General features: G+C 44.5%; 43 protein-coding genes and 1 pseudogene (1 of these 44 only partly in view). 20 read left to right on the top strand and 24 right to left on the bottom strand.

From position 1 onward, the window contains the following. The 5 genes from QUA01_RS22880 to QUA01_RS22860 all read left to right on the top strand — a co-directional run. On the top strand, window positions 1–1185 hold the 3' portion of the coding sequence (locus tag QUA01_RS22880; RefSeq protein ID WP_333092561.1) for a glycosyltransferase family 4 protein. Its footprint begins 12 nt before the window's first position; 1185 of the gene's 1197 nt are visible here — the last part of the coding sequence; its start codon lies beyond the left edge, outside the window; the stop codon is at window positions 1183–1185. 91 nt (window positions 1186–1276) lie between these two features. After that, window positions 1277–2224 carry a glycosyltransferase family 10 domain-containing protein gene (locus tag QUA01_RS22875; RefSeq protein WP_333092560.1) on the top strand — a complete coding sequence of 316 codons (948 nt, stop codon included), beginning with the start codon at window positions 1277–1279 and terminating at the stop codon, window positions 2222–2224. 79 nt (window positions 2225–2303) lie between these two features. Then, window positions 2304–3281: an Npun_R2821/Npun_R2822 family protein gene (locus QUA01_RS22870; protein WP_333092559.1), complete on the top strand. Its 978-nt coding sequence runs from the start codon at window positions 2304–2306 to the stop codon at window positions 3279–3281. A 75-nt stretch (window positions 3282–3356) separates the two neighbouring features. Then, a complete protein-coding gene (locus QUA01_RS22865; RefSeq protein WP_333092564.1) occupies window positions 3357–4235 on the top strand; it encodes an Npun_R2821/Npun_R2822 family protein in 879 nt (292 codons plus the stop codon). A 157-nt stretch (window positions 4236–4392) separates the two neighbouring features. After that, complete coding sequence (locus QUA01_RS22860; protein WP_333092558.1) at window positions 4393–5421, top strand: Npun_R2821/Npun_R2822 family protein; 1029 nt, start codon at window positions 4393–4395, stop codon at window positions 5419–5421. 101 nt (window positions 5422–5522) lie between these two features. On the opposite strand, the gene QUA01_RS22855 is transcribed toward QUA01_RS22860, so the two are convergent. The 3 genes from QUA01_RS22855 to QUA01_RS22845 form a co-directional block, all read right to left on the bottom strand. Continuing rightward, window positions 5523–5864: a hypothetical protein gene (locus QUA01_RS22855; protein ID WP_228042488.1), complete on the bottom strand. Its 342-nt coding sequence runs from the start codon at window positions 5862–5864 to the stop codon at window positions 5523–5525. Between the two features lie 433 nt (window positions 5865–6297). Beyond that, window positions 6298–7974, bottom strand: coding sequence for an ABC1 kinase family protein (locus tag QUA01_RS22850; RefSeq protein WP_333092555.1), 1677 nt, complete (start codon window positions 7972–7974; stop codon window positions 6298–6300). Between the two features lie 955 nt (window positions 7975–8929). Beyond that, on the bottom strand, window positions 8930–10078 hold the full coding sequence (locus QUA01_RS22845) for a DegT/DnrJ/EryC1/StrS family aminotransferase (RefSeq protein WP_333092553.1): 1149 nt from the start codon (window positions 10076–10078) through the stop codon (window positions 8930–8932). A 127-nt stretch (window positions 10079–10205) separates the two neighbouring features. Here QUA01_RS22845 and QUA01_RS22840 point away from each other — a divergent pair, with 127 nt between their 5' ends. Together QUA01_RS22840 and QUA01_RS22835 are read left to right on the top strand one after the other, a co-directional pair. Beyond that, window positions 10206–10982 carry an ABC transporter permease gene (locus QUA01_RS22840; protein WP_333092551.1) on the top strand — a complete coding sequence of 259 codons (777 nt, stop codon included), beginning with the start codon at window positions 10206–10208 and terminating at the stop codon, window positions 10980–10982. Window positions 10983–11265: 283 nt separating this feature from the next. Further along, the gene (locus QUA01_RS22835) at window positions 11266–11886 is read left to right on the top strand and encodes a Uma2 family endonuclease (RefSeq protein WP_333092550.1); all 621 of its coding nucleotides are present in this window, start codon (window positions 11266–11268) and stop codon (window positions 11884–11886) included. Between the two features lie 104 nt (window positions 11887–11990). On the opposite strand, the gene QUA01_RS22830 is transcribed toward QUA01_RS22835, so the two are convergent. The 6 genes from QUA01_RS22830 to QUA01_RS22805 all read right to left on the bottom strand — a co-directional run bounded on the left by QUA01_RS22830 (window position 11991) and on the right by QUA01_RS22805 (window position 19857). Further along, window positions 11991–13880 carry a hypothetical protein gene (locus QUA01_RS22830; protein ID WP_333092548.1) on the bottom strand — a complete coding sequence of 630 codons (1890 nt, stop codon included), beginning with the start codon at window positions 13878–13880 and terminating at the stop codon, window positions 11991–11993. Between the two features lie 205 nt (window positions 13881–14085). Beyond that, window positions 14086–14760 (bottom strand): nitroreductase family protein, encoded by a 675-nt coding sequence (locus tag QUA01_RS22825; protein WP_333092547.1) that lies wholly within the window; start codon window positions 14758–14760, stop codon window positions 14086–14088. A 274-nt stretch (window positions 14761–15034) separates the two neighbouring features. After that, entirely contained in the window at window positions 15035–16018 is a 984-nt protein-coding gene (locus tag QUA01_RS22820) for a GntR family transcriptional regulator (RefSeq protein ID WP_333092546.1), read from the bottom strand. A 358-nt stretch (window positions 16019–16376) separates the two neighbouring features. Next, window positions 16377–17942 carry an adenylate/guanylate cyclase domain-containing protein gene (locus tag QUA01_RS22815; protein ID WP_442921577.1) on the bottom strand — a complete coding sequence of 522 codons (1566 nt, stop codon included), beginning with the start codon at window positions 17940–17942 and terminating at the stop codon, window positions 16377–16379. 185 nt (window positions 17943–18127) lie between these two features. Next, a complete protein-coding gene (locus QUA01_RS22810; protein WP_333092544.1) occupies window positions 18128–19516 on the bottom strand; it encodes an aminopeptidase P family protein in 1389 nt (462 codons plus the stop codon). Between the two features lie 128 nt (window positions 19517–19644). Further along, window positions 19645–19857: a hypothetical protein gene (locus QUA01_RS22805; protein ID WP_333092543.1), complete on the bottom strand. Its 213-nt coding sequence runs from the start codon at window positions 19855–19857 to the stop codon at window positions 19645–19647. A gap of 57 nt (window positions 19858–19914) precedes the next feature. Here QUA01_RS22805 and QUA01_RS22800 point away from each other — a divergent pair, with 57 nt between their 5' ends. Beyond that, on the top strand, window positions 19915–20358 hold the full coding sequence (locus tag QUA01_RS22800; RefSeq protein WP_333092542.1) for a DUF4332 domain-containing protein: 444 nt from the start codon (window positions 19915–19917) through the stop codon (window positions 20356–20358). A gap of 299 nt (window positions 20359–20657) precedes the next feature. Further along, complete coding sequence (locus QUA01_RS22795; protein WP_333092541.1) at window positions 20658–21008, top strand: Spx/MgsR family RNA polymerase-binding regulatory protein; 351 nt, start codon at window positions 20658–20660, stop codon at window positions 21006–21008. Between the two features lie 177 nt (window positions 21009–21185). On the opposite strand, the gene QUA01_RS22790 is transcribed toward QUA01_RS22795, so the two are convergent. Continuing rightward, window positions 21186–21572, bottom strand: a complete 387-nt coding sequence (locus QUA01_RS22790) for a GNAT family N-acetyltransferase (protein ID WP_333092540.1) — start codon at window positions 21570–21572, stop codon at window positions 21186–21188. 590 nt (window positions 21573–22162) lie between these two features. Beyond that, on the bottom strand, window positions 22163–23737 hold the full coding sequence (locus tag QUA01_RS22785) for an NAD(P)H-quinone oxidoreductase subunit N (RefSeq protein WP_333092539.1): 1575 nt from the start codon (window positions 23735–23737) through the stop codon (window positions 22163–22165). A 32-nt stretch (window positions 23738–23769) separates the two neighbouring features. Between QUA01_RS22785 and QUA01_RS22780 the strand changes: the two genes are divergently transcribed. Next, window positions 23770–23964, top strand: coding sequence for a hypothetical protein (locus QUA01_RS22780; RefSeq protein WP_333092538.1), 195 nt, complete (start codon window positions 23770–23772; stop codon window positions 23962–23964). 102 nt (window positions 23965–24066) lie between these two features. Here the strand turns inward: QUA01_RS22780 and QUA01_RS22775 are convergent, their stop codons facing one another. The 3 genes from QUA01_RS22775 to QUA01_RS22765 all read right to left on the bottom strand — a co-directional run bounded on the left by QUA01_RS22775 (window position 24067) and on the right by QUA01_RS22765 (window position 25634). Further along, window positions 24067–24411 carry an anthrone oxygenase family protein gene (locus QUA01_RS22775; RefSeq protein WP_333092536.1) on the bottom strand — a complete coding sequence of 115 codons (345 nt, stop codon included), beginning with the start codon at window positions 24409–24411 and terminating at the stop codon, window positions 24067–24069. A 203-nt stretch (window positions 24412–24614) separates the two neighbouring features. Further along, complete coding sequence (locus QUA01_RS22770) at window positions 24615–25133, bottom strand: GNAT family N-acetyltransferase (protein ID WP_333092534.1); 519 nt, start codon at window positions 25131–25133, stop codon at window positions 24615–24617. A 96-nt stretch (window positions 25134–25229) separates the two neighbouring features. Next, the gene (locus tag QUA01_RS22765) at window positions 25230–25634 is read right to left on the bottom strand and encodes a hypothetical protein (RefSeq protein WP_333092533.1); all 405 of its coding nucleotides are present in this window, start codon (window positions 25632–25634) and stop codon (window positions 25230–25232) included. 644 nt (window positions 25635–26278) lie between these two features. Between QUA01_RS22765 and topA the strand changes: the two genes are divergently transcribed. The 4 genes from topA (at window position 26279) to QUA01_RS22745 (ending at window position 32509) form a co-directional block, all read left to right on the top strand. Beyond that, on the top strand, window positions 26279–29002 hold the full coding sequence (gene topA, locus QUA01_RS22760) for a type I DNA topoisomerase (RefSeq protein WP_333092532.1): 2724 nt from the start codon (window positions 26279–26281) through the stop codon (window positions 29000–29002). A 606-nt stretch (window positions 29003–29608) separates the two neighbouring features. Beyond that, the gene (locus QUA01_RS22755; RefSeq protein ID WP_333092531.1) at window positions 29609–30712 is read left to right on the top strand and encodes a HindVP family restriction endonuclease; all 1104 of its coding nucleotides are present in this window, start codon (window positions 29609–29611) and stop codon (window positions 30710–30712) included. Window positions 30713–30737: 25 nt separating this feature from the next. Continuing rightward, window positions 30738–31742, top strand: coding sequence for a DNA cytosine methyltransferase (locus QUA01_RS22750; protein WP_333092530.1), 1005 nt, complete (start codon window positions 30738–30740; stop codon window positions 31740–31742). Between the two features lie 467 nt (window positions 31743–32209). Then, on the top strand, window positions 32210–32509 hold the full coding sequence (locus QUA01_RS22745) for a hypothetical protein (RefSeq protein ID WP_333092529.1): 300 nt from the start codon (window positions 32210–32212) through the stop codon (window positions 32507–32509). A gap of 31 nt (window positions 32510–32540) precedes the next feature. Here the strand turns inward: QUA01_RS22745 and QUA01_RS22740 are convergent, their stop codons facing one another. Together QUA01_RS22740 and QUA01_RS22735 are read right to left on the bottom strand one after the other, a co-directional pair. Beyond that, window positions 32541–32963, bottom strand: coding sequence for a DUF5615 family PIN-like protein (locus QUA01_RS22740; RefSeq protein WP_333092528.1), 423 nt, complete (start codon window positions 32961–32963; stop codon window positions 32541–32543). 4 nt (window positions 32964–32967) lie between these two features. Further along, window positions 32968–33171, bottom strand: a complete 204-nt coding sequence (locus QUA01_RS22735) for a hypothetical protein (RefSeq protein WP_333092527.1) — start codon at window positions 33169–33171, stop codon at window positions 32968–32970. A gap of 573 nt (window positions 33172–33744) precedes the next feature. Here QUA01_RS22735 and QUA01_RS22730 point away from each other — a divergent pair. From QUA01_RS22730 to QUA01_RS22720, 3 genes are all read left to right on the top strand, one after another. Further along, window positions 33745–36222: a phosphoketolase family protein gene (locus tag QUA01_RS22730; protein ID WP_333092562.1), complete on the top strand. Its 2478-nt coding sequence runs from the start codon at window positions 33745–33747 to the stop codon at window positions 36220–36222. 191 nt (window positions 36223–36413) lie between these two features. Continuing rightward, the gene (locus QUA01_RS22725) at window positions 36414–36635 is read left to right on the top strand and encodes a helix-turn-helix domain-containing protein (RefSeq protein WP_333092525.1); all 222 of its coding nucleotides are present in this window, start codon (window positions 36414–36416) and stop codon (window positions 36633–36635) included. Further along, complete coding sequence (locus tag QUA01_RS22720; RefSeq protein ID WP_333092524.1) at window positions 36636–37247, top strand: ScaI family restriction endonuclease; 612 nt, start codon at window positions 36636–36638, stop codon at window positions 37245–37247. Here the strand turns inward: QUA01_RS22720 and QUA01_RS22715 are convergent. Beyond that, window positions 37239–38102, bottom strand: coding sequence for a DNA-methyltransferase (locus QUA01_RS22715; RefSeq protein ID WP_333092523.1), 864 nt, complete (start codon window positions 38100–38102; stop codon window positions 37239–37241). The two genes, QUA01_RS22720 and QUA01_RS22715, sit on opposite strands and share 9 nt — an antisense overlap. Before the next feature lie 179 nt (window positions 38103–38281). Here QUA01_RS22715 and QUA01_RS22710 point away from each other — a divergent pair, with 179 nt between their 5' ends. Continuing rightward, window positions 38282–38920, top strand: coding sequence for a histidine phosphatase family protein (locus tag QUA01_RS22710; protein WP_333092521.1), 639 nt, complete (start codon window positions 38282–38284; stop codon window positions 38918–38920). Window positions 38921–38961: 41 nt separating this feature from the next. Here QUA01_RS22710 and psaK read toward each other — a convergent pair whose 3' ends face one another. Then, the gene (gene psaK, locus QUA01_RS22705) at window positions 38962–39222 is read right to left on the bottom strand and encodes a photosystem I reaction center subunit PsaK (protein ID WP_333092519.1); all 261 of its coding nucleotides are present in this window, start codon (window positions 39220–39222) and stop codon (window positions 38962–38964) included. 271 nt (window positions 39223–39493) lie between these two features. On the opposite strand from psaK, the gene QUA01_RS22700 reads away from it, so the two are divergent. Further along, entirely contained in the window at window positions 39494–40708 is a 1215-nt protein-coding gene (locus QUA01_RS22700) for an acetate kinase (protein WP_333092517.1), read from the top strand. Window positions 40709–40823: 115 nt separating this feature from the next. On the opposite strand, the gene QUA01_RS22695 is transcribed toward QUA01_RS22700, so the two are convergent. The 5 genes and pseudogenes from QUA01_RS22695 to QUA01_RS22675 form a co-directional block, all read right to left on the bottom strand. Continuing rightward, the gene (locus QUA01_RS22695) at window positions 40824–40985 is read right to left on the bottom strand and encodes a hypothetical protein (protein WP_333092515.1); all 162 of its coding nucleotides are present in this window, start codon (window positions 40983–40985) and stop codon (window positions 40824–40826) included. Between the two features lie 58 nt (window positions 40986–41043). Then, window positions 41044–41196 (bottom strand): hypothetical protein, encoded by a 153-nt coding sequence (locus QUA01_RS22690; protein ID WP_333092513.1) that lies wholly within the window; start codon window positions 41194–41196, stop codon window positions 41044–41046. Continuing rightward, window positions 41177–47311, bottom strand: a complete 6135-nt coding sequence (locus QUA01_RS22685; protein ID WP_333092511.1) for an AAA family ATPase — start codon at window positions 47309–47311, stop codon at window positions 41177–41179. The genes QUA01_RS22690 and QUA01_RS22685 overlap by 20 nt, the downstream gene beginning before the upstream one ends. A gap of 223 nt (window positions 47312–47534) precedes the next feature. Next, window positions 47535–52904 (bottom strand): AAA family ATPase, encoded by a 5370-nt coding sequence (locus QUA01_RS22680; RefSeq protein WP_333092509.1) that lies wholly within the window; start codon window positions 52902–52904, stop codon window positions 47535–47537. Window positions 52905–53535: 631 nt separating this feature from the next. After that, window positions 53536–53925, bottom strand: a pseudogene (locus QUA01_RS22675) (CHAT domain-containing protein); the annotation flags it as partial. 295 nt (window positions 53926–54220) lie between these two features. Here QUA01_RS22675 and QUA01_RS22670 point away from each other — a divergent pair. Then, window positions 54221–55969 (top strand): hypothetical protein, encoded by a 1749-nt coding sequence (locus tag QUA01_RS22670; protein WP_333092506.1) that lies wholly within the window; start codon window positions 54221–54223, stop codon window positions 55967–55969. 141 nt (window positions 55970–56110) lie between these two features. Here QUA01_RS22670 and QUA01_RS22665 read toward each other — a convergent pair. Next, window positions 56111–57671, bottom strand: a 1561-nt coding sequence (locus QUA01_RS22665; protein ID WP_333235379.1) for a CHAT domain-containing protein, incomplete at its 5' end; no start/stop codon positions are given.

The following is a 57671-nucleotide window of genomic DNA, read 5'->3' as shown; positions in this document are numbered from 1 at the left end:
TATGTATTTTTTACCAGAAATGTCTTGCCGCAACCCAATATAGCAAGCTTAGTTCAAGTTGCACACTCTGCCAACGCTGCAGCAAATCTGGGTTATCCAGCAGTTTTGGTATACCTCCGCAAAGGCTTGAGTGCTTCAAACCCGGTTGATTTACTTTTTCCTTTTCAACCGAGAAAACCCGATGACAAACTTGCCAAAATCTACAATCTTGAGGAAAAATTAAAAGTAGCAGATTTGCCAGTGCCTCACCTCGATTTTTGGGACAACAAGTGGACGAATGCGAGTACCATAGTTTGTAAATATTATTTACCAATTCACCTGCTAAAATCAACTAAAATCGTCCACAGCCGCGACTGGAACTTTGTCAAAGCTGCTATTAAAAACGGAATTCCCGCTATCTACGAACAGCACCACCATGAAGACAAGAAATTTGCACCAGAAATTGTGAGCAATCCTCTATTTCAAATTGCTGTAACTGTTGCAGATACTGTTCGAGACAGCATGATTGAGAATGGGATGCCGCCAGAAAAAGTAATTACGCTGCACAACGGTTTTAACCATTTGTTTCTCGCGAGACAAGCAGCAGCAGCCGATAATTGGCGGCAGCAATTATTAGCAGGTGACAGGCAGCATTTAGCAGTTTATGCGGGGGGACTTTACCCATTTAAAGGTGTCGATATGCTGGTGGATGTGGCCGAGGAATTGCCGGATGTTCAATTTGCGATCGCCGGTGGGGATTCATCCCAAGTCACAGCATACCGGAAATTAGCTAAAGAGAAGCAAGTTAACAACATTAATTTTCTCGGATACCTGCCTCAAAATCAACTGGCTAGCTTGTTGCAAGCTGCGGATGTTTTGACTCACCCTCACTGTTTGACAGAAGCCGCGACATTCACATCTCCTTTGAAGTTCTTCGATTATATGGCGTCGGGTACTGCGATCGTAGCGACGGAGATTGCATCTTTGATGGAATTTAAATCTGGAAATATTGCAGCAATTTGGTGCGAACCGGATAACCCGCAGCAGTTTGCACAAAGCATTCGAGATTGTTTGACCAAGTATCCGAGGCAGGTGGAAGGTTATGCAGAAACATTGAAATTTGTCAATCAATTTTCGTGGGAAAATCGGATTGAGAGGATTTTGAGTTATGTGGATGACGAAGTGCGATCGCAACTTATTAATTAGTTTTGTATAATTTTAAATTAGCTATTCCTAGCTCCGGCGGTTGAAACCGCGACTAAACAAACAAAGTCCGCCTACGCGGACTCAGAGAGCAATGAACCCAAAAATCATCGGCACAATCACCACATACCCAGGGATGAGTCAAAGCGACTGGCTGTGGCAACAAACTCCCCACAACTTCGGTAAATGGGGAAATATTCAAATGCTTGCCAACCACCCAGAACCAGACTTTTTGCTCATGTATCAATTCGACTTTCCCCGACAACGAAAACAGCCATCGTGGATGGATAAAATACGAAATTACAGGCACCTAAAACCAGAAAATGACATTCGATATAAATTACGCAACGTTCCCCAAGAACGGATTATTTATCTAATCAGAGAGCCGCCATTACCAGAAGTTATTGAAATTACCAAAACCAACTACGAACAAGCAAAAATTTATTGCGGTTACGTTTCTGGGCCCGATAATTTTGCACCAACACCTGATTATATGCCCGCGATTTGGTATCACTCTAACTCGTTTCGAGAACTGAATGAAATGCCTGCGCCGCCGAAAACTAAATTATGTTCTTGGATAACTTCAGGTGTTAGCCGCAGCGCCAACCACCGACAGCGATTAGATTTTATCAAATTGCTGCAACAACAAAAATTAGATTTTGACCTTTACGGGCGAAACTTGCCAACTTGGGCGCAGGGAAACGGCACTGTTAACAATAAATGGCACGCCGTCGCACCGTACTATTACAACTTAGCTATTGAGAATTATGCTGAAAACGATTTGTATGTCAGCGAAAAACTTTGGGATGCTTTGTTAGGTTGGTGTTTGCCAATTTATTACGGCGGTTCGGCGGATAAGTTGTTGCCTGCGGGGAGTTTTCTGCGGCTGCCGAGTTTGGATGAAAAAGGAGTACAATTTATTAAAGAGGTTGTGGCTAATGCGGATTATTGGCATGAAGCGAGGGAGAAAATTGCGGAAGCGAGGCAAATCATTCTCCACGAATTGAACTTGCTGAATTGGCTGTCTAATTTTGTATCTTAGGAAATAGGGCAATGACAGATAATTCGGCGGTTGAAACCGCAACTACACCAACAAAGTCCGCCTACGCGGACTAATAGATATGAATGGAATTTGCACGCTTGCCAACGACATAGTTTACGACCAACTAATTGCCTTGCTCAACAGTATTGAAGTTATCTTAGGCTCCCATACTCCTGTCTGTATTTATCCTTTCGACGACCAAATAGAGCAAATTAAAACTGAAATTGTTAACCGTCCCAACGTCTTTATTTATGAAGAGAGCGCCTCAATTCAGCGATGGGACAAATTCATGGAAGCAGCCGCACCAGAGCGCTTGAATCGCCAAAAATTCCGGCTTTACGGCGCACACCGTCGTTTTTGCGCTTTCGACGGGCCGTTTGAGAAGTTTATCTATATGGATGCGGATACTTTAGTTATGAATTCCCTTGATGCGGTTTTTCAGAAGTTAGAGGAATCGGATTTTGTGGTTTATGATTTTCAATTTCTATTTCCAACTAAAGTATACAATATTCAGTCACCAAAACTGCTCGAAGTTTTTGAGCAAAATCGGATTGATTCGGAAATATTTTGTTCGGGATTTTACGCCAGCAAGCAAGGATTGTTTGAGCAAAATACTAGGGAATGGCTGTTAGCTCAACTGCAATCGGGCGAGGCGGAAATTCTCTATGCAGGTGCGGGAGAACAGCCGTTGCTCAATTATATGGTGATGAAAACGGGCCTGAAGAGCTATAATTTTGCTTGTAGCCTCCCGGATGGGGAGAAAACCGGGTGCAGCGTGACTTCCCAACATTTTGAAGAACGCGATAATAATATTTTGTACGACAAGGGAAACCGACTTACTTACATTCATTATATTGGCGTGCCACCGGATTTGATTCGGAGAGTTTGTGCGGGGGAAAATATTGAGTTTCCCTATGGCGATTTGTTTCTGCATTACCGCTATCTCCGGGAACCGGAAAAGCGTCCGGTTTTTACCCAAGCGCCTAAGTCTTATACTGAGGTTTCTCGGTCGAATTTGTTAACCAGGGTATTGAGAAGGTTGAGGATAAATGTTTGATTGTTAAACCGCAGAGGACGCAGAGAACGCTGAGAGAGAAGAGAGATGAGTTATTCTGATGTTAATGGATTTGATGTGAGTCGCGGTATTTATATTGTTGCTAATGATAGGGTGATGGAAAGCGCGATCGCCCTTATCGCAAGCATACGTCTGTACAATTGTCAAGTACCAATTTTTCTGATCCCGTTTGACGACAATTATCAGCAAGTCGCGGCCGCACTCAGCAGCCTCTACAAGGTGCGATTGTTCCCAAATCTGGAGTTTGTGGAACAGTTTACCAGAGAAATTGGCCAAACGTTCGATCGCACTTTTCTAGCCCTTCCCAACAAAATGCGGAAACTCTGCGCCTGGTTTGGCCCCCTCGACGAATTTTTGTACATCGATACCGATATCATCGTTTTTGAAGACATCGCAGCCAACTTAAACAAACTCTCAGAAGTAGACTTTTTTTGCTGCGACTATCACCACCTCAGCGAGAAACTGCGAAATGTATTTTCACCTGTCATAAAAGAACAGAATATATTTACCGACTCACAGCTTCAAGATGTCTTTAACAGCGGTTTTTGGGCTTCCAGAAAAGGAACTATTACCGAATCGCAAATGTACAATATTTTGCGAGAATGCGCGCAGCATCGAGAATATTTCGATTTTACTCAAAATGTCACAGACCAACCTATACTAAATTACATGATTCTTAAGTTAATTCCCAAGCGCTGCAATCTGGTAAAAACTTCAGCCGCAGAACCAGGAAGCTGGGCTGGTTCTAAACATTTTCAAGAAATAGATTACCTGCTTTATGACAAAGGCAAAAAGTTAAAATATCTGCACTGGGCTGGGATACCAATTAAATCGGGTAGTCCTTATTGGGAATTGTGGAAACATTATCGTTACCTTCATGAGGAAGAGGAAAAACCAAATTTAGTGCAAAAATTATTTCGTGTTTTAACTAGGTGAGTATAAAATTATATGTTGTATCATTATCAACAAGGTTTGAAGAACAGGCATCTTGCCTGTTCCACAATCTATAAATTTTATTTCTTGTAGTGTGGGCATCTTGCCCGCACCTAAAAAGAAATATATATGCGCTGGGTTACTTATTAACTAAAAAACTATGACTGATGGCATTTATATTCTAGCAAACGATGTTGTTTTCGACCACTTAGTTGCTTTGTTAAACAGTCTCGAAGTCAATGGGGCAAAAGATATTCCCGTTTGTATTATTCCCTATGATGATAGGCTGAAAAAAGTGCGAGTAGAAATTGCAATTCGTTCTAATGTCACCCTCTTTGACAACACCGATTCAATTTATTTCTGGGAAGACTTTGCAACTCAAGCTTGGACATCTCACGCCAAAGCTCAAAAAGTTTGGCAAGCTAAAGGTTTGAAACCAGTTCACTGTTTGACCAGGCATCGGAAATTATGCTGTTTTGACGGGCCTTTTGACAAATTTGTATATTTTGACGCTGACACTCTGTTAATGGGTTCTCTGGATTACATTTATCACAAACTTGATGAATTTGATTGGGTAGCAAACGATTTTCAGTACAAATCCGACCTCAATTATGTGTTTGATTTATCATCAGATAAATTGCCACATATTTTCAATATAGACCAACTGCCATCTCATACTTTTTGTACAGGTTTATTTGCTTCAAAAAAAGAAATATTTAATAGAGAAAATTCTGTCCAACTGTTAGACAACTTAACATCAGGAGAAGCGGAAATTATGTGTTTGAGTGCATCTGACCAATCTTTATTGAACTATTTAGTAGCCCGCAGCAAAATCTCTTTTTATAACTTTGCGTATCATCAACCTGCACGGGTAACGGGCAATCATTGGTCTTCTAAATTTGATGTGATAGATTATGTTTTATACGACAAAGGACGGCGGCTGACTTACTTGCACTACATGAGCATTTCGGCTGCCAAGTTTACTCGATTGTGTGCTGGGGAAGATATTGAGATTCCCTACCGAGAGGTGTTTCTGCACTACCGCTATTTGAATTCGCCGGAAAAACTCCCAAATCTCGCGCCTCCCAATTTGTTGGTTCGTTTGGGTAGAAATTTCAAAAGTTGGGTAGTTAAAAAAATTAATAATATTATGTTTAAGTTGCGAAATTTTGGGATTGATGGTGATTAGTTTGATTGTTTTTTTGAACCGCAGATGTTTGCAGATTAACACTGATAAACGCTGATGGGTTTTTATCTGTGTGATTCGCGTTTGTCTGCGGTTTAAGAAGTTTATTGTTCAAATGAATCTAAATCGAGCGCTTGAGAACCTCCGCGTTCGAGTTCGATTAAAAGTTTGTTTAGCTGAGTCCAAACCAACCACGCGGTGAGTAGTGTGAGAGGTAAAGCTAGAGCATAAGAAAGTAATTTTGGGAAGCCAAAAATCTCCACTCCCGAAGCTAAAAATACGCAAATTCCCCCGGCCATTCCGATGAAAGGTATGGATAATTGCAACCTTGGCAGGTTAGCGAGAGTACGAGTAGAGCGATTTTTTGACCACTGCTGCACTGCTTGTTTGAGTGTTGCTTCAAAAGCTAAGCCTGATGCCATACCTGCTAGCAATCCAGCGCTCATTAAAAAATATGGAGGTTCGGGAAAATAATACACGAATAATTCCTTAGTTTTGGTAATGGAAAATTTGTCAGTAGTCAGTAGTCAGTAGTTAGTAGTTAGTAGTTAGTAGTTAGTAGTTAGTAGTTAGTAGTTAGAAGGAAATTATTTTCGCCTCTATTTTCTGCATTTTGAAATTTGCGTATTCGGGACTTTTTTGTGGTCAAAAAAGTTAACTGGTCATTAGTAGTTGTCTTTTGATTTATAACTAATGACCACCATTCGACTTGCTTCGGCTTCGCTCAGCACAAGTCGCTAATGACTAATGACTACTGACTAATGACTACTGACTAAAATCGAGTTAGGGCGGCTGTTCCTGCTGTGGAAAGCTCTGTTAAAGCGTCTTCGCTCAGCACAAGTCGCTAATGACTAATGACTACTGACTAATGACTACTGACTAAAATCGAGTTAGGGCGGCTGTTCCTGCTGTGGAAAGCTCTGTTAAAGCGTCTAGAGCAACGTTGAACAGGCGACTTGGTTGCAAGTCTTCTTTGACTAGGTTCCAAAGGCTGCTAACTTCTGCTGTGTGGAGGCGATCGTCTTCAATCAAAGCTAATATCAATTGGCGACGCAAAAACGATCCTTCTTCTGACAGCAAGAATTGTATGCCTAGTTGGGCGGTGGGTAGCAGGTCGAAACTGCGATCGGATCTGGCGATCGCGATCATGTCCTCTAATCTGTTCCACTGGAATTTGCCATCTTTGAATAATACCTCAATCAGGCGACGGCGCAATGCTGGAGATTCTCCGTTTAACAATCGGCGCGCTACGTAAGGATAGGCAACCTCGACTATCTTGAAATCGGGATTCAGCGTCAGGGCTAAACCTTCTTCTGTCACGAGAGAGCGAATGATTAAGGCAAATTTCGCGGGCACTCGGAAAGGATAATCGTACATCAATTCCGAAAACTGGTCTGTAATCGTCTTGAAGTTAAAATCTGACACCTTTTCGCCGACTATATCGCCGAGTACAGATTCTAGGGCCGGGACGATCGGCATAATGTCTGTGTCTGGCGTCAAAAAGCCGAGTTTGACAAAATCCTGGGCTAACTGTAAGTAATCTTTGTTGATTAAATGAACGACAGAATCAACTAAGCTTTCTTTGGTTGTTTCTTCCATCTGATCCATCATCCCAAAATCGATGTAAGCCATGCGGCCGTCCGCTAAGGCAAACAAATTTCCCGGATGGGGGTCAGCGTGAAAAAATCCGTGTTCTAGCAACTGCCGCAAACCGCTGCGGACTCCGACTTCAATTAAGCTATCGGTGTCCAAGCCTGCTGCTTTGACGCTTGCGATGTCTGTCAGTTTGATGCCGTCAATCCATTCTAGGGTGAGAACGCACGGTGAAGTATAGCGCCAGTAGATACTCGGAACTTTTACTGTGGGGTCGTCGGCAAAATTTGTGGCAAATTTTTCGGCGTTGCGACCTTCGTTGATATAGTCAATTTCCTCGAATAGTTTAATGCCGAATTCATCGACTATTAAAGAGAGGTCGTGGCCGAGATTGAGCGGCAGCAAGGGGGCTAACCATCCAGCGGCCCAGCGCATTAAGTAAAGGTCGAGGCTCAAGATTGGTAGCAAGTTGGGTCGCTGAACTTTGACGGCGACTGCTTCTCCGGTCATGAGACGGGCTTTGTATACTTGACCGAGACTGGCGGCGGCGACAGGTTCGGGGGAGATTTCGCTGTAGGTTTCGCTAATGGGGCGATCGAGTTCCGCTTCAATAATCTCGAAAGCGCGCACCGAATCAAAGGGTGGCAATTGATCCTGAAGTTTGATCAATTCTTCGAGAAAGTCTTTGCGGATCAAATCCGGTCTGGTAGAAAGGGCTTGGCCGACTTTAATGAAAGTGGGGCCCAAGCGAGTGAGTATTTGTCGTAGATGGGTGGCGCGTTCCGGCTGGTGTGCTGCGGCTTCGTGCTGCCAACTGTCCCACAGCATCCCCAGCACGAAGCCTGCAAAAGACCAAATAACGGTAATTGCTCGCCAAATTGCTTTCCAAGGACGTTTGCGGTAATACTTAGCGATCTCTTGTGGATCGTAGCGTCTAGCCTGAGTGAATTGATACTGAGGCACTCGTTTATTTTCCTCTTATTTTATGAAAATGGCAGGTTAAATTGAAAATTTGAAATCGGGCATCGGGCATCGGGCATCGGGGATGGGAAGTTAAAAGTTATAAAATTAAAATTTTGTTTGCGTTTGACTTCTTCCTTTTTCCCTTTTCCTTGTTTCTTCTTCCTTGTCTATTGTTGACGGGAGCATCTCATTTTTGCATTTGTAGTAGTGCGATCGTCCCCGCTCGCGATCTTTGTCAAGCACGCCAGCGGGGACGATCGCACTGTAAAAAAACATCGTTTGTGCGAAAATGAGATGCTCCCATTGTTGACTCGCCCTAAAAAGTCGATTCCAAAATTTGAGACTTTAGTTGCTGCTTCGGTGATTTACCGAGTTGCAAGTAAATCTAAAATCTAAAATCTAAAATCTACTGACCGATCGCATCGCCAATTTTAGGCGATCGGAAGATGCACCCGTTCTAGGCGGATTGCCAGCCTAAATTTGTTTCTTTATCATTAATTAATGATAGTACGTGACATTACTCCGCCCTAAAAGGGCAAAGCTTCTAAACCTCACGATTTAGATTTTCTGGTTGTTTCCTTGCGGTTTTTCACCCACTATCTGGATCTGTAGTTACCCACATATCCCCGACGCTCTGATTGCCCAGACAGTTTCCTTTCCCGACCATCCATCGGTACAAATACAAACCAGTTTATATCGTTTGGAGGCCCCGGCCCCGGCCTGAATTTTACTCTCAAGATATCCGTTGTTTGCTCTCGGTATATACATTCTAGCACAAAGCCGTCCTACAAGGACGGGGTTTTAAACCCATTAATTTTGATAAAAGTACAAGCGATCGGTCAAAATACTTAATATATTTCTCTGACCGCTGCACCAGTACGGCACTGCAACCCTGCAATTTCTATATTTTGGGGCGTTTCTGTCGATCGGGCGATCGGGCCAAAGCTACCGGATGCTACCGGCTATGTGCCAAACAATCTTTGAGTCCATAAATCGCCCGCTCTTGTTGATCCCTCGAAAGTTCGGGAAACATCGGTAAAGACAAGACTTCGCGACAAACTTGCTCTGCCACAGGTAAATCACCGACGTGATAGCCCAAAGATTTGTAAACAGGTTGCAGGTGCAAGGGTAACGGATAGTAAACCATCGAACCGATGCCGGATTCCTGCAACCGATCCCGCACCGAGTCCCGGAAATTGCCAGAGGAGTTTGGCCGGTCTTCTTGACTTGTCAGCCGAATTGTGTATTGATTCCAAACTCCATTAGCTGCTGGCAATTCCTTGGGGACAGCAACTCCGGGCACGCGGGAGAGAAATTCGTTATAAACGGCTGCTTTTTCGCGCCGCTGGGCGTTCCAACTGTCGAGATACCGCAATTTAATGCTGAGAATCACCGCTTGCAGGGCATCTAAACGGCTGTTGTAGCCGATTTCTTCGTAGAAATACCTAGAAGACTGTCCGTGTTCTTTGAGCATTCTCATGGAAGCTGCGAGGGCTGCATCGTTTGTTGTCACCGCGCCGCCGTCACCGCAAGCGCCTAAGTTTTTGGTCGGATAAAAGCTGAAACAGCCGACATGGCCGATGCTGCCGACTTTTTGAGACTGCCACAGGGCCCCGACAGACTGGGCGCAATCTTCAATTACGGCTAAGTTATGCTTGGTGGCAATTTCCATCAACCGAGTCATGTCTGTGGGTTGACCGAAGATGTGCACGGGCATAATTGCCTTGGTTTTTTCGGTAATTGCCGCTTCGAGGAGTTCGACATCCAAATTAAAAGTCTCGCTGTCAATATCGACAAATACCGGAGTTGCACCGACGGCGCTAATTGTCTCAGCCGAAGCAAAAAAAGTAAAAGGAGTGGTAATCACTTCATCGCTAGGGCCAATTTTGAGAGCTCGCAAGGCCAAAATCAGCGCATCCGTGCCCGAGTTGCAGCCAACGCAGTCGGAAACGCCGGTGTAGTCGGCGAATTCTAGTTCAAAACTTTTCACGGCGGGGCCGCCTATGTAGCCGCCAGAGGCGAGCACTTTTTGCACCGCAGCGGTTATTTCCTCGCCGATCTGGGCGTACTGCTGGCTTAAGTCGAGGGGGGGAACTTTATTCACTCTTCACACCAAAAATTTCAACCATTATCACAGCAAATTCTTGCAGCAAAACTGTTTTTGAGAAACGTTTCTTCAAATATTTTATAGTTGGAGGGGCAAACAATCACTCGATCGAAAGAGAGCGCCGATGTTAATTCAGCTAGAGTTTACTGATTTGGGTTGGGCTTTGGGGATGGTGGCGATCGCGATCGGGCTTTCGGCGTGGCAGGGATTGGGATTGGAGGGGGCGATCGCGATCGCGGCGGGCCGCACCCTGATCCAGCTAATCCTAGTCGGCTACGTGCTGGCCGTCGTATTTGCCCCGGAGGGAAAAAATCCTTGGGTGGTTTTAGCAGTTTTAGCAATCATGCTGACAACAGCTAGCACGGTGGCTAGCAACCGCATCAGCAAAAAAATCAAGCACTTACTACCGTTAGTATCGGGTTCGATTTTGATTAGCACGGCCTTGACTTTGGGCTATACAAACTTGCTAATTTTGCAACCTGACCCCTGGTACGAACCGCAGTATTTGATTCCCCTAGCGGGGATGATTTTGGGCAATGCGATGAACTCTGGGGCGATCGCCGGTGAAAGACTTGTCAGTACAGTTAACAGCAGCCAGTTAGAAATAGAAACCCATTTAAGTTTAGGTTCCACACCGCAGCAAGCAGTAAAACAGTACCGCAAAGATGCCATCAAAGCGGGATTAATCCCCACATTAAATACAATGACCGTCGTAGGAATTGTGACATTGCCGGGAATGATGACAGGTCAAATGCTCAGCGGTGTCAGCCCGATAGATGCAGCATCTTACCAAATTTTGATTATGTTTGTGTTAGCGCTGGCAACTTTAATCGCAACTCTGTTGTTGACGGAGGGATTGTGCCGCAGTTTTTTTAATCAAGATGCACAGTTGATAAAATGATAATTGGGAATTGGGCATTGGGCATTGACCAAACAGGGAATTGGCCCGCGCAGGGTATTGGGAATTGGTCAAACAGGTCATTGGCCAAACAGGTCATTGGGTATTTGGCATTGGGAATTGGGAATTGGCCAAACAGGTCATTGGGCATTGGGAATATAATATGGGTAGGAACTTGCATTTGCCCTTATTTTATCTAACAGGCAAGATGCAGTTCCACAAAGAGTGAGTTTATTTTGTGGGGTGGGCTTCTAGCCCGCCCGGCCATAATTCAGGAGAAATAGCCATGATTCAAATAGCAACTAAAACGCTAACTTTTGAAGAATTTGCGGAATGGAAGCCAGAAAATGCACGTTATGAACTGCACAATGGAGAGATTGTTGAAATGTCACAGCCATTAGGAGAACATGAAGAAGTTATCGGTTTTTTAGCCTCAGAGTTAACCGCTGAGTTTAGAATGGTAAAACTTCCCTACTTCATCCCCAAACAAGCATTAGTTAAACCACTGGAAAACCAATCAGCTTATTCGCCGGACATTCCGATCTTAAATCGCCCAAATTTAGCATCAGAACCTCTGTGGCAAAAGTTTTCAACTGTGACTCAAGGAGCCTCAATTCCGCTTGTTGTTGAAGTAGTTAGTACCAACTGGCAAGATGACTACATCAAAAAAGTAGGCGAATACGAACTAATCGGGATTCCTGAATACTGGATTGTGGATTATCTCGGTTTGGGCGGCCTCCGGTTTATTGGCAATCCCAAACAACCAACGATATCGGTTTATCGGTTGGTTGACGGCGAATATGAGGTGAGTTTGTTTCGGGGAAGCGATCGGATTGAGTCTCCAACTTTTCCAGAGTTTAAATTAACGGCACAACAAGTTTTTCAAGCTGGATTGATTGCGGAGTAACTCAGGAATAATCAAATCCAGTCAACAGTTAACAGTCAACAGTCAACAATTCCCCCTGAGTGCAACCGGAATTGATATAACCCTACAATATGTTCAAATCCGGGCTACTTCGGTTCGTGACTCGCAATCCGCTTGCCTTCGCCATTGTACACCTGCATCGGAATTTTGGCGTTTTCGGCGATCGCCTCCAAAGCTTTTTGCAACGTTTCAACGTGCTTTTCCACAGCTTGACGAGTCTTCAGAGCCTTCTTGTTTTCCGCTTGGATGAAAGTTTGTTGCAGTTTCTGCACGTAATCGGAAGTCATCTGCACCGCAATCAAATCTTTGCTAACAGTATAGTCGCAAATCTTCGGCTTACCTTTGCAAGTTTTATCTAAATCCGCCCGCGCTTTTTGCAGATTCCTTTCTTCCTTCAACTTTACTTCTGCTTGCTCCAATGATTTTGTGTAGGAATCAATCAGTGGTTTGGCTTTCTGGGAATAAGCAGTGGCCGCCGGAACTTGCTCGGCATAACTCAAAGCTCTCCGCCAGTATTCCGATGCCTTAAACCATTCATTTTTGCCCTCAAAAATCATCGCTTCCGCTGCTAAACTCACTGCTTGAGTGTAGCCGTTTTCCGAAATTCCTTCAATATTTTTGCGCTCGCGAGCTTGGGAAAGCTTCGTTTCGTATCTCGGAACTAGCAGTTTACCTTGTTGGTAAGATTGGGTATTGCTGGGAATTTCTGATATTATATCCAGGGCTTTTTCCCAACCAGCTTGTACTTGAATCCAACTTTCGGCTGTCTGAGCTACTGCTTCGCGAGCTTCTGCTATTTGGGCTGTATTTTTGGCTTCGCTCAAGGTTTTTTCGGCTTTTTTTTCTGTTCCTAATTCCTTGTTTCCTGTGGCTAAATTCTTCCGATATTCCTTGGCTTTTTTCTGAGCGTAGGGATAAACAGGGCTGTCTGTGGGGATTTCTCCGAGTTGGGCGATCGCGCTTTGCCACAGAGCTTGCGCTTCCTGCCAATTCTCGGCAGAATAAGGAGGATTTCCGGTTTTCCTGGCTGCTGACTCTGCGAGGCGCGCGCCATCGATCGCAGAGTTTACATTCTGACTTTGCTGGCGGTATTTTTCCAGGGCGGTTTGAGCTTCGCCGCGATGAATTGACCAAGCTGGAATCGGTTCCAAAAGGGCGATCGCCCCTTTTAACTGTTCCTGCGCTTCTTCGGGGCTGTTAGCAACCTTTGAAGTTTTCAGCGTCCTGATCGAATTGTCGCTCAACTGTTTAGCATTAGCTAGTGCAGGGCATTCTCCCATGACACAGGGGCGGCTCAACAGGTAATAACCCCCTGCCAAAATTATCGCCGCCAAGCTGACAATTCCTGCCGCCGCCAGCAGCACCCACGGTGAATGCTTGGGTGTTTGAGAAACTGTTACCGCTTCCATATCTAGCGAATTGAAGGGATTTTCTGCAAAATCTCCCGGAATTGTAGCTACCTTAAAGGCGATCGGCTCGGAATTGTTGGAACTCTCAGACAAATCAGGAAAATCTTCATCATCTCCCTGCTCTTTAATATCTGTTTCTAACAGCATTTCCTCCGCTGCATCCGCCGTCTCTGCCGCATTTGTTGCTAGCACAATCCCCGTTTCTACTGCGGGTATTTCCTCGACTTTCTTTCGCACTTCCACTGTTCTGGGTCTTGACAAAACAGGGTTGTGCATGGTAAAAGAATGGAAAGCATAGGGCTGTTTTTGTCCGGTAATTTTTAGGCAAAGTCCAATCTGTTCAATAGATTCTGGTTCTATTTCTAGAATAGCCGCTTCTAGCACCGTAAAAGTCGGTTTTGCTTTGATAACTACACTTCGCGGGTGTTCTCCGACAACCGTTAAAGAGTCATCTCTAAAATCGCAACTGATATAAAGCGGTAATTTTTTTAATCCGGCTGCTTGTAAGTGCTTCTGCAACTTTACTTCTAGAATTTGTGCCTTGCTTTGTCGTGCTGCTACTGTCATACTTTGTTCCTCTTTCTGCTCTCACCACTGGCGATTTTAGATTCTTCGACTTTGCTCAGAACAAGTTTTAGATTTGAGAGTTAAGATTTTAGATTGCGATTTCGGATTGTGAAATTGCGAAATTGTCGGTAGTTCCGATTTGTTTGAACTTGTACCGACTCCTTCAAATCTCAACTCTCAAATCTCAACTCTCAAATCTTAACTCTTAAGTCTCAAGTTGCAACTCTTTTCCATAGGTTTCGCTGTAATAAACTTGAGTCACATCAAAACGCCCACCGTATTGTTTGAAAGGTTCTGCTGCATAACCAAGCGGTAGCAAACAGCAAACATCTACTTGTTCTGGAATTTCAAAGGCTTCTTTCACCTTAGCGCTGACAAAACCTTCCATCGGACAACTATCTACTCCAAAGCTTTTAGCTGCAATCATTAAGTGAGCTACTGCGAGCATTGTATGTCTGTTTGTCCAAGTTTCTACAGAGTCGAAACAGGGACGGTTCTCGAATAATTGCGGGATTGCTTGGCGCATATAACCGGCTAAATTGTCATTCATTGCGCCTGCGGCTTTGCCCAATTCGATGACGGCTTCGGTGTTTTCGGGCTCGGCGGCGCGCCGATCGCCACAACAGATTAACACGATTGGGGCTTCTACCACTTGGCGCTGGTCGAAGGCGCAAGTTTTTAATTTTTCTTTGCTGGCTTGGTCTTCAAGTACGATAAACCGCCAAGGCTGCAAGTTGTAACCGGAGGGCGATCGCACTCCCAAGCGCAAAATTTCTGCCAATATAGCTGGGGGAATTCGATCGGGCTTGAAACTGCGCGCGGCCCGTCGGCTTTCGATCGCAGTTTTAACATTAATTGAGGGTTGGATTTCAATAGTCATGGATAATTCTAATTGGTAATTGGGCATTGGGCATTGGGCAGTAGTCAGTAGTTAGTAGTCAGTAGTTAGTAGTCAGTAGTTAGTTGTTAGTTGTCATTGGGAATGGGAATGGGAATTAACTAATGACTGTTGACTGTTGGCTGTTGGCTGTTGACTGTTGGCTAATAACAACTAACCAATAACAACTAACAACTGCCAACTAACCAATAACAACTGCCAACTGCCAACTGCCAACTAACAACTAACAACTGCCAACTGCCAACTGCCAACTGACTTACCCCAAACCCAACTCGCGCTTGAGCAAATTAATTGACTTAGAGCCGATGTAATTTTCAGAGCATATCAGTTGCGGGGGACGAATAATATCCTCTCGGGCAGCGTTAATAGCCGCTTTTACTGTAGCAAAGCTCGGTTGGTCGCAGAAAATTGTTCTCGCCGATCGCACGATCGAGTTAATCTTATAGGCATCCGACAGCAAAGCCGTCATCACCAGCAAATCCTCGCCCCGGATGCTGTGGATGATCACTTCAGTCGATCGCAACATTCCCGGGCTCAAGCTGACTAAACCCAAATAACTGTCTTTCGGCAAACCCGTCACAAGCTGGATTTCCTGGCCGTAGTCGTAGATGTCTACGGGAATGACTCGCACCGAACGGGGTGCTGCGATGGATTCTGCTTGTCCGATAAAATAGCGACTCGTGATTACAGTTCCAGAAGAGATTTGATCGATAAAAGTAGCCAACTCTTCCATCGCCACCAACTGTATAGGAATCCGCAAAGCTTGTTCGAGTTCTTTCGCCATCAGCTCGCCCACGCCAATGTCTTCTGCGGGGGCTGTGACGACGACTCGGGCGCTGCACCTGAGCCGCCAGTCAATTTCGGCCAGAAATAATTCCCTGGCTTGGTTGAGCGTACAGCCCTGTCCCAGCAGTTGATCCATACTTTCTTGCACTATTCGGTTAGCAAGCGGGTATTCATTGAGGATCGGGGATTTGAGTTTACTGCCGCCTTCGTGGCCTTGAGCACGGACGTAAATCCCCGATCCGGCTTGGGCCTCTACAAGTCCGGTATTTTCGAGCTGTCGGTAGACTTTGCTGATGGTGTTGCGGTGCAAACCAGTCTGCATGGCTAGTTGTCTGGTGCTCGGCAAGCGGTGTCCGGGCGGAAACTGGCGCGAGGCGATCGCAAACCTAATTTGATTGAATAGTTGTGTGGATGCAGGGATCTCGCTATCTGTTTGAATATGAAATTGAACCATATTAAAGGCTCCGAGGACTTCAACTTAGTATTTTTATAACGTCGAGTACCGCGCCTGGGATTGCTTGGAGTTCTCTGCGTGTGTATAGCATAATCTGATTTGTTGACAACTGTTACTGTTGTTTTGCTTGGCTGGCGATCGGGCTTAAGAGGCGATCGCAAAACAAGCATCCCCAATTCCCCTCAACAATCAGGTACTTTCAAGTGTTAGCAGTAGGGTGCGTCAGACAAGATAATTCTCAATTGGACACTCCCAATCTCACAACTGACGCACCATTCATTCCGGGCCTGCATCAGTCGCGAAATTGTGATTTTTTAGCGAAAATTTTACGCTGCTGACGCACCATACTTCACTACATTTAATCTCCGACTATTTTCATCTCCCTTGCTGTTTTCCTGCCCGTCAGGAAATAAGTCTGCATTCTTCCTTTACCTTTAATCTCGATCTCACCCCGGTCTTCAAATTCATATTTATCGTGCAGCAAGTTATAAGTATAGTGGCTGACTTGAATGCGGCCCGGTATGCCGTGAGATTCCATGCGGCTGGCTGTATTTACCGCATTTCCCCACAAATCGTAAATGAATTTTTTAGTGCCGATTACCCCCGCCACCACCGGGCCGCTATTAATCCCGATGCGGATCTCAAAATTAGCCTCTAGCTTCACATTTAATTCCTGAATTGCTACTAGCATATCCAGTGCCATTTCGGCGATCGCCTCTGCGTGGTCTGGGCGTTCAATCGGAATACCGCCCGCTATCATGTAAGCGTCCCCGATCGTTTTGATTTTCTCTAACCCGTGCTTCTCGCTGAGTTGGTCGAAAATCGAGAAAATTTCATTCAGCAAGTATACTAATTGAGTGGCGGGCATAGTGGTAGAAATTTGGGTAAAATTCACCAAGTCAGCAAAAAGAATTGTTGCTTTTTCAAACTTGTCTGCAATCACTCCCGGTTTGTACTTCAACCTGTCGGCGATCGGTTCTGGCAAAATATTTAGCAGTAAATCCTCTGTTTTTTTCTGTTGTTTCCTGAGTGCCGATTGCATCTGCTTGCGCTTAGTGATGTCGTGAAAAAATACAGAAATGCCGTCATGACTGGGAAAAGCCCGGACTTCCAACCACAATTTTAAGGGACGATAATATTTCTCAAAATTCACTCCCACTTGTTTGGCTACAGCTTGATGACACTCTTCATAAAATACCGAACTTATTAAATCGGGAAACTCTTCCCAAAAAGTTTTACCAAAAAGTTCTTCCGGTACGCGCTGCAAAAATTGCGAGGCTTTGTAATTGACGTAAGTAAACCGCCACTGGAGATCTAGAGCAAAAAAAGCATCGCTCATTCCTTCTAAAAAATTGACAATTTGCTCGTCAGTAGACCGGAGTTTTGCTTCAACTTGTTTTTCCCGGCTCTGGGCGCGCTTTAATTTAGCATAATTAATTCGCAACTCCATTTGGTTAATAATTTGCCTTCCTAACGTCCGCAGCGCTTCTAATTGTTCTGGAGTGAGCTGGCGCGGAATTGTATCTATCGCGCACAAAGTGCCGATCGGGAAACCATCAGAAGTTACTAGCGGCGCTCCAGCATAAAACCGAATATTGGGATTGGCAGTTACTAACGGATTCCCCGCAAAGCGATCGTCTTCTAGAGCATTGGGTATAACTAACAATTCATTGGGATTTAAAATAGCGTGAGCGCAAAATGCTAACTCTCTAGGAGTTTCTGAGGCGTCCAAACCGACTTTTGATTTAAACCACTGTCGGTTAGCGTCTATTAAGCTGACTAAAGCAATAGGAGTGCCGCAAATGTAGGATGCTAAAGCTGTTAAGTCATCAAAAGCTTCGTCGGCATCTGTATCGAGAATCTGGTAGCGGTGAAGTGCTTTTAGTCTCTCTTCTTCGTTGCTGGGCAAAGGTGCAACTTGCATCGGCGGCGGCGAGGATATACGGTTGCGAAAAATCCGCCCAAGTCTCCGCGATGCAAATTTTTGGACTTGCGCTGCTAGTTTTTCAACCAACATCAAAATACCTGTTTGCCAAGCTTTGTTCATCTTACTTTATTTTTTTATAGCCTGTTGGAACTGTGGACGATCGCCCGCTTTGCGATCTATCCCTACATACTTACCGCAACTAACTCCTCAATTTCCTGAGCTTTCGCTGGTAATTTCCCTGTTAATACTTCTCTACCCTCTTCGGTAACAAGTATATCATCTTCAATGCGTATGCCCCGGACGTCCGCGAATTTTTCCAACTCGTCCCAATTTACAAATTCTTTATATTTGGCGCGATTTTCAGAGTTATTCAAAATTGCCGGCACTTGATAAAAACCAGGTTCGATCGATACCAGCATTCCCGATCGCAAAACACGATTCAGCCGCAAAAAACCCAACCCAAACCGACTGCTTCTCGCTCTTCCTGCTGCATAGCCAGCCAAATCGCCCAAATCTTCCATATCGTGAACATCCAAGCCGATTAAATGCCCGATGCCGTGCACAAAAAACAGCGCGTGAGCATCCATTTCTACCAAATCTTCAACATTCCCCTGCAAAATACCCAAATCCACCAATCCTGCCGCCATAATTCGAGCAGCTAACAGGTGAATATCTTGATATTCCACCCCCGGACTAATTTTATCAATACAAGCATCGTGCGCTGCCAAAACCACATCATAAATTGCTCTTTGAGTTGGCGAAAACTTGCCCGAAACAGGCCAAGTGCGAGTCACATCTGCCGCCCATCCCATTGACGATTCGGCACCGACATCTGCTAGCAGCAAATCTCCTGTTTGTAGCGGATTGTGATAGTGTTCGCTGTGCAGAACTTCGCCCTGTACCGTGACGATACTGGGATAGGCATAGGTCATGTTTTCCGAGATGATGACACTTTCCATTGCAGCGCGCACCCCGGCTTCAATTCGAGCATTTCCTGTGGCCGCCATGCCCGCTTTGTGTGCTGCTACGGTGACAGCAGCAGCTTGACGCAATTCGACCAAACTGGCTGCATCGTGGCTCAGGCGCAGCGATATGACTGCCTGAGTTAATTCTAGATCGATGCCGGTTGGCGATTTGGACGGTGCAAGGGGGCGATCGAGAATTTGTGACTGTTGCAACAGAGTCAAGCTATCCTGAAGGGCGATCGTGGCGGCATTTGTGGAACGCGCTTTTAATTCAGTCATGGGGAAAGCAGCATCAGCCCCAATTAATTCAGCAATTTCTGCACGTTTCGGCATTTCTCCATGCCAAAGAGTGCTGCTAGGATCTGCATCATCTAAGAACAATTCTAATTTGCCAGATTCTAAGCGAATGGCAGCATTTTCTAACTGCAAACCTGCAAAATATAGAAAGTGACTGCTGGCGCGAAAAGGAAAAGTCAGCGCCGGATAATTGCGAGGAATACTGCGCCCAGACCAAAGAATTACCGGAAAATTAATTAAACTGGCAAGTTTTTGCCGCCGTTGGTGTAAAATATCTTTTAACATATCATCAGTCTTGGTAATGGTCATGGCTAACAGCAGATTATTTTGATTTTTGTTGGTAGTAAGGACTTCAGTCCTTTAATTCTAGCTCTTAAAATAAATAAAGTCTTGACTTCAAACTTAGCAGTCATTTGGAAAAAAGTCTAATCTTTATATTATTTCTTGCTATCATCTTGTTCGCAGTGTTTTCGATCGCATTTGCGATCGCCACAGACGGAAATTTGTTGAGAACAAATCTTGCCAGACAGCAAGGCAACAAAGGCTGAAAGTGTTGCGCGGCAAGTAATTAACATTCCCTGTAGCAACAGGGCGATCGACCAAATTAGTCGATCGGGTTTTTGTAGATGTTGTAACAAGAGCGATCGCATCTATTGACGGCTTGATATTTTCGACTTTAAAGTATAAGTAAATTCCCTGAAAATAAGATGAAAATTCCTCACAAAGCTCCTAAAAATTCCGTACAAATACGGGATTGGCCGATCGAACACTTGCCGGGATTGAGCAATGAAAACCAGTCTCAACTAGAACAATGCGGCATCACCACAACCGCGCAATTAATTCGGATGACGAAAACACCGGCTGCGAAAGCATTATTAGCACATCAATTACACATTAACATTCTATCAGTTAATAAATGGGTAGCGATGGCAGAGCTGGCTCGGATTCCCAGTGTCGGCTGTGAGTATTGCGGGCTGTTGCTGCACGCCGGCGTTGCTTCTGCCGCTCAATTAGCTCAAATGCCCGTGGAGAGGTTGCACCAACAAATCCTGAGACTGCACGTAGCGACAATGCAGCGCAATGATTTGACTCCTTCGGTCGATCGCGTGCAACAATGGATTCAACAAGCTAAATTAGTCAAGAGTCATTAGTTAGTTGGCAGTTGGCAGTTGACAGGAAAGCAGTTGGCAGTTGACAGGAAAGCAGTTGGCAGGAAAGCAGTTGACAGTTGTTAGTTTTATAGAAACCCCCAAGACGTTTAAGACGTTCTTAATTACTAAAAAAATAAGCTGTTATATTGCTTCCCTGCTATATCACCAAAGCCTTCTGACTTCTTCTATCCGTTAAATCCGTTACATAATCCGCTGCCAATCTTCCCTCTTCCCTCTTCCCTCTTCCCTCTTCCTTCTTCCTTCTTCCCTCTTCCTTCTTCCCTCTTCCTTCTTAATATATGTCAATTCAAGTTTACGGAATTCCAAACTGCGGAACCTGCAAAAAAGCTTTGCAGTGGCTCAAAGATAACAGCATCAATTACGAGTTCATTAACACAAAAGAACAGCCACCAACTCGCGAAACAATTGAAAAATGGGTGACAACTTTAGGCTTTAAACCAATGCGAAATACCTCCGGTCAATCTTATCGTGCTTTGGGCGACGACAAGAAAGACTGGACTGGTGAAGAATGGGTGGAAGCTTTTGCTAAGGATGCGATGCTGCTGAAACGTCCGCTGTTTGTGAAAGATGGAACTGCTGTTTTAGTAGGTTTTAAAGAAGATGTAATTAGAGAAAAACTTGGGCATTAAATGAGCTTAATTTAGCTGTTTTTGCGCCGCATAAACTTAAGTAATTGGACAGAATTAATTACACACTGATTTTTTGCTGATTCTTTACTAGACAAGGCTTGTAGCCCAGAGTTTTGTGTAATTAATTGTGTCTTACTACTTAATCTCTCCCAGGTCGTCCGTGAAACCCCAGCGCTCCTAAAATGGTATCATTTTAGGCAAACAATTAAGCGAAAAACTCTCCACGGCTTGCAATTCGGGATGATTGAAAACTGCATCCATCAATACCGCGCCCAGTCCCATTTTTCTGTGTGTCGGCTTGACAATCACATCAAAAATCATCGCCCTGTACACAAAATCGGTGAGGACGCGGGTAATGCCAATTAGCCGTAGCTTGCGGGGCGGGACGCCATCGCCCTCATCGACCAAACCAATGATAACATCAGTAGCGGCGAGCATTTTCACCACATCCTCCCGCCTCCGCTTGTCGCACCAAAACTCGTTTTTGTACAAATCCATCAAGTCAGAAACCTGCTTTTCCGTCAAAGTCTCGACAATTCGATACTTAGCAATATTATCGATCATACCATTGTTCTAAAGATGTGCTATGGATGAAGTCTTAGCCGCGAGCATCTTGCTTTGCATTATAGTGCGTAATAACTCACAAGTTATACAATAGGCAAGTCCTTACAGCAATATAATAAAAAAAATGCTTTTTGCAAAATACCAGATGTTCCCCTCCTAGCGCCCCCAAAGCATCGATGAGGTTGGGAGATGGTGATATGTAGCGCTACTTTATAAAATTGCTATAAGCCGACAAAACAGGCGTAGAAATTGGCACAAATCAAAAAAATGCCCAACTTGAAAAAGTTAGGCGCTTTCCACTCTTGAAAATCCCGCTATAATTCAATACGGTTCACTGAAGATAGATTCCCCCTCATATCAATTCCGGTTGCACTCATACATGATTTAACTGTTAACAGTCAACAGTCAACAGTTAACAGTCAACAGTCAACAATCAACAGTTAATTTACTATTCCGATGAAGAAAGGATTTGATATAACCCCCTTAAAAAGGGGGACAAGAATGCCCTCTTGCGTCCCCCGACTATCCGGGGGATGCAGCAATAAATCTCGGGGGCACAAATATGTTAAGTGAACCGTATTGCGCTATAATTAATCGCTGTTACGAGACAAGAGATTTGATTCAACTTTCACAGCATAAGTCGGTACAACCTGATTAATTGCCGATTGCAACATGGGAGTTTTTGTGACAGAATCGTTTGCTAAGTTAAACAAAGGATTAGACAAAATTCCAGCCAACGTTGTCGCAACCAAGGTAAGTACGACGCTGACTTGCAAAGGCCGCATTCCCTGAAGGTTCCAGCGAACTTCGGGATAGTTTTTAACCGCATCCGACATCTCTTGAGGTTCTTTTACTACCATCATTTTGACGACGCGGATGTAGTAGTAAATCGAAATTACGCTGGTAATTAATCCCAGGATAACTAAGCCGTAAAGTCCAGCTTGCCAGCCTGCCCAGAACAGATAGATTTTGCCGAAGAATCCTGCTAGGGGGGGAATTCCGCCGAGAGAAAGCAGGCAAATACTTAATGCTAAAGTTAGCAGCGGGTCTTTTTGATACAAGCCCGAGTATTCGCTGATTTGGTCGGTTCCTGTCCGCAGGGAGAAGAGGATGATGCAGGCGAATGCGCCTAGGTTCATAAACAGGTAGATCAACAGATAAAATATCATGCTGGAGTAACCGGCTTCGGTTCCTGCAATCAAACCAATCATTACAAAACCGGCTTGGGCGATCGACGAATAAGCCAAAAGCCGCTTCATGCTAGTCTGGGCGAGGGCAACTACATTGCCCAACACCATGCTGAGTATGGCTAAGGCTGTGAATATGAATTGCCACTGCGGCGTAAGTGCGGGGAAAGCTGTTGTTAACAAGCGGATTGCTAGGGCAAAACCGGCGGCTTTGGAACCGACAGAAAGGAAGGCGACAACTGGTGTGGGCGAACCTTCATAAACGTCCGGTGTCCATTGGTGAAAGGGAACTGCGGAGATTTTGAAGGCGATTCCGGCGATCGCAAAAACCAAAGCAATTACCAAACCGAGAGATTGACCGTCATTAACAGTAGAAAGGTTGGCCGCGATCGCATTTAGCGTAGTTTGGCCACCAGACAACCCGTACAGCAGCGAAATACCGTAGAGAAACACCGCCGAAGAAGATGCACCAATTAACAAATATTTCAAAGCAGCTTCATTGGAACGCGGGTCGCGTTTTGTGTAACCCGTCAGCAAATAAGACGAGATACTCAGAGTTTCCAACGAAATAAAAATCATCACCAATTCATTAGCGCCGGAAAGGAACATTCCCCCCAAAGTAGCGCTGAGCAAAATGCAGATAAATTCCGCTAAAGCAGTACCCGTTTGCAGTACGTAGCGGACGGATATCAAAATAGTGACAGCCGTCGTCAAAGCGATAATTCCGCGAAATACCAAACTCAAGGCATCGCTGTTAAAACCGCCCAGAAACGAGATCGTATTAACGTTGTCCCACTGCAAACACAAAGCAGCAACGGCGGCTAGCAAACCCGCAACGGCCACGTAGGGAGTCCAACTAGAGGAACTGCGGCCTACGATTAAATCGCCTACGAGAACCACCAGGAGGGTGACGATGATAATTCCCTCCGGCAAGATAGTTCCAGCATTTAGCTGGGCGGCAAGAGTAGCAAAATCCATATTTTCACGCAGGTTGGTTAGTACAAGCCGAAATGGCTGTAAAGGGCAGCGAATTCGTAAAAATTCTTTACCAAACACCGATTGTAGCGGATTACAGCTTTGCCAGCTTAGTTGGGCGGGTGTTTGTTGCTGTTGAGTCGGCGGGGAGTCTGCCACAAAAGCGATCGCACTGCGGAAAAATCGCCATTGCGGCCGATCGGGCAAATTTTTTTTCCTTCACCCCTTGACACCGAGGCAACGTAAGGCGTTTAGGATTGATTGATTGGCGATCGACTCTGAACAGAAAGGACGAAAGGTATGCAACCTGCAACGGGCTGACTGTCGCTTTGTCAGGGGTAACGGAGGGCGATCGCCAAGACTGCTGATGCCGCTAGCGCTGCTGCCGATCGAATGTGATTCCAGATTGTCCAGTTAACAAGGTAGCTGGCCCACAGCCTCGCGCCCTCAGCACTGCCTGGATCGACTTTTGCCAGCGCATCGTTCAGCGGTACATTACAGGCGATCGTCACTCCCACCGTACCGACGAGATACAACAAGCTACCGATCAGCAAATAGATAGCACTTGTTTGAGGCCATTTGAATGAGGAGAAAGCCAGAAAAATGCAAGCCGCAGCCGTTCCAAAAAGCGCCGTCATAAACAATGGATTGATGACTGCAATATTGATCGATTGCATGGCCGCAATCCCCTGCGCCGGCGGGAGTCGGCCAAGGGCGTTCATCACGAAGGTTGAGAAGGCGAAAAAGACTCCGGCTATCAGGCCACAGCCCAGTACCGCGAAAAGTTTCAATATCAAAAGCGACTGGTGAGGAATTGTCATAAAGCCTCTTTTCTCGTGCGATGCTTCTGTACCAGAGCAAGTTATTGAGCTAACTGTCTTTACTGCGGTGCGATCGCCCTTTGATTCTCCCAATCTGCTCGGTTGAGGCGGTAAACAAAGCAGTCATCGTCGCCAAACCGTCGCGGTTCCACAAATTGGAAACCAAAACGTTCGTAGAAACGGTGGGCGCGGGTATTGTTCGCAAGCGGATCGATCGTTACAGCCGTCACAGCAGAGTCGGCGAAACATCGATTAAGTGCAAGCTGCATCATTTGTGTTCCGTAGCCTTTGCTCAATTCTTTCTCCTCTCCGATCCAGATGTCAATAGCGCGGAGATTCGCAGCAACATCATCACCCCAGTAGTGACTCTCCTCAAGTGCCGGATCGATAATTTGGATAAATCCGATCGGGCGATTGTCGATTTGAGCAATCAATTGCTCCCTCCAGTCGGGAGTGCGATCGAGTTCTATCTCCCAGTGCCAGTCATCGTTCGGATCTGAGACAATTATGTGAGGTTGCTCGTCCCAGCGTCGCAATAAATTTAAATCTGCAGGGGTAGCGGGGCGTAAATTTATCATGGCTTGTTTGCATCTAAAACTTGTTGCAGCTTTGCTGTCGCGCACAAACGATCGCCTTTTTGGCAGACATCTGCAGTTTTGCGAAAGAGGCGATCGCTAAATCACGGAAACCACTGGATAATTATAACTCTCTTTCACCACTAAGCCATCCTTCCAATAGCCGATCGAGAGCTGGTTGCTCTTCGTGTCAATTATTTGACCGTCTATTTTAGTTGTAAAGTCATTATACCAATTTGCGATCACTACAAAATCATAATCTTTTTCGGCGGCCACAGCAATGTCTTGACTAATTAATTTTGATTCTCTAAATTCCACCAACATCTCATTAAAAAAATATTCTCTCCCTTGACGGCACGCTTCTTTACCCTCGGTAACAGTTCCGTCACCTTCAATCATCACAATATCTTCGGAGTAATATTTATCTAAAACTGCGGATGTTTGAAAACTAGCGACCAAGTTATTGATATCTGCTAGCTTGAGCTGTAGTTCTTCCAATGTCATAAAAAATTACTTCACGCGATCGATAAATTGGGAGCATCTGAGTTTGGATTTCACTCTCGTTAAGAGTCGGAGAGTTCGTTAGATATGACTGCAGGCACTCAATCGCTTTCCTCGGAATGAAAATATCTGCGTTGCATCTGTGTGTATGTGCCTCACATCTGCGGTTGAATTATCAATCGAAAATTTACGCAAATTTGTAAGGCGTTCCCAAAATCGTATCAAAAATTAGTCCCACAATATTTGATGTTAGCTGGCGATCGCCAATCGGTCAAATAGTCGATCGCGCTTCTAGTCTTTTTGCAGGGAAACCATCAAATCTATCCCAATCTAAAATCTAAAACTTAAAATCTAAAATTGAGGAACCATCCGCCCGCATCCAACAGTCTCAGCATCCAGTTACCTGCAATTCTGCTACAGTCAGTCATGACATCCCCGTGCATCTTCCAGAGACAAGAGTTCCCAGCCTCTGCGCCGACTGCAGTAAAATCCCATCAGCTTGTCACCTGCAACCCGATCGGCAATAACTTAAAAATTAAGGTAGTTTGAAAATAACCCCCTAAAGTACCCATAGGCCTTGACATCCGACCTACACTCTGTAAATTAGACACTCTAACTGCGCCGCCATCCATATATAAAAAGATGCCATGTCAACTTTAGTCATCGTCGAATCTCCCACCAAAGCCCGTACCATTCGCAACTTCCTGCCCTCCACCTACCGTGTAGAGGCATCAATGGGCCACGTCCGCGACCTCCCATCCTCCGCCGAAGAAATACCAGAAGCCGTTAAAGGAGAAAAATGGGCGCAACTAGGCGTCAACGTGGAAGCAGACTTTGAACCGCTTTACGTCATCCCCAAAGATAAAAAGAAAATTGTTAAAGAACTCAAAGACGCCCTCAAAGACGCCACAGAACTGATTCTAGCCACAGACGAAGACCGAGAAGGCGAAAGCATTTCCTGGCATTTGCTGCAAATCCTCAAACCCAAAGTTCCCATCAAGCGGATGGTATTTCACGAAATCACCCGCGAAGCCATCCGCGACGCCCTCACCCACTGCCGCGATATCGACAATCGAGTTGTACAGGCCCAGGAAACTCGCCGAATTCTCGATCGACTCGTCGGCTACACACTCTCTCCGCTACTGTGGAAGAAAATCGCCTGGGGTTTGTCCGCAGGGCGAGTCCAGTCAGTCGCAGTCAGGCTGTTGGTACGCCGGGAACGGGAACGCCGCGCCTTCCGCCAAGGCAGCTACTGGGATTTGAAAGCCGTTTTGGAAAAGGGCAAAATTTCCTTCGATGCCAAACTCGTCACAGTCGGGAACGTGAAAGTTGCCAACGGCAGCGATTTTGATGAAAATACCGGGCAAATTATCGCAGGCCGCCGCGTACTTTTGCTCAACGAAGACCAAGCCAGGGCTTTACTCTCGCGCATTCAAAACAAACCCTGGACTGTTAGCAATATCGAAGAACGGCCAGTCACCCGCAAACCCTCGCCGCCGTTTACGACCTCGACTTTGCAGCAGGAGGCTAACCGCAAGCTGAGGCTGGGTGCGCGGGAAACTATGCGAATTGCCCAAAGTCTCTACGAACGCGGTTTTATCACCTATATGCGGACGGATTCGGTGCATTTGTCCGAACAGGCGATTACGGCCGCCCGCAGTTGTGTGCAAGAACTTTACGGCAGCGAATATCTCAGCCCCCAACCCCGCAAATACACGACCAAAAGCAAAGGCGCCCAGGAAGCCCACGAAGCTATCCGCCCGGCCGGCAGCACTTTTCGGACTCCGCAGCAAACGGGATTGGATGGCGTGGACTTCCGCCTCTACGATTTGATTTGGAAGCGGACTGTGGCTTCTCAAATGGCCGATTCCCGCCAAACTCACGTCACGCTACAAACTCAGGTAGAAGATGCCGGTTTCCGTTCCAGCGGGAAACGCATTGATTTTCCCGGCTTTTTGCGCGCCTACGTCGAAGGTTCCGACGACCCGGATGCGGCTTTGGAAGACCAAGAGGTGATTTTGCCGGCGCTGAAGGTGGGGGATAAACCTAATTGCAAGGATTTGCAGGCTGTGGGGCACGAAACTCAACCTCCCGCCCGCTATACGGAGGCTTCTCTGGTGAAGATGCTAGAAAGCGAGGGGGTTGGCCGTCCGAGTACCTATGCGAGTATTATCGGTACAATTGTCGATCGGGGATACGCGAAATTAATAGCTAACGCCCTGATTCCGACCTTCACTGCTTTCGCCGTCACTACTTTATTAGAAACACATTTCCCCGATTTAGTAGACACGGGTTTTACTTCCCGCATGGAACAAACCCTCGATGAAATTGCCACCGGTGAGGCGAAATGGCTGCCGTATTTGCAAAAGTTTTATATCGGGGAAATGGGACTTGCTACCCAAGTTAAGGAACAGGAAAGTCAGATTGACGCGAAAGTTGCTCGAACTGTGGTATTGGAGAATATTGCGGCGAAAGTTTGCATCGGCAAATACGGCGCTTACCTGGAAGCTGAAAGCGAAGAGGGCCAGGTGAAAGCATCGATTCCGCAAGATTTGACTCCGGCTGATTTAGACCCGGAAAAAGTGGAGTTTCTGTTAAAGCAAAAGACGGAAGGCCCGGAAAAATTGGGTCTTCACCCGGACACTGGGGAACCGATTTATGTGTTGGTTGGCAATTACGGCCCCTACGTTCAGTTGGGGGATGTTTCGGAAACGAATAAGAAACCGAAGCGTTCTTCTTTACCGAAGGGGACTGATAAGGATAGTGTGACGGTGGATATGGCGGTGAGTTTGTTGACTCTACCTCGCCTGTTGGGCACTCATCCGGATACGGGGGCGAAGGTGCAGGCTAATTTGGGGATGTACGGGCCTTATGTTGTGCACGACCAGGGTAAGGTTGGTAAGGATTATCGATCGATCAAGCCGCCGGATGATGTTTTGACGATCGAGATCGATCGGGCATTAGAGTTATTATCGCAGCCGAAAGCCGTGCGTGGCAGCAAATCAGCGACACCTTTGAAGGAATTGGGCGCGCATCCAGAGTCGGGAGAACCCTTGAATGTTTACGATGGCCGCTACGGCCCTTACGTGAAACACGGGGATATCAATGCTTCTTTGGCTAAGGATGAATCTGTGGAGAATTTCACCTTACAAAGAGCACTGGAATTATTAGCAGCGAAGGAAGCTGCGGGCGGCGGCAAATCTAGCAAGTCGAAGAAGTCTAGTAAGACTGCGGCGAAGTCGGAAACTGCAACTGAGAAGACTGCGGCGAAGAAAACGACTGCTAAGAAGACGACGACTGCGGCTAAGAAAACGACTGCTAAGAAGGCGACGACTGCGACAAAGACGAAGAAAGCAACTAAGTCAAGTTAGTTTAGTTTTCACTCATCGAGAAACCCGGACGGTGTAGGGGCGGTGCCACCGTGCCCGCCCGGGTTTTTTGTTGGTAAAATACTGCAAAAATTTAGGTTTGTAGTAAGGACTTCAGTCCTTAAAATTGGGTTAGAGTGTCGTAGGGCGATCGGAGTTTTTCAACAAAGAGCTGTTTGGGCGATCGCTCCATATTATAATGGAATTTTATCGTAAAAAAACAGGAGTCAATTTCGGGAATATATTGGAAAAATATCCATCAGAAACTTACAGGTTATTGGGTGTAAAGTGCGATCCAGCGATCGGTAAAATTTTGATAATTTTCTAGTTTATAACTTGACAAAACACAAAATATGCGGTATTTTTACTTGTTCGTCCCGCATTTTGGAGTTAACGCTTAGTTAGAGGCCTAAGATATCCGCAGACATTACCGCAAAGTTATTGGTAGTGACCTATTAGGCATAATCATTGGCAGTCGAGGAATTGAACCGTTGTAGTTACGGGTAATACTTTTTGGGGACTTAGGTTAGATATAATGTTGTGACTAGATCGAACCCTCTTCCTATCGCAGTTCCGTAGTGGATAATTTTCTGTCGCAAAACATTCCGTATGATAATCAAACCTAGTTTATTGGGCGTAGAACCCGGTCTATTTGGATTAGAAAAGGGACGCTCTAATCGAGATTTTTCTAAACAGGAAAGTTGGGGAAAGAATAAATTTAACAATGCTTTTCCCGTATCTTTATCTTGCTACATGGCTAGCAAATGCTTGAAGCCAGTCTACTTAATTTTAGATGCAAATGCTCGCATTAAACATGAAAAAATAGATGTTTCTTCTATTTTTGGGTTAAATCCATTTTCATCGGAACTTTTCTTTGCTTTTGAAACCGACTTTACACCCTACAGAACAGTTGTTACGGGTAAAATGCCAAGAACGGATCTAGTAACACTTAACAAAAGTACAGGAACTGCCTGTTTGCACAGCTTAGAAGTCAAGCTCACGGCATTACCTGATAATTCAACTTACAAGTTGGCAGAAAATAAGTACGGCTGTGAAATCGTTGTTAGACCTACTACTCTTGTTTATCTGGCACTAGGAATTGCATACAAATTTAAGCATTCCCCAGAAGTATTACTTAACTATTTAGATCCTAGCTCTGTTCGCAGAGTGTCATCTTGGTGGGATGAAAAAAATATTAGAGGTTACACTTTAGATTTGGTAAGTGATATAGATCGGATTTTAATGTCAGTATTAGGCTTACAAGAACCATTTGTTTTGCAACCAGTTTGGAAAACAATTGGAAGAACAGTGAAACTGCACGAAAATTGTTTGGATGTCTTTGTCTGGAGCGATTTCGCATTCACAAGACTTTTCTTTAATGCAGCAAGGGATGCTTTGATTAAAAAGCAAGAAATAGATCGGTATGCAAGGTCTGTTATTTGGCTGTCAAGAATGCTTCTTGATTTTGCCCTTGAGGGTAGAATTCCTCATGCAGATATTATGAAAGCACTTTCCTACAATGCTCAAACTGATAAGGCATTTGCACTAAACGGTGCTAACACCAATCAATATATGGCTTGTGCAGAACTGACAAGTCCTAGAATTAAAAAAAATGAGATCAGCAATATTGTTCTTGGTGGTGGACAAAACTTTCTCAGTCCTGAAAGACGACTTGATGCTGCTCTTCTCAGCAATCCAGAATTATTTAATTAGAGCCGTGAATATGTTAAAAACCAAAATGGAAACTAAACCAAAAAATCTTACAGTTGTAGATCTTTTTTCAGGCTGTGGTGGGTTGTCACTCGGAATTCAAAACGCTGGTTTTGATGTGATTGCAGGTTTTGACAACTGGGAGCTAGCTATTAATGTTTATCAGCAAAACTTTAAACACCAAGCATTTTTGATTGACCTGAGCAATCTTCAAGGCCAGTTTGACATTATTAAAAGGTTTAACCCAGACATCATAGCTGGAGGCCCACCCTGTCAAGATTTTTCGAGTGCGGGAAAAAGAGATGAAAATCTAGGTAGAGCAGATTTAACTATTTCTTTTGCTGAGATTGTTGCGTTTGTCAAGCCTAGATTTTTTATCATGGAAAATGTAGATAGATTTGTAAGAAGCACGAAATATCAAGAAGCAAAAAAAATATTTCAATCTGCTAACTACGGCCTCAGTGAAAAAATACTTCGGGCTAGTTTATGTGGTGTTCCGCAAAGTAGAAAAAGATTTTTTTGGATCGGTGAACTTGATGGGGAAGATAAAAAAATAGAGCCTTATTTGGAAAAAAATCTGGCAACTGAACCTCTGACTATCAGGCAATATTTTAATAGTATAGGTAAGGCTTTAAATGTCGATCATTATTACAGACATCCGAGAAGTTATCAAAGGCGTGGCGTGTTTAGTGTTGACGAGCCTAGCCCAACAGTTAGAGGAGTTAACAGACCGATTTCCAAGACTTATCAACCTCATCCGGGTGATTCAGCTTTGGTCTCATCAAATGTACGTCCTTTAACTACTATTGAAAGAAGTTATATACAAACTTTTCCCGATAATTTTTTATTTCAAGGTTCTAAAACCGCTCTCGAACAGTTAATTGGTAATGCTGTGCCTGTTAAACTTGCTGAGTATGTCGCTCGTTGTCTTGCTCGGTATATTGAAGATTCTGATGTTAATGTTTCTCTGGAAGAGGTGAGGCTAGAACAAGTGGATAAAAGCTTTATTCAACTGTCTTTAATAGATGTTTAAATGTATAGGATATAGTTCAAATTTTAATTTGGGCATCTAACAATTTAAATGCAGCGGACGGACTAGATATCCTGGTGTCGAGTTCAAGGCGATCTGTTGTTGATTTGAGCTTAGATTAGTAAATTTTTTACTCATACATAAACCGGGTTTATTAAAAAATGCCGAGTTTATTGATTGATAAAACACTAAATTTACTTACCAAAATAGGTTCGAGCGTTAGGATTTCATTGCTTTAAATTATCTTATTTTTTGTCATAAATATCGGGGCGGTTCGATCGCACGCCCCGACATTTGTGAGACATATCAACTCAAACCCTTGTCAAGCCTAGCTTTTGGGCTGGCTTGTCACCAGTCGGCAAAATCAGCCTATTTACTTATTGACAATTGCTCTTCTCTGTTAAATTGTCAGGGATATAACATAAAAGTTAAAAAATGTATCAAAAACAACAGAAAGTACCAAATGTTTTATGTACGGCCCTACAATAGAGAAACGAAACAAGAAAAGAGGCGCGATCGCTATGAGTATCAATGAAGACCTGGATTGGGAAGAAGCATTTGAGTACAGAGCGGGCTTGACAGTGGAGTTGAAGTCCCAGCCAGGGGTTTTGCATACGATCGCTTACTATGAAGTGATGATGGTACCGCCCATCTGGTTAGAAAATGACCCGCGTCCCCGGTATCCTCACGAACTGCTAGTCGTTTCGCAGCAGCCAAGTGTGTCCAATAGTTGCCAAATTTCACAGTGTCCTGTTTTAGTCGCGTCTTAGGTTTTTCAGCGGGAAATATCGGCGATGGCTTTTAGCAAACAATCAAACCGATGCAGTAATTTTCGGATTGACATTGCTTTGCATTACGGTGTGCCGATCGACTTAAGATATAGATGGCGGTGACTGTGCGATCGACTCGAATCAATTTTCCCCTCAGAGTCTCAGCAGTAGATATCGCATCATTCATATTAGCAGTCTGTCTAGCAATACCGTTATTTTGCGTGCAGGGAGGAATACCGCATCGCTTAGGTTTCAGCTTGTGCCGTTGAAAGAAATCGCGCCGGTTGACAATCAAAACAGCCCGATTTTCAACGATCGCAAATGCGCTAATACATCCTCGATCGAATATTCTAGCGTTTCCTGCTGGTCGAACAGTCACGACATCGGGTTCAAAAGAACGCAGGTTATGCGCGACTTGTCGGGGAAAGTCTTCGCCTGCATAGATACGCGCCATAGATTTATGGGATATTTTTAGGTATATCTAAGATTTCGTCAGCCTCGTCTTGCAGCCTGATTGCTTTCTCAATGTCGTCAGGGTAAGCTTCAGCATAAGCCGAAACATTTACTAAATCAGCAGCACCCAGATGGAGATAGCAATCTACGATATAGCCTTTTTCAAACAGGTGAGGAGTTGAGAAAGGCGATAATTCTGGGACTGTCACAGAGCTTATTTAATTTATGAATGTAAAAAATGAATTGAGCGCGTGCGATCGCCCTCGATCACTTTTTACATTTATTATTTAGATTTATTATTAATATTTCTGACCTCTACCTGAAGCAGAATTTTTCACAACTTGCACGGCACAGCCGGCGACGCACAGTATATATAGCAATCCTAAATCATTTGTGAATTTCTTACTCCCTCCCCTTAATAAGGGGAGGGTTGGGGTGGGGTAAAAAACTTTACGACTCCTGCAAGGATTGCTATAGCGATCGACCCGCAGCCCGCGCCCTACAAAAACTCTTGCATAATTCCTATTTTCTATTGCATAATTCCTTGAGCCCTCGCTAGTTGCCGCCTTTCTTCCGTTAAAATAGCGCGATGTTTAGTAAAATATTAAGATTCATTTAAACTTTGATACAGACAAAAACGATATACAATTCAATTGTTTGTGACAAAAATAGGGAATAAAAATAGCAAATATGATCGATCGCAAAATATGATCGATCGCACTTGCCAAACAACTTCCCAAACAATTTTTTCCAAACAACCAAAACTCAGGAGTCAACAGCCGATGATGCTAGAAACCACCGAGAGCCCCCAATTAAAACCGCTTTCCGACTCAGAAGTTCACAAAATGAACGCCTACTGGCGGGCGGCAAACTACCTATCCGTCGGACAAATCTATCTCCTCGACAATCCCCTACTCAAAGAACAACTCAAACTCGAACACGTCAAACCCAGACTCCTCGGACATTGGGGGACAACTCCAGGCCTCAACTTCATCTACGTTCACCTCAACCGCATCATCAAAGCCCAAGACATCAACGTCATCTACATCGCAGGCCCCGGACACGGCGGCCCCGGCTTGGTGGCCAATACCTATCTCGAAGGCACCTATAGCGAATATTACTCCAACATTTCTGAAGACGAAGAAGGGATGAAACGGCTGTTCAAACAGTTCTCGTTTCCCGGCGGTATCCCCAGCCACGTCGCGCCGGAAACTCCGGGTTCGATTCACGAAGGCGGCGAACTCGGCTACGCCCTCGTCCACGCCTACGGGGCGGCCTTCGACAACCCAGATTTGATTGTGGCGGCGGTTGTCGGCGACGGGGAAGCAGAAACGGGCCCGCTGGCTGCTAGCTGGCATTCTAACAAGTTTCTCAACCCGGTTCGGGACGGGGCCGTGTTGCCGATTTTGCACCTCAACGGCTACAAAATTGCCAATCCGACGGTGTTGGCCCGCATTCCGCAGGAGGAATTGGAAAGTTTGATGGTTGGTTACGGCTACAAACCTTATTGGGTGGAAGGTTCAGACCCGGAAACGATGCACCAGTTGATGGCTGCAACTATGGATGCGGCGATCGGCGAAATTAAGGCGATTCAGGAAAAAGCCCGGACTCAGGGCTATTCGGGCCGCCCGCAGTGGCCGATGATTGTGATGAAGACTCCCAAGGGCTGGACTGGGCCGAAGGAGGTTGACGGGAAGAAAACTGAGGGCTCTTGGCGATCGCACCAAGTCCCGTTAGCTGAAATGGCTTCTAAGCCCGGACACGTCCAACTCCTGGAAGATTGGATGAAAAGCTACAAGCCGGAAGAACTCTTTGACGACAAGGGCCAACTGATTCCAGAATTGGCGGAACTCGCACCCAAGGGCGATCGGCGGATGGGGGCAAATCCCCACGCTAACGGCGGCAAGCTGCTGCGAGACTTGAAAATGCCAATTTTTGCAGACTACGCCGTAGACGTGCAAAAACCAGGGGCTGTGATTGCAGAAGCAACCCGCGTTACTGGCCGTTTCCTGCGGGATGTGATGAAACTCAATCAGGAAAACGCTAATTTCCGAGTTGTCGGGCCTGACGAGACGGCCTCAAATCGCCTCGATCCGGTGTTTGAAGTGACGAGTCGGGAGTGGATGGCCCAAACTTTACCGGAAGATGACCACCTCTTCACCCCCGACGGCCGCGTGATGGAAGTCCTCAGCGAACATCTTTGTCAGGGATGGCTGGAAGGCTATTTGCTGACAGGAAGGCACGGATTTTTCTCTTGCTACGAGGCGTTTATTCACATCATTGATTCGATGTTCAACCAACACGCTAAATGGTTGAAAACTACTCGCGATATTCCTTGGCGCAGACCGATCGCCTCTTTGAATTATTTGCTAACATCTCACGTTTGGCGGCAAGATCACAACGGTTTTTCTCACCAAGATCCGGGTTTTATCGACCACGTAATTAACAAGAAAGCGGAAGTGGTGCGGATTTATTTGCCGCCTGATGCGAACACTTTGCTGTCAGTAACTGACCACTGTCTCCGCAGCCGCAATTACGTTAATGTGATTATTGCAGGGAAGCAGCCGGCTTTGCAGTATTTGGATATGGATGCTGCGATCAAACACTGTACGACTGGCCTCGGTATTTGGGAATGGGCTAGCAACGATCGAGGTGGCGAACCTGATGTGGTGATGGCTTGCGCGGGCGATGTTCCGACGCTGGAAACTTTGGCTGCGGTTGATATTCTGCGCCGAGATTATCCCGAGTTAAAAGTGCGGGTGGTAAATGTGGTGGATTTGATGACGCTGCAGCCTACTAGCGAACATCCGCACGGTTTGTCCGATCGCGATTTTGATGCTTTGTTCACGAAGGATAAGCCTGTGATTTTTGCTTTTCACGGCTATCCTTGGCTGATTCACCGCTTGACTTACCGCCGGACTAATCACTCGAATATTCACGTTCGCGGTTACAAGGAAGAGGGTACGACTACTACGCCGTTTGATATGGTGGTGATGAACGATCTCGATCGCTTCCATTTAGTTGGTGATGTACTCGATCGCGTTCCCAAACTGAGTTCTGTAGCAGCTTACGGCAAACAAGCTATCCGTGACAAGCTGATCGAGCACACGCAGTATATCACTGAGCACGGCGATGATATGCCGGAAATCCGTGACTGGAAGTGGCCACACGGGGGCCCGGTTTCGCCGGAAGCGCCGAAGGAAACGAAAGATCCGACGGCGACACCAGATCAAACCGTGCGATCGGGTGCACCTGGATAGGGGCGATCGCTTGTAGATACAAGGGGCGATTTTACCAATAACACGCGATGCAAAAATAAAGTCCTCACAAATTGAGGGCTTTTTTTCTTTTTTCCTAATTAACACTCATCATGTGTAGATTTAAAGCGTGTTTTAAAATTAACACTCATAGTGTGTAGATTTTCAACCGTGACAAGCTTTATATTTTCGGTGTGACAAAAAATATCAAGCTTCAAATATTTGGCAAACAAGTTCGGAAATTGAGAAAAGCAAAGGGGCTAAGCCAAGAAAAGTTAGCTGAACTAGCAGAATTGCATCGAAATTATATTGGTGGCATTGAACGTGGTGAGAGAAATATCGCTCTTCTGAATATTTTGCGTCTAGCTAAAGCTTTAGGAGTATCGCTAAGCGAATTGTTAGAGGGGATAGAGTAAATGAGTTCACCTTATGCGGGACTTGCACCAGAAGCTTGGAAAGTAAAAACACGGGAATTGATAGAGATACATCCACTTAACCCGGATGAAATATATGAAGTAGTAATTCAAGTTTGGCGAGAAATATTTGAATCTAATCTAACTAGCGCCCACTACAAAATAGGTGTAGATTTATTTCCCCGCCCCCAAATTATGGGATACTTTTTGCACGAACTAATCCCGTTAGAATTGGCTAGGCGATACCCAGCAATTTGGCGTCGCGAAGAAAATGCGACTGAAAAAGATATTGTCTGTCTTCTAAACGATAGCTTCTCAATCGAAATTAAAACATCTTCAAGTAATCGCAATACCTATGGAAACCGCAGTTATACTCAACTCAGCACTACTGGTATAGAAGGAAAGAAGAGTAAATCAGGCTATTACCTTGTTGTTAATTTCCAGAAATTTAACAAAAACGTTCAAGGTTCACAAAAACCGCAGATTAACTTAGTCAGATTTGGATGGTTAGACCAAGAAGATTGGCAAGGTCAAGCTGCTGCAACCGGTCAGCAAGCGAGATTAAGCCCTGCTGTTGAACGTTATAAATTGCTGCAATTACCAACTTTAGAATAAAGATAATTGTGCTTCTATGACTTGTTTTTCTCTCAAAAAAATATCAATTCTATTAGCGGCAATATCGCAGTAATCAGCCCTGATTTCAAATCCAATAACTTGTCGCTGCAAACCCAGAGCCACAATTGCTGTAGTCCCGGAACCCATAAACGGATCTAAAACAATTTCGTTTAAATTCGATGAAGACTTGATGATGCGATCTAAAACAGCAACCGGAAATTGAGCGGGGTGAGATGTGCGTTCTTTTGAAGCTCGGTTTTTCCCGGACGTAACTTTTGGGAACTGCCAAACATCCGTCGGATTTTTGCCTTTTAAATTTACTTTAATCTTGCCGTTCTTCTTTTGATTTGGATATTTCACATTTGGGTCGCGTACTTCATCCAAATTAAATATATAATTGTCGGGATTTTTGACATACCAGAGAAACTTTTCGTTGCGTGGTGAAAAAAACTTGCTGCCCGCAACTCCCGCACCGTAATTCCACACAATTTCTTGAATCAGATAAAAAGGTACTTTGTCCCAAAGTAGATAGGAAATCGGAATTGCTTTGGCCCGATCGCGCACAGACAAGTAACCTAAATTTAGCCAAAACGCCCCTCGATCAACCGTTGTCCGGTAAACTTCCGCTATCCACCGCTGGCACCAGTCTAAATACTCATCCAACACCAAGGATTTTTCGTACTCTTTGCCAATATTGTAAGGCGGGCTGGTAACGGTTAAATCTACAAATCGATCTGGCAACAGCTTCATTGCCTCCAAACAATCCATGTTGTAAATTAGACAATTAGGAGCTTGAAAGTAAGGTTTCCCTAAAATCCTCTCAATTTCGATCGAACTCATGAAATGCTGGGACATTCTTTTCTTGACAAAGTGCAATACCTATAGTATATAAGTAAAACAACTAAGATCGATGTCATCTTAGCATAAACCAACCCCGCTCTAAAATTGGTTTATTCAAAATGATCTGTAATGCTTAAAGAAATAGAAATCCAAATTTATGAGGACGGTCGTCCTCACTACGAACCTAGGAATTTATGAGCTTAAAAATCTACTTTGTACGACACGGTGAAACAACTTACAGCAAGACTGGCGGCTACTGCGGCGACCTCGACGCAGAATTAACACCGGAAGGTTCTATGATGGCCGAACAATTTGCCGCAACTTATGCAAAATTGCCTTGGAATGCTGTTTATGTCAGCCCCATGAAACGCACGATCGCAACTGCGAAACCTCTGTGCGATGCTGTGGGAATTGAAATGCAACTTCGCGACGGATTGAGGGAAATTAAGTACGGCAAGTGGGAGGGTAAAACAGTTGAGTTTGTTCGTGAAAAATATGCTGATGATTATATTAATTGGTTGACGGAACCGGCTTGGAATCCACCGACTGGGGGGGAAACTTCTGTGCAAATTGCTAGCCGATCGTCCTTAGTGATCGCAGAAATTCAGGAAAAGTACAAGAATGGTAATGTTTTGGTGGTTTCCCACAAGGCGACTATTCGGATTATTTTGTGCAGTTTGTTGGGGATCGATTTGGGAAGTTATCGCCTTCGCATTGCCGCCTTAGCAGCTTCTGTGAGTGTTGTCAAGTTTGATGTGCGCGGGCCGATGTTGGAGGTTTTGGGCGATCGATCGTACATGGATGAAACTCTCCGCAATTTGCCCGGTACTTGAAATTGGCGGTAAGGTGCGGGGGCGCACCCTACATTCTTCAACTAAAGTGCGCCCAAGTAAGACAATCCTAAAATCGTACCTGTTCCCAGAATATGACCGAAGCAGAGACTTCCGACAAGTGCACCCAAGCTCAAACCGCCCACCAGATTCGCTGAGGGCGCGGCTGGGCCTGTGTGAGGATTTTTGATGGTTAAGCTGCCGAAAGCAATGGCTGCAACATTGCAAATAATCATAATTAAACCGATTTCGGGGCTCCACTCTACGGTTCTGGCCGTAACGGTTAGTAAAATTGTTGTCAGCATGGCGATCGACTCCTTAATTTTTAGTCCATGAAAATCAGATGATGAAGATATATCAAACAACAGCAACCCGCGGCTACATATTGAATTAATTTTTAATAATTTGACATATTCCTTAACAAAGTTATAATGAGTGCATAGCTAACAATTAATACGGATAGCCAGAAACCGGGTTTTTTAGCAAAATACACAGGTTCCAACCAACAGAAAAGGTAAAAAAATAGGGCTGGCACGGGGCACCGCCCCTACTACTAATTCCCAATTCCCAATTCCCATGAAAATCCTAGTTTTAAATGCAGGTTCTAGCAGTCACAAAAGCTGCTTGTACGAACTAAATGACCGACTTCCCGATCGCGCGCCGCAACCCCTCTGGGAAGCGCAAATAGACTGGACTCACCGCAAAAATGCCGGGGAGTTGCAAGTCAAAACTGCTGCGGGCAATACGCTTGCGGAAGAATTCGCTTCAAATTCTCGCTCCCAGGCCATTGCTCGGATGCTGGAGACTCTGTGGCAGGGAAAAACTCAAGTTATTAATAGTTTAAAGGACATTGATATTGTCGGTCATCGCGTCGTTCACGGCGGGCGAAAATATCAGCAAAGCACGCTGATTTCGCCGGAAGTCAAAGAGGAAATTTCTCGTTTAGCTGAGTTTGCTCCTGTCCACAATCCGGTTAATTTGGCAGGCATCGAAGCAATCGAAGAAATACTGGGAAATGTGCCGCAAATTGCTGTTTTTGATACGGCTTTTCACGCTCAATTGCCACCCGCTGCGTTTGTTTATCCTGGCCCCTACGAATGGCTGGAAGAGGGGATTCGGCGCTACGGTTTTCACGGCATTAGCCATCAATATTGCACTCGCAGGGCTGCTGAAATTCTCAACCGCGATTCTGCCGATTTGCGGCTGATTAGCTGTCATTTGGGCAACGGATGCTCTCTGGCGGCGGTTCTCGGTGGTCGGAGTGTTGATACTACGATGGGTTTTACTCCTTTGGATGGTTTGATGATGGGAAGTCGATCGGGCGCGATCGATCCTGGTATCATAATTCATCTGTTAAGGCGATCGCACTTTACTGCTGAGGAACTAGATAATATTCTGAATCGAAATTCTGGTTTGAAAGGGATTTCTGGGGTTTCTAGCGATATGCGGCAAATTTTGGCAGCGATTAAAGATGGTAATTCTCGGGCTCAACTTGCTTTGGATATTTACGTGCACCGTTTGCGGGCAGGTATCGGGGCGATGTTGGCGAGTTTGGGCGGGTTGGATGCTTTGATTTTTACTGCGGGTGTTGGGGAAAATTCGGCGGTTGTGCGGGCTGCGGCTTGTGAAGCTTTTGGATTTATGGGGTTAAAATTGGATGGGGAGAAAAATTTGAATTCGCCAGTGGATGATGATGTGGCGGCGGTTGATTCAGCGGTGCGGGTTTTGGTGATTCACACTCAGGAAGATTGGGAGATTGCGCGGGAATGTTGGGATATTTTTCGCGGATGATTTGGTTAAGCGATCGCCCTTTGAGGCTACTTGAACACAAGCGAACTCTTTTCTGGTGGGTAATAAATATAAAAGGGCGATCGAGATTTGGAGTTCAACATCGAGAGGGAGGATGTCAGTCTTCAGTTGACACCAATGCAGACTGACAGCGTTCCCAATAAATTTTAGCCACGCGATCGGCCTGATTCTGCCGCCAACACTCGGAAAACAGCCGCGCCCCTTCCAATAATATCAAATCCGGTAGCATCGGAGTTATATCAATTCCGGTTGCACTCATACATGATCTTAACAGTCAACAGTCAACAGTCAACAGTCAACAGTCAACAGTGAATTTACTATTCCGATGAAGAAAGGATTTGATATAACTTCCCTTCCGAGTAAATTTTCAAAGCTTTGGCAAACAATTCCAGCGTAGCTAACTTGCCCGTTTTGATTTCTAGCGGGTCAGCATCAAACACCTCATCAAGGTCACATAACTCCCATTCCATCAATCATAGCTGACGCAATAATTGTATAAGCCTCTACCCAAGCTTTTTCAGTTTTAGGTGTCCACTCTAAACCCATCTGCGCCTTCAGGGCTTGAATGAGTGCATTGGCCACAACAGGAAAATGTTCTACTGAAACGCCATATTTGGCATGAGTTGCACCTAATCCCTTAGCAAAAACATTAATTAACTTAGGTTTCCGTAAATTTTCAATAATTATTTCTAAGCTTTGCCAAAGCTTTTCTTTTTGCAGTCCCATGTTTGTATTTATAAAAAGACTTTTAATCTGAGAAGAACTATCAAAAAGTATTTCATAAAAGTTACTTACAAATTCATCAGATCGAGGTTTAACTAATGCTAAAGTTCTCTCTAATAGCTCGATATTTAAAGTGATAGTTTTTTGTTCACACCAGTCCAAATAAATTTTAGCAACTTGATCCGAAGGGCAGAAGCTTAAACATTGAACAAAAAATTCTGTAGCTTCGATAAATTTTTGTTGCCGGTATAATATCAAACCTCGATCAAATAAATTTTTTGTTGTTAATTTACCTCGCTTTGTTTCAGGAATATCTGCCTCAAAAACTTCATAAATTGTAGATAAGTTTACTTTTCCCTTAACACTAACTTGAGCAATCATCCGCATAGCATAGTTGCTAGGATTAGCTAATTTGTTAAAAGTCTGCTCTGTAATCAGTAAAGTAACACCATAAGTTTTTGTTAATCCTTCCACACGAGAAGCTAAATTCACCGCATCACTAATTACCGTCGTATCCATGCGATTTTGCCCGCCCACAGTCCCTAACATTAAATTCCCAGTATTAATGCCAATGCCAATCTTAATCGGGGCATAACCAGAATTAACCCGCTCTTGATTGTATACTTGAAGTTGATGCAGCATGGCAATACTGGCGTTTACTGCATTATCAGCATCGCCGCTAAATAGCGCCATAATCGCATCACCAATATATTTATCAATAAAGCCATTATTTTCAATAATTGCCGATTCCATCCGAGATAAATAAGCATTAATAAAATGAAAATTATCCTCCGGCGTCATACTTTCCGAAAGCGTGGTGAAGTCGCGAATGTCGGAAAACAACACCGACATTTCTAACTGCACTTGGTCGCCTAATTGGACATCAATGATGCTTGATTTATTTAGAAACTGGAGGAATTGATTGGGAACGAAACGCTCGTAAGCTTTGTTGAGTTGGAACAGTTCATTGGTAAACCTGAGTTGCTCTGTTTCGGCTTTTTTGCGCTCTGTGATATCTTGAAAGGCTGCTAAGCTGTAGGCAATATTGCTTTGATTATCATAGATAGGCGTTCCCCAAACTTCGATCGGAATAATCTTGTTGCCTTGGTGAATTTCCATATCATCTACAGTGGCACTTTCGCCACTCAACGCTCGCGTAGTTGGCAATTGTGCAGAGGGATATTCCTGCTCTGTTCCAGATTGATAGAGTTGATAAACCTCTGGTAGTTGCTCGGTGGAGACTTCAGGAATAATTCCTTTACCCAATAATTGAATAGCAGCGCGATTAATATAGTAAGGTTTGCCAGAAGCATCCATCACTATCACACCTACTGGAATTGCTTCTAAAAATTGAGTCAGTCTGTTCTCACTTTCGCGGACTTCTGTATAAAGCTTAGAGTTTTGAATCGAAATAGCCGCTTGTCCAGATAACACTTTTAATAGTTCCACTCTTTCTGGCGTAAAAGCTCCCGCTGTCAGATTGTTTTCTAGGTAAACAATACTAATAATTTGAGATTGATTAATCAGCGGCACGCATAAAATTGATTTGGGGTGATTCTTTTGGATGTAGGCGTCGTTAGTAAATTGTCCTTTTCGGAAAGCGTCATCCAGTACCACGCTTTCTTGAGTGCGGGCCACATAATTGACAATTGCAGAGGAAAGTTCTTGACAATTTTCAACGGGGATTGACTGCAAAACGGTGACTTGTTCAGAATTTATTGTCCCTTCAGCTTCAATTAACAGCGTTCCCTGGCTGGACAAAATCAGATAGCCTCGTTGTGCTCCTGCATTTTCCATCAAAATTTTCATCAAACTAGACAGTAACTTATCTAGCATAATTTCGCCAGAAATTGCCTGAGAAGCTTTCATCACCGTGGTGATATCTAGATTACTACCCGAACCAATGGCCGTCACTGATGCGGTAGTTTTAGTGTTTTTTATTCCCGATTGAATTGCTGACAATAACTGGGGATATCGCGTTTCTAAATCCTTTACCTTAGCAGTGGCTCCCCATTGGACATAACGATAATACGCCTCAATCATGTAGGTTTGAGCAATTTTTTCTTTGCCCCATTCTAGATAAAATTTGGCTGCGAGTTCGTTGGCAAGGGCTTCTTCGTTGAGGAATTTATTTTCTTTAGCTCCAGAAATGGCGCGATCGTACATTTCAATCGCCTCAGCTTTATTACCCAACACCCGTTGCCGTTCTGCCTCAACTAAATACCATTTATGCAGATAATTCATCGGAGCATTTTGGGCCCATTGATGCAGAGTGGTTTGATGGGTTTCCACAGAGGCGAGAAGATCAGCTTGCTCGGTTTCTGGCTGTGTTGGGAAAAGTGCCAAGTTCGTCAGGGCGGCATAGAAATGGAAAATGGGAACAAGAACAGTTCCTGATACTGCCATCAAATACTGTTTGGCTTGGGCAATGTAGTCTAGGGCAGCCGTGTAATTGCCCCCTGAGTAGGCAAGCAACAGTTTGTAGATGTAAAGAGCAGCGATCGCCGTCAGGTCATTGTTCTGATGGTGCTTAGGAATCATCACCGTTTCATCATAGGCCTTGCCGATTAAGCAATCCCACAGAATACCGGCTTCCCTCAAGTTCCACACCATCTGCTGCTTCATATCCAACAAAGCCTGGGCAGAATATTGCTTCACCTGAGCCAAGGCAGCACTGTAACTTACTATTTCGGTTTCCCAAGTGTCTAGTTCTACCCCACCAAAAAAGTTGGTATCAAAGTAAATACTTATGCTGTAGCCAGCGTCTAGAAAGTCGCCAGTTTCCATGCCAGCCGTAAAGCTATCTTTTAGCCTCGGTATCGTTGCCAAGAGAGATTCTTGATGATGCTGAATCCAGCCACCAAACACAAACATAATCATGGACTTGAATTCGGGTATATTGAACCGATCGAGCAATGAAAGTGCCAATTTACCAAAGGCATAACCCGTTTCCACCTTTCCTAAAAAGGCACACAGAACCATCCCGTGCATCGCATACCCCACCGTCGATGCGGGTGCATTCCCAAATGAGACCGATAAACTCACCATCGTGGAGGTAACTAGGGGCAGCAAACCGGGCATTGCTTGAAAAATGGGTGCACATAACATTCTTAAGAGTTGCATAGCTGCCCGAGTCTGTGGATTTGTCATCAAAGGCAAGTCAACCAGTTGCTCGATCTGTCTGCCCTGAAGTTGGCTATTCAGGGTTTGTAGCGCTTTACCAATCGTGGCTTTGTCAGGTTCGCTGGGGAGATCGATTCCCAATAGTCGCAGGGCCTCTCTACCGATTGCGATCGCCTCCAACAGCTTGCCCTGGGCTGTCTGGGCGACGATTGAAATTTCGTAAATTTTGATTTTGTCTAAAATTGTCTGAGCATTCTGCAATACCTGTGCTGCCATCTGTTCCATAACTTCAAGGTCAGCATTCAAATAGGCGGCTTCGGTAGCAGCAACATAAAGATTCAGGGTCAACTCATACTGACTTTGCCAGCAGTTGGCCCTCAGTAGCTCAATCCCTGTTTGCAAATAGATATTTGCTGCTGCGTAGGCGGTAGAACTTCTTGCCTTACCTCCCGCTTCTAAGTTGAGTTGGGCTAAGGCTTCTCGTTCGCTTAATTGATTGATTAACTCAATTCCTTGATTCAAATGCCCCACAATATCAAAGAGCTTTTCTTCTTTTTCTGTATCCGAATATTTGTGTAGGAGTAACTGTCCGATTTTGAGATGAGTGGCTTGTTTTTGGTTTTCGGGTATTAGGGAATAAGCTGCTTGCTGGACGCGATCGTGCAGGAAGCGATAAGTTGGATTGGTAACAGACTCAGTATTGGATTGAGCATCTGTTGGAATGAAGCATTTATAGCCTTCTGTAATGGGTAAAATGAGTTCTTCTTGTAATGCTCTCCAAAGTGCTGATGCTGTTTGTTCGGGTAGTTCTTCGTTGACTATTGCCAAGGTATCTAAATCAAACTGCGCTCCAATGCAGGCGGCAAGTTTAATAACCTCCTGAGTTTGGGCAGGCAACTTCTGCAATTGCACCGCCATAAACTCCACCACATCCGAGGCGTGGGTAAGTCTAGCTTGAGCAATATCGCACTGCCACCCCCCTTTACTTCCCCCCTTAGTAAGGGGGGACTGAGGGGGGTCAAAGCTAATTTGACCATCTTCATGCAACACCTTGAGGAATTGAGTCGAGAAAAAGGGATTACCTTGGGTTTTTTGATAAACCAATTCTGTCAAAGGTTGAGCCAACGATAAATTACAAATCAGCGTATCTGCCACCAACTGATTCATATCTGCTAAACTCAACGGTTCCAACGTAATCGTATTAACCACTGCCCCAGACTTAATAATCTCATCCACTGTCAACATAAACGGATGAACGGGCGACACCTCATTATCCCGATAAGCACCCAATACCAACAGATGCCCCCTATCCTTCATCAACAGTTCTAGCAATTTCAAAGATGCGCCATCTGCCCACTGCAAATCGTCCAAAAACATCACTAAGGGATGTTCGGCGGTGGTAAATACTTGCACAAATTTCTGCATCAGCAGATTGAAGCGATTTTGTGCCGCACTCCCTGACAGTTCTAGTGCAGTCGCTTGACTGCCAATAATGCGTTCTAATTCAGGAATTACCTCAATCAGCACTTGCCCACTATCACCTACTGCTGTCAGAATCAGGGTTTTCCATGTTTGTACCTGAGCCTCACTTTCTGATAATAATTGCCCCATCAATTCCCGAAAAGCTTGCACAAATGCACTAAAGGGAATATTGCGCTGGAATTGGTCGTATTTGCCTTTGATAAAATAGCCCCGCTGTCTGGCGATCGGCTTATGAACTTCGTTCACTACTGCGGTTTTACCAATTCCAGAAAAGCCAGCCACCAACATCATTTCCGCGCTACCTGTACTGACTCGTTCAAAGGCTGCTAATAGACTAGAAACTTCAGTTTCTCTGCCGTATAACTTTTCGGGTATCAGGAAACGGTCTGTAATGTCCCGCGTTGCCAAGGCAAATTCTTCTATGCTATCCGTTTCTTGTAATTGAACCAGACACTTATCTAAATCGTGCTTGAGTCCGCCGGCCGTTTGATAGCGATTTTCCGCATTTTTTGCCATCAGTTTACTGACAATTTGCGAGACAATTAGGGGAACTTCTGGCTTAATTTCGTGCGGAGGAACTGACTGCCTAGCAATATGGCAGTGAACTAGCTCTAAAGCATCTTCTGTCTCAAAAGGCAGTTTTCCTGTCAGCAATTCGTAGAAGGTAACGCCGAGGGAGTAAAAGTCAGTACGGTAATCGAGAGTGCGATTCATCCTGCCAGTTTGTTCCGGCGATATGTAAGCGAGGGTGCCTTCAAGAACGCCGGGGTTTTTCAGTATCGGTGTTTCTCGGCTTAGCTGAGTGGAAATGCCAAAATCAATAATTTTTAATTGTTTTGTTTCCGGGTTGTAAACAATATTAGAAGGGTTAATATCTTTGTGGATGATGTTGGCGCGGTGAATTTGCCCTAAAATTTCAGTGGTGGCGATCGCAATTTGTAAAAATTCCTCCAGAGTAAAGGAGGGCTGCTGCATCCAAATTGTCAAGGATTCGCCGCCAAAGTCCTCCACAAACATCACGAGGCTGTTTTGGTATTTTTGCAAGTCATAAACTTGTATGACTCCCGCCTCCTTCAGCTCTTGGGTGATGCGGTATTCGGTGCGGTAGCGCACCAATTCTTGAGGTGTGGGGTAGCTTTCTTTGAGCAGTTTGAGGATAATTGGCTCTTGATCTGCTTCCCGAATTGCCCGGTAAACCAGAGAGTTGACACTTTCGTAAAGCAGCGTCTGGACAGCAACGCCTGGAATAGAGAGCATATTGGTTTTTATGGTAAAAATTAAAGCTAACTCAAAACGCACCAGCTTTGTCTAGAGCATAGCGCGTTAGAAAGGAAAAAATTTTGTTTTTGTAACAAATGTTTAGTTTTTTCGGTAGCAACCTGCAAATACTTTGTGGTAGCCCCGATTTCGATCGCCTAATTTGTATGCTGCATCAACAGTCGATCGCACTTTTGATTTGATTTTTAGGTATAGCAACCGCTTAATTTAAATTGTGTAGCCTGTCTTTGATTTTTGTGCGAGTCACCAATGCAGACTGACAGCGTTCCCAATAAATTTTAGCCGCGCGATCGCCCTGATTCTGCCGCCAACACTCGGAAAACAGCCGCGCCGCTTCCAATAACTTCCCTTCCGAGTAAAGCGCCCTAGCTTCTACAAACAATTCCAGCGTAGCTAACTTGCCGTCTTTAATTGCTGGCGGATCTGCATCAAACACCTCATAAACCGTCACCGCTTCAGATTTTCCCTTAACTTTTACCGTATCTAGCGTGCGGATTGCGTACTGAGATGGATTTTTCAGGCGCGTATAAGTTGGCTGAGTAATTAACAGCGCCACCCCATAATTTTTTGTCAAACTTTCCACGCGAGAAGCTAAATTCACCGCATCGCTGATTACTGTCCCATCCATGCGATTTTGTCCTCCCACCGTTCCCAGCATCAAAGAACCCGTATTAATGCCAATCCCAATCTGAATCGGGGCACAGCCTGAATTAGCGCAGTATTGATTGTATTCAACGAGACGGTGCAGCATCGCAATTCCCGCTTTCACCGCATTATCCGCCTCACCGCTAAACAGCGCCATAATCGCATCCCCAATATATTTATCAATAAACCCCTTATTTTCATTAATCACGGGTTCCATGCGAGAAAGATAGGAATTGATAAATTTGAAATTATCTTCCGGCGTCATAGTTTCCGAAAGTGTGGTGAAGTCGCGAATATCTGAAAACAACACCGACATTTCTAACTGCACTTGGTCGCCCAATTCCACATCCACGATGCTTGATTTATTTAGAAAGTGGAGAAATTGATAGGGTATAAATCGCTCGTAAGCTTTGTTGAGTTGAGCCAGCCTACTTTCATTTTCGCGTACTTCTGTATAAAGCTTAGAATTTTGAATAGAAATAGCTGCCTGTCCAGATAACACTTTTAATAATTCCACTCTTTCTGGCGTAAAAGCTCCGGCTGTCAGATTGTTTTCTAGGTAAACAATACTGACGATTTGAGATTGATTGATCAGCGGCACGCATAAAATTGATTTTGGCTGATGCTTTTGGATGTAGGGGTCGTTAGTAAATTGTCCCTCTCGAAGGGCATCATCTAGTACCACACTTTCTTGAGTGCGGGACACATAATTGACAATCGCAGAACAAAGTTCTTGACAATTATCAACAGGGATTGAGTGCAGCACGGTGACTTGTTCGTCATCGATTGCCCCTTCAGCTTCAATTAACAGTTGTCCCTGGCTTGACAAAATCAGATAGCCTCTTTGCGCCCCTGCATTTTCCATCAAAATTTTCATCAAGCTAGACAGTAGTTTATCCAGCAATATTTCGCCGGAAATCGCGTGAGAAGCCTTCATCACTGCGCTGATATCTAGGTGATTCCCCGAACCAGTCGTTGTCATTGCTACGGTAGTTTGAGTGTTTTTCCTTCCCGGTTGAGTTACAATAAATAATTGGGGATATCGCGTTTCTAAATCTGTTACCTTAGCAGTTGCTCCCCATTCAACATAACAATAATACGCCTCAAATATGTAGGCTTGAGCAATTTTTGTTTTGCCCCATTCACCGTAGAATTTTGCTGCGAGTTCGTTTGCAAGGGCTTCGTCATTAACATATTTGTTTTTTTTGGCTCCAGAAATTGCGCGATCGTACATTTCAATCGCCTCGGCTTTATTGCCCAACACCCGTTGCCGTTCTGCTTCAACTAAATGCCATTTATGCAGATAATTCATCGGAGCATTGTTCGCCCACTGTTGCAGCGTGCTTTGATGGGTTTCCACTAAGGCAAGAATTTCAGTTTGCTTCGTTTCTGGCTGTGCCCGAAAAAGTGCCAGGTGCGTCAGGGCAGCATAAAAATGAAAAATGGGTACAAAAGCCGATCCAGATACTCCCATCAAATACTGTTGGACTTGGGTAATGTGGTCTAGGGCCGCCGTGTAATTGCCATAGCAGTAAGCAAGCAGCAGTTTGAAAATGCAGGCACAGGCGATCGCCGTAAATTCATTATCCTGATAGTGCTTGGGAATCATCACCGTTTCATCATAGGCAGATCCTATTAACAAATCCGGCCGAATACGGGTTTCTCTCAAGTTTTGTACCGTCTGCTGAATCATATCCAAATAAATCCGAGCAGAATATTGTTTCAACTGCGCCATGACAGCCCTGAAACTTGCTATTTCTGCTTCCCAAGTATCTAGTTCTACACCAGCGAATAAATAAGTATAAAAACAAATATATATATTGTAGCCAGCGTCTACAAAGTCGCCTGTTTCCATACCCAACCTATAGCCCTCTTTCAGCGTCGGTATCGTTGCTAAAAGAGATTCTTGGCGGTGCTGAATCCAACCGCCAAACAAAAGTAGAACTGTGGACTTGAATTCGGGTACATTCAACCTATCGAGCAATGAGAGTGCCAATTGCCCAAAAACATAGCCAGTTTCCACCTCTCCCAAAAAGGCACATAACACCATCCCGTGCATCGCATAACCCACTGTCGATGCGGGCGCATTCCCAAAAGAGAGCGATAAACTCACCATCGTTGAGCTCAGCAAGGGCAGCAAACCGGGCATTCCCTGGAAAATGGGTGGAAACAACATACCAGACAGTTGCATAGCTGCCTGAGTCTCTGGATTTGTCATCACAGGTAAGTCAACCAATTCCTCAATTTTTCGGCCACTTAGTTGCCCCGCAAGGGCTTGTAGCGCTTTGCCAATCTTGGCTTCATCGGGTTCGGCAGGAAGTTCAATCCCCAATTGTAAGAGTGCGTCTCTTGCTACTGCGATCGTTTCTAATACCTTGCTCTGAGCTGTCTGAGCGGCAATTTTAATTTCGTAAATTTTAACTCGATCTAAAATTGTTTGGGCTTCTTGCAAAACCTTTGCTGTTATCTGTTCCATACCATCAAAGTCACCATTCAAATAGGCAATTTCAGCAGCAGCAACGTAAAGATTTAGCGCCAATTCATATTGATTTTGCCAGCATTGAGGTGTCAGTAACTCAATTCCCGTTTGTAGATAGATATTTGCCACAGCGTAGGCGGTAGAATTTCTAGCCTTACGTCCAGCTTCTAAGTTGAGTTGGGCTAAGGCTGAGCGTTCACTTAATTGATTGATTAACTCAATTCCTTGATTTAAATGCCCCACAATATCAAAGATTTTTTCTTCGATTTCTATCTCAGAAGAACTTTGTAGCAGCAACCGTCCAATTTTCAGATGAGTGGCTTGTTTTTGGTTGTCGGGAATCAATGAATAAGCCGCTTGCTGGACGCGATCGTGCAGGAACTTATAAGTGGGATTAGCAACAGACTGATTCGGAGATTGAGCATCTACTTGAATAAAGTTATAGCCTTCGGAAATTACTAAAATGAGTCCTTCTTGCAAGGCTTTCCACAGCGCTGATGCCGTCGATTCTGGTAATTCTTCGCTGACTGTTGCCAATGTCTCTAAATCAAACTGCGCCCCAATACACGCGGCAAGTTTGAGAACATCCTGAGTTTGGGCAGGCAACTTCTGGAATTGCGCCGCCATAAACTCCACCACATCCGAGGTGCCGGCAAATTTAACTCGATCGATATCGCACTGCCACCCCCCTGTACTTGCACCCTTAGTAAGGGAGGATTGAGGGTGGTTAAAGATAATTTGACCATCTTCATACAGCGCCTTGAGGAATTGAGTCGAGAAAAAGGGATTACCTTGGGTTTTTTGATAAACCAATTCTGTCAGGGGTTCGGCTAAAGATAAATCGCAAATTAGTGTATCTGCTACCAACTGATTGAGATCTGCTAAACGCAATTGTTGCAGCGTAATCGTATTCACCGTGGCCCCAGACTTCACAATCTCATCCACCGCCAACATAAACGGATGAGCAGGTGATACCTCATTATCCCGATAAGCACCCAATACCAAGAGATGCCCCGTATCCTCCATCAATAGTTGTAGCAATTTCAAAGATGCTGAATCTGCCCACTGCAAATCGTCCAGAAACATCACTAAGGGATGTTCAGCAGTAGTAAATACTTGCACAAATTTCTGCATCAGCAGATTGAAGCGATTTTGGGCGGCACTGCCCGACAATTTTAGTGCAGGACTTTGAGCGCCAATGATGCGTTCTAATTCAGGAATTACGTCAATCAAGACTTGCCCGCTCTCGCCTACTGCTGTGAGGATCAGGGTTTTCCATCTGTCTAACTGAGCGTCACTTTCTGATAATAATTGTCCCATCAATTCCCGAAATGCTTGCACAAATGCACTGAACGGGATATTGCGCTGGAACTGGTCGTATTTGCCTTTGATGAAATAACCGCGCTGTCGGGCGATGGGCTTGTGGACTTCGTTCACTACTGCGGTTTTACCAATTCCAGAGGAGCCAGCGACTAGCATCATTTCGGCAGTAGCATTACCAACTCTTTCAAAGGCAGCTAATAGCTCGAAAACTTCTGTTTCTCTGCCGTATAATTTTTCGGGAATCAGGAAATTATCTGTAATATCATGCGTTCCCAAGTCAAATTCTTCTATGCTATCGTTTTCTTGTAATGCAACCCGACATATTTCTAAATCGTGCTTCAGTCCCAATGCTGTTTGATAGCGGTTTTCGGCATTCTTCGCCATCAATTTACTGACAATTTTGGAGATAATTTGGGGAATTTCTGGCTCGATTTTGTGGGGAGGAATTGGCAGTCTGGCAATGTGGCAGTGAACCAACTCTAAAGCATCTTCTGTCTCGAAAGGCAGTTTTCCACTCAGCAATTCGTAGAAGGTGACACCGAGGGAGTAAAAGTCAGTGCGGTAATCGATAGAGCGATTCATCCTGCCTGTTTGTTCCGGCGAGATGTAAGCGAGGGTGCCTTCTAAAATGCTGGGGTTTTTCAGGGTTGGCATTTCTCGCGTTAGCTGAGTGGAAATACCAAAGTCGATAATTTTGAGCTGCCCCGTTTCCGGGTTATAAACAATATTTGAGGGGTTAATATCTTTGTGGATGATGTTGGTCGCGTGAATTTTCCCTAAAGTTTCAGTAGTGGCGATCGCAATTTGCAGAAACTCCTTGAGGCTAAACTTTCGCCGCAGCATCCATATTTTCAAGGATTCCCCGCCAAAGTCCTCCACAAAAATCACGAGGCTGTTTTGGTATTTTTGCAAATCATAGACTCGCACGACTCCCGCCTCTTTCAGCTCTCGGGTGATGCGATATTCGGTGCGGTAGCGCAGCAATTCTTGAGGTGTGGGGTAGCTTTCTTTGAGAAGTTTGAGGATCAGCGGTTGGCGATCGGCTTCCCGAATGGCCCGGTAAACCAGAGAGTTAGCACTTTCATAGAGCAGTGTCTGGACGGCAACGCCTGGAATCGAGAGCATATTGATTTTTCTGCTAAAAATTAACGCTAAGTCACAACGCACCAGCTTTCTGTAAATAATAGCGCGTTAGAAACGAAAAAAATAGGGTTTTTTAACTCATGTTTAGTTTTTCAGCATCTCGTGGCTTTCAATCCCTCGTTTCTGTCCGCTTTACCAAGCACTTCGCTGCTAACCGAACCGCAAGTTCAAGTAATACCGCGCGCTGCTGGGAAAATAGAAAATGGGAAAAGCATACCGCCAATCATCAAACCCCTCGGAAAATTGCCACGCTAAGTAGGGCTTGTTGAAAAAGTCTTTTCGTTAAGGCTAGGAGTCAGGAGTCAGGAGTCAGGAGTCAGAAGTCAGAATTAGAGGAGGTAAGAATAGTCAGGAATCTAGGAAAGTGATTGACTTTTGATGGTTTCAAAGCTTATTTCTTGCACCTCATTCACTTTTTATCCCTCTTAATCCATTGAGTTATCTAGGTTTTTGGTTAAATCAGCAAGCGCTAAGTAATATCAAATCCTCTGTTCATCGGAATAGTAAATTCGAGTCAACAGTCAACAGTCAACAGTCAACAGTCAACAGTCAACATCACCTGACGGTGTAACCGGAAATGATCTAATAGGAGAACAGGAATATTAATATCTTTTCACCACGGACTTCCAATCATCACAAAAGCCGACCAATAATAAGGATGCGACAACTTCAAATCAGCAAACCCCTGCAAAGATTGCGGCAACTCCACCACCTCACCCCGACTCGAACCCCGCAACCTGCCGCCCTCCAAACGCACATCACCCCGCAACATCGCAATTTGCGCTTCTCGCAGCGCCGCAGCCTTAATTGGCGCAGTCTTCAAATGCTGGTAAAACTCATTCATCAATCCCAAAGTACCCTCATCCGAAACATACCACAAACTCCCCAAAGCCGTTTGCACCCCAGCTTGCAGCGCCAAACCGCCAAAACCCAACTCCGCACTTTCATCACCCACGGCAGTCCGACAAGCACTTAAAACTAACAAATTCACCTGCGGATTATCGCACTACTACCTTGAGTGTTAAGAATTGATGAAAGATTGTCCCTGAGCAATAGTACCATCCGCATTGCTGGCGAACATACCTACCAGCCAAAATTTCAAGAACTATTAAGAAACATCACATTTATCACCAATTTTGAGACAGGTGACTTATAGTTCAATACAATTGACTTAATATTTTTTGATGAACTTCATCTTACGATTTTATAGGCAATACAGGCATTTTTTGCAATTCAGATTATTCTTCAGTCAACCGTATTGACTTATACTTTATAGTTTCCCTAACTAAAACTGTAATATGAATTTAACAAATTCTCGCTATCAGCAATTAGCGCCATATTTAATATTTCTATTTCTTGTCACTTTCTTTTTTGCGATCGCCTCAGTATTTCCTTACCGAATAGAATTCGATCCCCTCCCTCAAATCAAAGGAATTAACCAGTGGTTGAGCGGAGGATCTAGTTTAATCAACTCAGTTGTTACCGTAAATCCCAAAGATATATCCCAAGATATACAAACCTGGATAGTCTGGCACGCTCCAGGCGTTACCTTCGCATTTTTACCTTTAATCGCCCTCGGATTGCCTTTAGGAATTGCAGTCAGAACAACCGCATACTTTTTGTTTCTTTCAGGCGGCTTGGGGTGGATAAAGGTAATAGATACTCTCACCTCTGACCAAAAAATCAAAATAATTATAGCTGTCCTGTTATCTATCTATTATATAGAAATTGGCTCATTATTGGTTTTTACAGCAGGAGATGTCATTCCGTGGGCAGTCATGCCTTGGGTATTACTCTACGCAATGTATCTGTGTTCAATTTTATCATCAGGCAATAAATTTGATAGTCGCCTTCTAATTCATGCAGCTCTACTAGGTCTACTTTTAGGGGGAATTTACTGGTTAAAATACTCTGCTTTTTTAGTTTCTCTAGGAATTCTCGCATATCTAGCTGTATTTTTATGGTTTTTCAGCAAACAATATACCTTGAAAAACCGTTTTATCCTGTTAACAGTTTGTACGGGATTCAGCTTGTTACCCGTAATTGGTCTGAGTGCTATTCACCATTCACTTTCTGGAGTCCATAGTGCTGTAGAGCAATTTCAATCTGCTATTCCTGTGGCATCGCCTTCTACAAGAGGAATGCGTTTTTTATTGAGTTTAATAGCAGCTCCTGGTTTGGGTCTATTCAATTCAGAAATTTTTACTCAAGGCAGGCTGTTGACCTGTACAAGCACAATTTTTAAACAGTTATTTGCTTTAGATATTTCAGGAAAAACAGAAACCTTTAAAATATTTGTAGGTCTAGCAGGAACCTTAGCAGCTTTTTGGTTTGTTGCAGACTGCGCTCGAAAAAATATATACAATAAAAAACTTATTATTCTTTGGGGCTGCCTTTCCACGATTCCTTTTATATTCATTGCATATATATCTTATAAAACTGGGATCAATCTATTAATGGCAGGCATCGGTCGTTACAGTAATCCTTTCTTTATACTTACTGTTTTTTTTGTTATTTCTTCCTACCTTTACTGGATTTCCAATCGGGAAAAATCTATCCTTTCAAAAATTGTCTTGTCTATTTTATTGGTATTCTTTGTATTGCTGCCCCCGCTCAATTATATAGGTGATTGGGCTGAGGCTATAATGTTGCGGAAAAATTACGTAACAACAGAGAATTTTATCTATGTCGATATCTTGTCAAAAATGAATGTTAAAGCGGTAGTTAGTCAAATAAATTCTGCTGTTAAATCACCTAAAGATGTTGTAGTTTTAACTAAAGATACCGATGAATTGCGTTTTGGTTCGTGGCTCGAAATGAGACACAGAATCCTCACACTCCCAATAGTTGACAGTGAAGAAGCTCAGATGAAAATTACAACAGCACAAGATTTGAGAGTCATACTTGTTGTATCTAAGGCTTTGGAGCAAAATGAAAATCAACTGGCGCTAATCAAGCAGAGATTTGCCCAATCAACTGGATGGACTCGGCTGCCAGAAAATCCAGATGCTGAGGTTTCTATTTGGTTTTCTGATTTGAAGGCTTGACAATATATAGCCTTTCTCAGATAAATGAGGTATGTGTGCTAATGGGTAATGGGTAATGAATAATTGGCAGGGCACCAGCTTTTAAGCCGCAAGCTTTGCGGTTATTGTCAATTACCTTTTGCTTTCATTACCGATTACCAATCACCACGGACTGCCAATCATCACAAAAGCCGACCAATAATAAGGATGTGACAACTTCAAATCAGCAAACCCCTGCAAAGATTGCGGCAACTCCACTCCCTCGCCGCGACTCGAACCCCGCAACTTTCCGCCCTCCAAACGCACATCACCCCGCAACATCGCAATTTGCGCTTCTCGCAGCGCCGCAGCCTTAATTGGCGCAGTCTTCAAATGCTGGTAAAACTCATTCATCAATCCCAAAGTACCCTCATCCGAAACATACCACAAACTTCCCAAAGCCGTTTGCACCCCAGCTTGCAGCGCCAAACCGCCAAAACCCAACTCCGCACTTTCATCACCCACAGCAGTCCGACAAGCACTTAAAACTAACAAATTAACCTGCGGATTATTCAATCTCAAATTCTGTAATTGATCCAGTCTTAGCCGACTATCCCACAACTGAATAAAAGAATTACTCGGAGCTCCCGGACGAAATTCGCCGTGAGTAGCTAAGTGAATAATTCCAAAAGGCCGGCTTTGATGCTGTTGTTTCAAATTCTCTAAAGTAAAACCCTCATTCAGAAAACTTGCTCCCGGCCACTCTCGCGAAATAGCAGCTATTTCTGCAGGAACGGCAGGTAGAGGATTCAACTCTGAAAATTCCGACGCGCCCATTGCTAGAACTTGAGAATTTCTGAGATCGACGTAGCGACTATCTGTTAAATTAATGCTGGGCATCAAACTGAGACTGTATTTTTCCACCAAAAATTGCTTTCCGTCGTGCAAAGCAGCAAAGGGCATACCTCTCAAACCCCGATCGACAACAAAGGAAATAGTATCCGTTTCGCACTTTTGCAAATCCTCCTCCAAAGGCGCAACCATCCACTTATAAAGCTTTTGGGCTGATGGTAGATAACTGGTAGTAGTCCGCGCCCCAGGCTTAGTAATCTCACCCCTGAATTCAGTTACAACTTTCAGCAATTCTTCCCGGTTTGCTTGCGACACGGTTTTGTGAACCACTGCACCGCAAGAAGTTACTAACATTAAATCTAATTTTTCTTCTCGCGAAAACAGATAAATTAAGCTGGGTTTCGTGCCCGTTTCTGCACCCACAGATGCTAACTTTTTCTTGATTTCGTCTGGGGATAGCAACTCGTCGGTGGTGTTAATGCCGAAATATTCCCGGAATTCTTGGCTGAAAGATTTTTCCAGCAGAGGTAAAGCTGCCGATATTTGACCGACATCCAAATTCCTGCCGATTTCACTGCGAAATGCTGACTGAATAACTGAATCTCTGATATTTGAATTGATCACATTTCTCAGTCCTCTCGGATCTTGGATTCTTTCCGGCGGCAGCCTTTCTCCGCGTTTTCCTAGCTCTCGCGATATTATGTTTTGATTCCGTTGCTGTTGGGAGTTAAGGGGTTCGTTTGGTTGGGGAAAAACCCGGTTTCTATCTGATGGAAATCTACCGCTTGGAGTTATTCCCGGTGGAGTTATTCCGGGTGGAGTTATTCCGGGTTGAGTTATTCCGGGTTGAGTTATTCCGGGTTGAGTTATTCCGGGTTGAGTTATTCCGGGT

It is taken from the genome of Microcoleus sp. S36a_B3 (assembly GCF_036700745.1).
Classification (GTDB): Bacteria; Cyanobacteriota; Cyanobacteriia; order Cyanobacteriales; family Microcoleaceae; genus Microcoleus.
This window is presented reverse-complemented; position numbering and strand designations above follow the sequence as displayed.

What these genes read in the sequence shown, in the direction of transcription:
- QUA01_RS22875 (WP_333092560.1), top strand. Translation starts at nt 1,277, where the DNA reads ATGAACCCAAAAATCATCGGCACAATCACCACATACCCAGGGATGAGT.
- QUA01_RS22870 (WP_333092559.1), top strand. Translation starts at nt 2,304, where the DNA reads ATGAATGGAATTTGCACGCTTGCCAACGACATAGTTTACGACCAACTA.
- QUA01_RS22860 (WP_333092558.1), top strand. Translation starts at nt 4,393, where the DNA reads ATGACTGATGGCATTTATATTCTAGCAAACGATGTTGTTTTCGACCAC.
- QUA01_RS22855 (WP_228042488.1), bottom strand. Translation starts at nt 5,864, where the DNA reads ATGAGCGCTGGATTGCTAGCAGGTATGGCATCAGGCTTAGCTTTTGAA.
- QUA01_RS22840 (WP_333092551.1), top strand. Translation starts at nt 10,206, where the DNA reads ATGTTAATTCAGCTAGAGTTTACTGATTTGGGTTGGGCTTTGGGGATG.
- QUA01_RS22835 (WP_333092550.1), top strand. Translation starts at nt 11,266, where the DNA reads ATGATTCAAATAGCAACTAAAACGCTAACTTTTGAAGAATTTGCGGAA.
- QUA01_RS22830 (WP_333092548.1), bottom strand. Translation starts at nt 13,880, where the DNA reads ATGACAGTAGCAGCACGACAAAGCAAGGCACAAATTCTAGAAGTAAAG.
- QUA01_RS22825 (WP_333092547.1), bottom strand. Translation starts at nt 14,760, where the DNA reads ATGACTATTGAAATCCAACCCTCAATTAATGTTAAAACTGCGATCGAA.
- QUA01_RS22820 (WP_333092546.1), bottom strand. Translation starts at nt 16,018, where the DNA reads ATGGTTCAATTTCATATTCAAACAGATAGCGAGATCCCTGCATCCACA.
- QUA01_RS22815 (WP_442921577.1), bottom strand. Translation starts at nt 17,942, where the DNA reads ATGCAAGTTGCACCTTTGCCCAGCAACGAAGAAGAGAGACTAAAAGCA.
- QUA01_RS22810 (WP_333092544.1), bottom strand. Translation starts at nt 19,516, where the DNA reads ATGACCATTACCAAGACTGATGATATGTTAAAAGATATTTTACACCAA.
- QUA01_RS22805 (WP_333092543.1), bottom strand. Translation starts at nt 19,857, where the DNA reads ATGCGATCGCTCTTGTTACAACATCTACAAAAACCCGATCGACTAATT.
- QUA01_RS22800 (WP_333092542.1), top strand. Translation starts at nt 19,915, where the DNA reads ATGAAAATTCCTCACAAAGCTCCTAAAAATTCCGTACAAATACGGGAT.
- QUA01_RS22795 (WP_333092541.1), top strand. Translation starts at nt 20,658, where the DNA reads ATGTCAATTCAAGTTTACGGAATTCCAAACTGCGGAACCTGCAAAAAA.
- QUA01_RS22790 (WP_333092540.1), bottom strand. Translation starts at nt 21,572, where the DNA reads ATGATCGATAATATTGCTAAGTATCGAATTGTCGAGACTTTGACGGAA.
- QUA01_RS22785 (WP_333092539.1), bottom strand. Translation starts at nt 23,737, where the DNA reads ATGGATTTTGCTACTCTTGCCGCCCAGCTAAATGCTGGAACTATCTTG.
- QUA01_RS22780 (WP_333092538.1), top strand. Translation starts at nt 23,770, where the DNA reads ATGGCTGTAAAGGGCAGCGAATTCGTAAAAATTCTTTACCAAACACCG.
- QUA01_RS22775 (WP_333092536.1), bottom strand. Translation starts at nt 24,411, where the DNA reads ATGCAATCGATCAATATTGCAGTCATCAATCCATTGTTTATGACGGCG.
- QUA01_RS22770 (WP_333092534.1), bottom strand. Translation starts at nt 25,133, where the DNA reads ATGATAAATTTACGCCCCGCTACCCCTGCAGATTTAAATTTATTGCGA.
- QUA01_RS22765 (WP_333092533.1), bottom strand. Translation starts at nt 25,634, where the DNA reads ATGACATTGGAAGAACTACAGCTCAAGCTAGCAGATATCAATAACTTG.
- topA (WP_333092532.1), top strand. Translation starts at nt 26,279, where the DNA reads ATGTCAACTTTAGTCATCGTCGAATCTCCCACCAAAGCCCGTACCATT.
- QUA01_RS22755 (WP_333092531.1), top strand. Translation starts at nt 29,609, where the DNA reads ATGATAATCAAACCTAGTTTATTGGGCGTAGAACCCGGTCTATTTGGA.
- QUA01_RS22750 (WP_333092530.1), top strand. Translation starts at nt 30,738, where the DNA reads ATGGAAACTAAACCAAAAAATCTTACAGTTGTAGATCTTTTTTCAGGC.
- QUA01_RS22745 (WP_333092529.1), top strand. Translation starts at nt 32,210, where the DNA reads ATGTACGGCCCTACAATAGAGAAACGAAACAAGAAAAGAGGCGCGATC.
- QUA01_RS22740 (WP_333092528.1), bottom strand. Translation starts at nt 32,963, where the DNA reads ATGGCGCGTATCTATGCAGGCGAAGACTTTCCCCGACAAGTCGCGCAT.
- QUA01_RS22730 (WP_333092562.1), top strand. Translation starts at nt 33,745, where the DNA reads ATGATGCTAGAAACCACCGAGAGCCCCCAATTAAAACCGCTTTCCGAC.
- QUA01_RS22720 (WP_333092524.1), top strand. Translation starts at nt 36,636, where the DNA reads ATGAGTTCACCTTATGCGGGACTTGCACCAGAAGCTTGGAAAGTAAAA.
- QUA01_RS22715 (WP_333092523.1), bottom strand. Translation starts at nt 38,102, where the DNA reads ATGTCCCAGCATTTCATGAGTTCGATCGAAATTGAGAGGATTTTAGGG.
- QUA01_RS22710 (WP_333092521.1), top strand. Translation starts at nt 38,282, where the DNA reads ATGAGCTTAAAAATCTACTTTGTACGACACGGTGAAACAACTTACAGC.
- psaK (WP_333092519.1), bottom strand. Translation starts at nt 39,222, where the DNA reads ATGCTGACAACAATTTTACTAACCGTTACGGCCAGAACCGTAGAGTGG.
- QUA01_RS22700 (WP_333092517.1), top strand. Translation starts at nt 39,494, where the DNA reads ATGAAAATCCTAGTTTTAAATGCAGGTTCTAGCAGTCACAAAAGCTGC.
- QUA01_RS22695 (WP_333092515.1), bottom strand. Translation starts at nt 40,985, where the DNA reads ATGAGTGCAACCGGAATTGATATAACTCCGATGCTACCGGATTTGATA.
- QUA01_RS22690 (WP_333092513.1), bottom strand. Translation starts at nt 41,196, where the DNA reads ATGGAATGGGAGTTATGTGACCTTGATGAGGTGTTTGATGCTGACCCG.
- QUA01_RS22685 (WP_333092511.1), bottom strand. Translation starts at nt 47,311, where the DNA reads ATGCTCTCTATTCCAGGCGTTGCTGTCCAGACGCTGCTTTACGAAAGT.
- QUA01_RS22680 (WP_333092509.1), bottom strand. Translation starts at nt 52,904, where the DNA reads ATGCTCTCGATTCCAGGCGTTGCCGTCCAGACACTGCTCTATGAAAGT.
- QUA01_RS22670 (WP_333092506.1), top strand. Translation starts at nt 54,221, where the DNA reads ATGAATTTAACAAATTCTCGCTATCAGCAATTAGCGCCATATTTAATA.